The following is a 53,059-nucleotide window of genomic DNA, read 5'->3' as shown; positions in this document are numbered from 1 at the left end:
CACGCCCCGGTCGGCGCCACCGTGCTGGCCGGGTCGATCGTGGCCGCCGACCTCGGCGCCGAGACCCCGGAGGGCTTCGCCGACGTCGCCGAGCTGGGCTTCGGCACCGCCCTGCACACCCCTCCCCCGACCGTCGTCGCGCTGGCCGAGCGGGCCCTGGCGGCGCACGCCGTCGACGCCGTGACCGGCCCGGTGCTGACCGTCTCCACCGTCACCGGCAGTGCCGAGCGGGCCGCCGTACTGGCCGCCCGTCACCCGGGTGCCGCGGCCGAGGCGATGGAGGGCTTCGGCGTGGCCGAGGCCGCCGTCCGCTTCGGCGTGCCGGCCTTCGAGCTGCGCACCGTGTCCAACCCGGTGGGCCCGCGCGACCGGGCCGCCTGGCGGATCGGCGAGGCGCTGGCCGCCCTGGAGCGGGCCTTCGCCGCCCTGCCCGTCCGAGAACTGATCGAGGAGGCCGGCTGTGGCTGAACGGCTGAGCATCGCGTACTCGCCCTGCCCGAACGACACCTTCGTGTTCCACGCCTGGGCGCACGGTGACGTCCCCGGGGCGGACGCCCCCGAGGTGACCTTCGCCGACATCGACGTCACCAACGGCCTGGCCGAGCGCGGCGAGCTGGACGTGCTGAAGATCAGCTACGGCGCGCTGCCCTGGGTCCTGGAGGAGTACGCCCTGCTGCCCTGCGGCGGTGCGCTCGGGCGCGGCTGCGGCCCGCTGGTGCTCACCCTGCCGGGCGTGGGCTCGCCCGCGGACCTCGCCGGGAAGACCGTCGCGGTGCCGTCCGAGCGCTCCACCGCCTACCTGCTGTTCCGGCTCTGGGCGGCCCGCGCCGTCCCGGGCGGCTTCGGCGAGATCGTCGTGCTGCCGTTCCACGAGATCATGCCCGCCGTCCGGGACGGCCGGGTGGACGCCGGCCTGGTCATCCACGAGGCGCGCTTCACCTACCAGCGGTACGGCCTGCACAGCCTGGCCGACATGGGCGAGGCCTGGGAGCGGGAGACCGGCCTGCCGATCCCACTGGGCGCCATCGTCGCCAGGCGGTCGCTGGGCGCCGAGCGGCTGCGCGAGCTCGCCGAGGCGATCCGCGCGTCCGTCCGGCAGGCCTGGGCGGACCCGTCGGCCAGCCGGGAGTACGTGCTGGCGCACGCTCAGGAGATGGACCCGGCCGTCGCCGACCAGCACATCGGGCTGTACGTCAACGAGTTCACCGCCGACCTCGGCGAGGAGGGCTACGAAGCCGTCCGCGCGCTGCTCACCCGGGCCGCAGCCGAGGGGCTGGTGCCCCCGCTCGACCCGGGTGCGCTCGCGTTCCCGTCCTAACCGGAACCTGCCTTCGGACTCCCCGGGAGTCAGATGTCGAACTGGTCGGCCACCGCGCGCAGCAGGCCTGCCAGCTTCTGGCCGGTCGGCTTGGCCGGGTAGCGCCCGCGCTGGAGGCCGGGCAGCACCGCGTCCAGGGTGGTGATCAAGTCCTGGACGATCGGCGCCATGTCGTCGGCGCTGCGGCGCTGGGCGGCGGCCACCGACGGCAGTGCCTCCAGCAGCTGCACGGCCATCGCCTGGTCCCCGCGGTGGCCGGCGACCACGCCGAACTCGACCCGCTGACCGGGCTTCAGCACGGTGACACCGGCGGGCAGCGCCTTGGTGTGGACGAAGACGTCGCCACCGTCGTCGCGCGACAGGAAGCCGAAGCCCTTCGTCTCGTTGAACCACTTGACCTGGCCGGTGGGCATCTCGAACAGTCCTCGAATGGGTGTGAGGGATCCCGGCCCTGGCCGGGGATCACTGGGTGGGATTGAAGACGGCCGACCTCGGCTCGGCGCCCGGGGGCGCTCAGGGCCAGCGCGTTGTCAGGAGCAGACTAACGGTCCGTCACTGCCTCATCAGCGTTCCGCGATGGATCCGCGTTCCGAGGGCCGGAGGGACCGGCTGGAGCGCGGGGATCTCGCGGTCACGGACGACCCGGTACTGGCACGGCCGGGGCGCGGTTCGGCGCAGTCCATCGGCTCACACCCCCGGGTCTGAGGACACGGGACGCCCTTGTAGCGCCCCTCGGCAACCCGTGCATACCCCCGCTCAGCAGGGATCAAAACGCATCGCTGCCGGGAAACTGCGCAACGTGACCGAGCCGCTCCGGTGGGCCGCCGCCGCGGCCGCTCTGCCAGACTGGGGGGCGCGGACCGGGCCCGAACGGGTGGCCCGGCGCGGCCCCAGGGAGTGACGGACGTGAGCAGCCAGAGCGCCGACCCCGGCGACGTGTACGTCAAGGCCGGGACAGTGGTCTTCGGAATCGGCGCGCTCGCCACCCTGGTCACCTTCGTACCGCTGTTCCTGCACCTGACGCCGCTGCCGACGGCCATGTACTGGCTGAGCATGCTGATGCCCGCCGGGTTCCTGGCCGCGCTGACCGGGCTGTTCCTGAACGCCCGGGCCCAGCGCGCCCGGGTGGAGCCCTAGGACACGACCCGGCCCGCGAGGTGCCGGTCGAGCCACTCCGGGAAGCCGGTGAGGTCGGTGAGCACCACGTCCGCGCCGGCGGCGCGCAGTTCGTCGGCGCCGTACGGGCCGGTGGCCACGGCGACCGCGACGGCCTCCGCGTGCCGGGCGCCCACGATGTCGCCGAGGTGGTCACCGACGTAGATGCTCGCGCCGTGCGCGCGCAGCGCCTCGCCCTTGGTCTCCGCCCAGAGGTCGCCGACGAGGACGTCCGCGGGCAGCCCGGCGTGCTCCAGGTGGAGACGGGCGTTCGGCTCGTACTTGCCGGTGATCACGGCGACCCGGCCGCCGTGGGCGCGGACCGCCTCGACGGCGGCGTGGGCGCCGGGCAGTGCCACGGTCGGGGCGAAGGCGTGGTCGCGGTAGAGCTCGCGGTAGCGGGCGACGGCCCGCTCGGCCTCGTCCGCCGGGAACCAGTTGCTGATCTCGTCCAGCAGCGGCGGACCGAGCCGGGTGACCACCAGGTCGGCGTCGACGTAGGTGCCGGTCTCGGCGGAGAGCGCCTGGTAGGTGGCGCGGATGCCGGGGCGGGTGTCCAACAGCGTCATGTCGAGGTCGAAGCCGACGGTGAGCGGGGCGGGTGAGGTGGCGGGCATGCCGTCAGGCTACCGAACCCCCGCCCGGGTGGGACACGGCGATTTGCCCCGCCTCCGAGACGGAACTTAGGTTTACCTGAGTTTCCGCGGAGAGGGCTCATGACCGACACCACCGCACCACCGGGCAAGCGGCGGACACCCCGTCACCGAATGCTGTGGCTCACCGCCGCGCTGGCCGTGCTGGCCCTCGCGGTGCTGCTGAGCCTCGCGGTCGGCAGCCGTACCGTGCCGCTGTCCGGGACGGTCGACGCGCTGCTGCACGGCGGCGACTCCGCCGACGCCGTGGTGATCCGCGAGCTGCGGCTGCCGCGGACGGTCGTCGGGCTGGCCGTCGGCGCGGCGCTCGGGCTGGCCGGGGCCGTCATGCAGGGCCTGACCCGCAATCCGATCGCCGACCCGGGCATCCTCGGCGTCTCGCAGGGCGCGGCGGCGGGCGTGGTGGTCGCCATCTCCGGGTTCGGGGTCTCCACCCTCACCGGGTACGTCTGGTTCGGCTTCGCGGGCGCCGTGATCGCCACCGTGCTGGTGTACGGCCTGGCCGGGCGCGGCCGGGGCGGGGCCACGCCGATCAAGCTGGCGCTGGCCGGCTCGGCGATGTCCGCCTTCATCGCCTCGCTGAACACCCTGGTGCTGACCACCGACGCGGCCACCATGGACCAGTTCCGGTTCTGGCACGTCGGCTCGCTCTCCGGCCGGACGGCGGACGTCGCCTGGCAGCTGCTGCCGTTCCTGGCCGTCGGCACCGTGCTGGTGGTGGCGGTGGCACGCGGGCTGGACGCGCTGGCGCTGGGCGAGGACACCGCGAAGGGGCTGGGGGCGAAGACCGGCCTGGTCCGGGCGGTCGGCGCGCTCGGCGCCACCGTGCTGACCGGCTCGGCGGTCGCGGCGGCCGGCCCGATCGCCTTCATCGGCCTCGCCGTGCCGCACGCCGCCCGCGCGGTGGCCGGGGCGGACCACCGCTGGATCCTGGCGTTCTCGGCCGTCCTCGGCCCGGCTCTGCTGCTGCTCGCCGACACCCTGGGGCGGGTGCTGTTCCCGCCGTCGGAGGTGCCGGCGGGCGTGATGACGGCCCTGGTGGGGGTGCCGGTGCTGGTGGCCCTGGTGCGTCGGCGGAAGGTGGTGGCGGCGTGACGACGGTGTCCCTGCGGGGGTACTCCGTGGTGCGGGCCGGGCGGGCCTCGTTCCTGCTGCACCGGCGTTCGGCGCTCGCCGCCGTCGGGCTGGCGGTGGCGCTGGCGGCGACGGTGGTGGCCTCGCTGTGCCTGGGCGAGTCGACCGTCTCGCCGGGCGAGGTCGTCAAGGTGGTGCTGGGGCAGCCGAGTCCGGACGAGCTGGTGGTCGGGGAGTTCCGGCTGCCGCGCGTCGTGGTCGGGCTGCTGGTCGGGGCGGCGCTCGGACTGGCCGGGGCGCTGGTCCAGACGGTCGCCCGCAATCCGCTGGCCAGCCCCGACGTGGTGGGCGTGACCTGGGGCGCGACCGTGACGGTGGTCGGGCTGATGGCGTACGGGGTGGTCGGCTCGACCGGGCAGGCGCCGTACGCGGCGGTCGGCGGCGGGCTGGTGGCCGGGCTGCTGGTGTACGCGCTGGCCTGGCGGCGGGGGCTGCACGCCCAGCGGTTCGTGCTGATCGGGATCGGGATCAGCGTGGCGCTGTCCTCGCTGACCTCGGTGTTCCTCACCAAGGGCGACGGCTTCCAGGCGCAGGCCGCGAAGGTGTGGATGACCGGCAGTCTGAACGGCGCCGGCTTCGACCAGGCCGACTGGCTGGCCCGGGTGCTGCTGGCGGCCCTTCCGGTGGCGCTGTGGGCGGCGCGCGCCCAGCGGTCGATCTCCTTCGACGACGCGACCGCCGTCGGCCTCGGGCTGCGACTGGACCGGATCCGCCTCGGCATGGCCCTGCTGGGCATCGTGCTGGCCTCCTGTGCGGCGGGCGCCGCCGGGCCGGTGGACTTCGTGGCGCTGATGGCCCCGCAGATCGCGCTGCGGCTGGCGAGGTCGGCGCAGGTGCCGCTGCTGTGCTCGGCGCTGACCGGCGCGCTGGTGGTGGTGCTGGCCGATCTGCTCGCCCGGCGCCTGCTCGCCCCGACCGAGCTGCCGGTGGGCGTGGTGACCGGCATGGTCGGCGCGCCGTACCTGATGTGGCTGTTGATCCGATCCCGCCGTGGAGGCTCCCGATGACCGCACACCGCTTGGAGGCCCGGGGCCTCACCCTGGCCTACGAGGCGCGCACGGTCGTCGAGGGCCTGGACGTCGGCATCCCGGACGGCCGGGTGACGGTGATCGTCGGCCCGAACGCCTGCGGCAAGTCGACCCTGCTGCGGGCCCTCGGCCGGCTGCTGAAGCCGGTGCGCGGCGCGGTGCTGCTGGACGGCGAGGAGCTGGCCCGGATCCCGACCAAGCGGATCGCCCAGCGGCTCGGCCTGCTGCCGCAGTCGCCGACCGCGCCGGAGGGCATCTCGGTGGCGGACCTGGTCTCGCGCGGCCGCCAGCCGCACCAGAGCTGGTGGCAGCAGTGGTCGGCGGAGGACGAGGCGGCCGTCACCGAGGCGCTGGAGCGCACCTCGACGGCGGAGCTGGCCGAGCGCAGCGTGGACGAGCTGTCGGGCGGCCAGCGCCAGCGGGCCTGGATCGCCATGGCGCTCGCCCAGGGCACCGACATCCTGCTGCTGGACGAGCCGACCACCTACCTGGACATCGCGCACCAGGTGGAGGTGCTGGACCTGGTCCGGCGGCTGAACGTCGAGCGCGGCCGGACGGTCGTCGCGGTGCTGCACGACCTCAACCAGGCCGCCCGGTACGCGGACCACCTGGTGGCGATGCGGGACGGCCGGGTGGTCGCCGAGGGCCCGCCCGGCGAGGTGGTGACGGCGGAGCTGGTGCGGGAGGTGTTCGGACTGGACTCGGTGGTGGTGCCGGACCCGGTGACGGGCACTCCGCTGGTCGTGCCGGGCGCGCCGTGGCAGGCGCCGGCCGAAACCGCCGGAGCCGTGGGTGCCCAGGGGGCGTCCAGTAGGCACCAAGGAGGGACCGAGTAGGCGCTTAACGGCCTTTTGGGTTCGATTTCGGACATAATCGACGGGCCCCCGCCGCCCACCGCCGAGGACCCGCCGATGCCCCGGATCGCCCGCCGTACCTTCCTCGCCGGCCTCGGCGGGGCCGCGCTCACGGCGTGCACCGGCTCCCGCTCCGGCGGCGGGCAGCCGCCGACCCCGGACGGCTCCGAGGCCGGCGGCTCGCCCTCCCCCGCCCCGCTGCCGCCGGTGACGGTGAACGCCGCGACCGGGCCGGTGCAGGTGCCGGGCGAGCCGCTGCGGGTGATCGTGCTGGACACCGACGTGCTGGACTCCGCGCTGACCCTGGGCATCACCCCGGTCGGCGCCGCGCTCCCGGCGGCCGACTCCCGCTTCCCCGAGTACTGGCCGGCCTCCCGCACCTCGGGCATCCGGCTGGTCGGCCCGGCCGGCGCGCCCGACCTCGCTTCCGTCCGGGCGCTGCGGCCGGACCTGATCCTCTCCAACCAGGCCCGCGACGGCGACCGCTACGACCGGCTGCGGGAGATCGCCCCGACCGTGCTCACCCAGACCACCGGGGCGCCGTGGAAGGCGGACTTCCAGCTGCACGCCCAGGCGTTGAGCCGGGTCGCGGCCGGGGCCGCCTTCGTCACCGCGTACCAGAAGCACGCCGGGCAGGTGGCGGGGGCGCTGTCGGCGGCGAAGCTGTCGGGGAGCCGGGTGAGCCTGGTGCGCTTCACGGAGGGCGGCGGGATCCGGCTGTTCGGGCGGCAGAGCTTCCCCGGGATCGTGCTCGCCGACGCCGAGGTGGGCCGGCCTGACGCGCAGAACGTCGACCAGTCGGACTTCGAGATCCCGCTGGACCAGCTCGGCAAGGCGGACGGCGACCTGCTGCTGTACGCGACGTACGGCAGTCCGGCCGCCTCGGGCGCGGAGGCGGCGCTGGCGAGCCCGGCGTGGCAGGCGCTCGGCGCGGTCAAGGCGCACCGGGCGTTCCCGGTGGACGACCAGCTGTGGTTCCAGGGGATCGGGTACACCGGCGCCAACTTCATGCTGGACCAGGTGCAGCGCTTCCTCGGGGCGTGACTGCCGGAGGGACGTGACCGCCGGAGGGACCTGCCCGCCGCAGGGACGTGGCCGAACTGACCTGGGCAGGCGTCGATCCCATCCGCCACAATGGGCCGCCACTTTCACACACGTCCCGGGGGATCCACCATGTCGACCGCGGTAGCTCCGACCGCTCCAGCCCGCAAGGGAAAGGCCGCCGCGTTCGGCTGGCTGATCAGCATCGCCTTCAACGTGGTCGCGCCGATCATGATCTACAACCAGCTGCACGACCACGGCTACAGCGACTCCACCGCGATCCTGCTGTCCGGTCTCGGGCCGGTGCTCGACACCGTGATCTACCTGGCCTGGCACCGCCGGATCGACGAGTTCGCCGTCGTCTCGCTGGTGTTCGTCGCGCTGACGCTGGTCGTCTCGCTGGTCGGCCCGACCGACCCGAAGATGCTGCTGGCCAAGGACTCCTTCGTCTCGGGCCTGCTCGGCGTGCTCTACCTCGGCTCGCTGGCGGCGCCGAAGCCGATCATGTTCTACTTCGGCCGCAAGTTCGCCACCGACGGCACCCCGGAGATGGTCTCCTGGTGGAACTCGATGTGGCAGTACCCCGGTTTCCGGCTGGTGCAGCGCAACCTGACCGTCGTGTGGGGCATCGCGTTCATCCTGGAGGCCGCGCTGCGGATCGTCCTCGTCTACACGCTCTCGCACGGCACGGTGGTGACCATCAACAGCATCCTGCCGTTCGCGGTGCTCGGCGGGCTGATCTACTTCACCATCACCTACGCCAAGCGGGCCAGTGCCCGGGGCCGGGCAGCCGCCGCGGCGGCTGCTGCCGCGGCTGCCAAGGCGGCTGCTGCCTGATTCAGCTCGAACTCGCGTAGCGGGCCGGGGAGATGCCGACCGCTGCGGTGAAGTCCCTGGTGAGATGGGCCTGGTCGGCGTAGCCGAGCTCGACGGCGAGCGCCGCCAGGTCCAACTCCCCCTCCGCCGAAACGCGTTCAGCTGCCTCGTGGAGTCGGGCCCGGCGCAGTACCCACTTCGGGGAGGCGCCGACGTACTCGGCGAACAGCCGCTGGAGGCGGCGGACGGTCAGGCCCAGTTCGCGGGCCAGGTCGTCCACCCGGCACAGGTCCGGCGAGCCGGTGATCCGCTCCACCATCGCGGCGACCTCCTCGGCGACCGGGTCGGGCGCGGGCAGGCGCGGCAGCAGGAAGGCGTCGGCCCGCTCGGCGCCCGGCCCGTCCAGGACCAGGGTGTTGGCCTTGTCCGCCCCGGGGCCGAAGTAGTCGGCGGCGGGGACGGACCGGTCGGCCAGTTCGCCCACCGGGTGCCCTGCGAAGGGCCGGAAGGCGCCGGGCCGGAACTTCACGCCCAGCACCTGCCCGGCCCCCTCCAGGCGGCGGACGAAGAGCGAGCGGTCCACCCCGTAGACCCGGGCCCGCGGGGCCTCGAAGACCAGGTGGACGTTCGGGTGGGCAAGCACCTTCTGCTCGTACGGCGGGTGGCCGGTCAGGTCCCAGCGGACCGTCCAGTAGTACTCGACGAAGCGCGCCACGGCGGGCGCGGGCGCCAGCCGGTCCACCCTGATCAGCTCGGCGGCCCGGGCCGGGTGGAGCACGCCGCGGCCGAGGCCGGGAGGGTCGGGGGCGTCCATGACGGCCAGGCTAGGGCCTGGCCGTCGGTGGCGCCGTACACGGGACTGCCGGGAGGGGTCTCAGCAGAAGATCGCCACGGAGAACGGGCGGTCGTTGTCCACCCCCGGTGGGGTCGCCGCGCGGACGAACAGGGTGCTGGAGTTCACCAGGCCCAGCAGGGTCGACGAGTTCCCGGGGCCCGGGTCGTTGCCGCCCTGGGTGTTGAGGGTGCCGGTCAGGGCGCAGTTGGTGGCGTCGAAGTTGGTGAAGAGGTTGTACCGCCCGCCACCGAAGTGGTTGACACTGGTGATGCTGCCGTCACCGGCGAGCTGCCGCCCGCTGGCGTCGAACTTGCCCCAGTGCGTGGTGGCCGCCGCGAGCCGGGGCTCCGGCTTGGGTTCGGCCGAGGCCGAGGAGGCGACGAGGGCGCCACCGGCCACGAACGGGAGAAGGGCTGCGCCCACGATCAGCTTCTTGAACCTGGTCATCGTCTCTCCGATCGGATTCGACGGCCGGGGCCGACTTGCCGCCCGCTCCCGGCTCATGCCCGTCCTTCCTATCCGAACGGCCGACCCGGCGGGGGACTTGTCGGGGACAGTTCACCCGTGTGTGTGACGGCGCGCTGTCGCGTTTCTTCAAGACCGGGCGGCGCCCCCCGGCGCACGATCGGGGCGTGAACGCTCACCCCCTGCATCCCCTCCTGACCCGTGCCGCCACCACCGCTGCCGCTGTCGCCGCCGGCGTCCCGGCCGAGGTGTCGTCGGACGCGCCGACCCCCTGCGGGGAGTTCGACACCCGGGCGCTGATCAACCACTGGGTGCTGTACACCTCGCACGGCCTGGAGCACCGGGCCCGGCGCACCGAGCTGCCCGCGGAGCTGGCCGAGCGGGACTTCACGGCGGACGCGGACTGGCGGGCGGAGTACGCGGCCCAGCTGGAGCGGGCGGTCGCGGCCTGGGGCGAGCCCGCTGCCTGGGCGGGGGACGTCGACCTCGGCGGGTCGCCGTTCCCGGCGGTGGGGATCGCCCGGATGCTGGTCCTGGAACTGCTGCTGCACGGCTGGGACGTGGCTCGGGCGGCCGGCGGGAGCATCGAGGTCGATGACGAACTCGCGCTGTTGGTGGGCGAGATCGTGGCGGAGAACGCCGAACTGTTCCGCCAGTACGGCGGGTTCGCGGAGCCCGTCGCGGTCCCGGAGTCCGCCTCGGCGTGGGAGCGCGCCCTGGCGGCCTCCGGGCGTGACCCGCACTGGAAGGCCTGACCGCTCAGTCCATCAGGTCGGGCGAGAAGTAGTCCCGCAGGCGGGTGATCCTGCCGTCGCGGACGCGGACGATCTGCACCAGCGAGACCGCCCGGTCCTCCTCGCCGTCGTCCCCGTCGAAGACCGTGTCGATCTCGGCGATGAACACGTCGGGGTCGGCGGTGGTGTGCAGCACGTAGGCGGACTTCTCGACGTTCGGCGGGCGGTCGCCCTTCGCCCGGTGCTGCTCGTAGTACGCCGCCATGACGCTGCGGATCTCCTCGCGCCCCTCCAGCCGCCGGGGGAAGGCGGCGCCGGCGGGCACGAGCGGCGCCTCGAAGACACCGTCCTCGGTGAAGCACTCGGCGAGGGCGTCGGCGTTCCGGGTCATGGCCCCGGCGTAGACGTAGCTCTGGAAGATCTCCTGCGGCGTGCGGGACACTGCGGCCTCCTCGGGCTCGGACTTGGAGTTCCACCCCATCACATCAGCTGTGCGGAACAGCAGTTCAGTTCGCCCGCATCGCCGCCGTGAGCTTGTCCCGGAGCAGGCGGACGGCCGGGGAGTGCTGGTCGGGGCGGGCGACCAGGCCGAGGCGGGCGTTCGTGGCGGCGTCGGTGAGCGGGACGGCCCGCAGACCGGCGCCCTCGACGGCCGAGGGGCTGAGCACGGCGACCCCGGCGCCGCGCTCGGCCAGCCGGAGGACGGCCGTCGGGGAGCTGGCCTCGATGTCCACCCGCGGCTCCAGGCCGAGTTGGGCGCAGGAGCGGTCGTAGGCGGCGCGCAGGCCGGTGCCCGGGGAGAGGCAGAGGATCTTCTCGCCGCGCAGGTCGGCGAGTTTCAGGCCGGTGCGGTCGAGGGGGTGCCCGGCGGGGACGACGGCGGCGATCGGGTCGTCCACCACCACGCCGACCTCCAGCCCGGGGGCCACCTCGCCCGCGTAGCCGATCAGGGCCAGGTCGAGCGCGCCTGCCAGGACTTGGGACTGGAGCAGGTCGGAGTGCCCTTCGTGCAGGCTCAGTTCGATACCGGGGTGAGTACGGCCGAGGTCGGCGACGGTGTCCAGGAAGGGCGGGATCGAGCAGCCCATGATCATGCCGAGCCGGACCCGGCCGCGTACGGCGTCGGCGAACTCGGCTGCCGTGTGCCGGATCGCGTCGAGGGTGGCGAGGGCGTTCTTGGCGAGCGGCAGGATGGCCTCGCCGGCCGGGGTGAGCTGGATGCGGCGGCCGGCGCGGTCCAGTAGCTGTTGGCCCAACTCACGCTCAAGCTTGGCCACTTGGGTACTGACGCCGGACTGGCTGACGTGCAGGCGGGCGGCGGCGGCCGTGAAGGAGCCCTCGTCGACGACGGCGGCGAAGTAGCGCAGCTGGTGCATCTCCATATCTGATGATGATAGCTGGCATCTGATCTATCTGTTGGACGGATGGATGGGGCGGCGGAAGGATGGAGCCATGACGACGACGAAGAGTGCACGCGAGCTGGCCGAGTCCTACTTCACCGCCTGGGAGGCGGGCGACTTCGACACCATCCGGGGCCTGCTGGCCGAGGACGTCGACTTCGTCGGGCCTCTCGGCACGGCCTCGGGGATCGACCAGGCGCTGGGCGGACTCCGGGGGCTCGGGCAGGTGCTGGAGAAGATCGACGTGAAGGTGCGGGTGGCGGAGGGTGATGAGGTCATCACGTGGTTCGAGCTGCGCACTTCGGTTGCGCCGCCGGCGCCGACGGCGAACTGGATGCACGTGGAGAACGGGAGGATCGCGCGGATCCGGGTGACCTTCGACCCGCGCGAGCTGCTGGCGGGATTCGAGAAGAAGGCCTGAGCAGGGCGGGCAGAACAGCAGGGGGCCGTGATCGCCGGGGGGCGGTGGCGGCCCTCTTCGGCTGTTCGCGCTCAGGCGTCCTCGTCGGGCGGGGTCGCACGGAGGGCGGTGACGACCCCCAGGGCGACCGTGGCGATCGCCAGGGCGAGGAGCGTCGCGAAGGCGACGGCGATCAGGAATCGCACGGGCGCTCGCGGTCTCGGTCGCGGTCGGCGTCGAGGAGGAGGGTGAGGAGGTTCAACAAGGTCGAGGCCGGGGCCGTGTTGAAGCGGACCAGGACGCGGCCGTCGAGGGTCTTGTCGGTGGAGGCCGAGGGGAAGATCAGGCCGAACTTCCGGCCGCGCTCGTGGAGTTCGGCGAGCAGGGTGAGGATGTGGTCCTCGGTGTAGGCCCGGATCCGGGGATCGGTGGGCAGCATGGGGCGGCGGTGGGTCGTCATCAGGCGGCGTCCAGCTCGAACCAGACGGCCTTGCCGCGCTTCTGGGGCTCGACGCCCCAGCGGTTGGTGAGGCCCTCGACCAGCTGGAGACCCCGGCCCGACTCGGAGAGGAGGGAGGGGGCGCTGGACCGGGGGACCAGCGGGCTCTCGTCGAAGACGGAGACGCGGAGGGTGACGGGGGTGATCGCGAGGATCTGGAGGACGGGGGCGGGGGTGTTGGCGTGCCGCCAGGCGTTCACGAGCAGCTCGCCGAGGGCGAGTTCGGCGTCAAAGGTGGCGGAGGGCGGCCAGCCGAGGCGGAGCATCGCGTCCTGGAGGGACTGGCGGCCGAGGGCGAGCGAGGGCGTGTTGCGGTGACGCATGGGAGTTCTCCCGGGCGTGTGTGGGGTGGAGAACCGGCGGAACCGTCGCCGTGAGCCAGGCCAGGCAAATGGGCATGGCTGCTCTGCGGCGCTTGCTGGCAAGCATTACTGACGATCCGTCGGATCGAGGTGACATTGACCATAACGCACAGAGGTATCCAAATTTCCACTCTCGTAGAAAGTTCCCTCTACGGTGGTAACTGATGGCCCCATGCTCAGCTGGCGCGGCAGACTGGGCCAACCCGCACCCGGAAGGAAGTCATGCCACCTCGCCCGAGCCCAACGCTCCGTCAGCGCCGACTCGGCATCGAACTTCGGAGAATGCGCGAGCAGGCCGGGTTCGGCGGCACTGAACTCGGCCGGATGGTCGGCATGAGCCCAGCCCAGGTGACGCAGATGGAGTCGGGCAGGATCGGCATCAGCACTGACCGACTGCGCGTGATCGCCGCCGCCTGCAGCTGTGTCAACGAACCCCTCATCGAAGCACTCGCCACTCTCATTGGCGAGCGAGGCAAGGGGTGGTGGGAGAAGTATCGCGGCACCCTCTCAGACGACTTCCTCGATGTGGCAGAAGTTGAGGGGCACGCACAAAGACTCGCCACCTTTACGATCACCTTCGTCCCCGGGCTACTTCAGACGAGCGCCTATGCCTCGGCGGTCTTCAGCCGAGCTTTCCCCGCCCCGGCTCGTCATGAAGTCGATCTCAGAACCACCTTCCGCATGCAGCGGCAGCAGGTCGTCAGATCTGGAGACGTTCCCTACACAGGGTTCATCCACGAGGCAGCACTGCGGATGCAGTTCAGCGGTCCGAAGGTCCTCATCGAGCAGCTCGACGCACTCATCGAAGACTCCCACGCGCCGGGAATCTCAATCCGGGTCGTACCGTTCGATGTCGAGACGTTGCCCGGCCCCAGCGAGAACCTCACCTACGCCAACGGTGCAGTGCCTGAACTCGACACCGTTCAGATGGACACAGGCCACGGCAACCAGCTCTATGACGCTCCAGCCCAACTGACCGCGTTCCGGGAGATCCTCGGCCGCATGGAGTCCGTAGCTCTGTCGGAGGATGAGTCTCGATCGTTCATTCAGACTGTCAAGGCAGAGATGGAAAGCAAACATGGCTAAGTTCGAGTGGCAGAAGTCCAGCTACTCCGGAGCAAACGACACCTGCGTCGAAGTCCGTACCGTGGGCCAGCTGATCGAACTCCGCGAGTCCGACGAAGGCCACACCATCCTCCGCACCACCCCCGACGCCCTCGCCGCCCTACTCCACGGCGTCAAGGCCGGCGAGTTCGACCACCACGCCTGACCACCCCAAGCCCTCGGCCCGGGAAGTCGATCCCGTCGACTTCCCGGGCCGTTCGAAAGTGCTTCGACAGTGCTTCGAAAGAGGTTCGACAGTCTGCAGGTGAAAGCCCTGTGTCCCCCTGGGCAGAGCCTTGCTGTGGCCAGGTCTCACCATTACTACTGTCCTCAGCCGCAAGCGCTTCGACACTTCGCGCCTGCGTGAGCCCGGACCCCGCTGGCGAGCGCCACCTCGCTGACGCCAGATCCCCCCACCGCACCAGGGTCCGGAACCACCCCCACAGCCGTCCTTGGAGGGACACATGAGATGGCACAGCCACACCCGTAACTCCACCACCAGCAAGCCGGGCAGGCTCGGCCGGCTGGTCCTGACCGGCGCCGTGATCGCCGGGTTCCTGAGCCTCGCGTCCCCCGCCCACGCCCAGGTGTCCTCCACCTGCGACAAGGGTGGCCAGTACACCCAGGGCAGCTGGACGATCTACAACAACATCTGGGGCCAGAACGCCGGTTGGCAGTGCCAGACCGTCAACAGCATCAAGTCCTGGTACGTCGACGGCAGCCAGTCCGGGGGCGGGGTCAAGTCCTATCCGAACACCGGGGTCCGGCCCCAGACGCCGCTGTCCCAGCTGAACTCCGCGGGCTTCTGGTACAACACCTCGTCCGCTCCCGCCTCCGGCGGTGACTGGTGGGACTGGACGAGCGACTTCTGGTCGACCGGCAACCAGGACGAGGTCATGGTCTTCACCAGCTGGTACCCGTCCACGGGCGGCGGCTGGGGCAAGCAGATCGCGTCCAACGTGACCATCGGCGGCATCCTGTACGCGTCGGTCTGGCAGGCCGATCCCGGGTGGAACGTCCTGCAGCTCATCCCCGCCCAGCAGAGCACCACCGGCACCATCGACGCCTCGGCGGTCTGGCGATGGGCCGCGTCGCGGAACCTCCTGCGCAACACCACCTTCGACACGATGCAGTTCGGCATCGAGATCACCTCGACCAGCGGCGTGCAGAAGCGGTACTCGCTGAACTCCTACAGCGCCTGGTGGAGCAACACCTCCGGCGGCGGATCGAGCATCTAGCCGCACGACGCGCACCACGACGGCGCGTTCCGTCCACGGGCGAAGCCCCAGGCCACTGGCCTGGGGCTTCGCTTCGTTGTGCGGCTCCCGCTGCGGGCGGCTACTTGAGGGGCGTGCCGCCCGAGTCGCGGTACGCGATCGTCTTGTCGATCGGGTTGCCGCCGTCGGTCTCGGGCGTGGTCTGCTCTTGCCAGCCGGCGCCGAATTCCCGCTCCGCCCCCCTCCCCCCCATGCTGGGACCATGAAGATCGCCGCCGCCCAGCTCTCCTGCGTGCCCGCCGACCTGCCCGCCAACGTCCGGCAACTCGTCGCACTCACCGGCCAAGCCCGCGCCCGGGGTGCCGAATTGATCGTCTTCCCCGAATTCGCGTTGACCGGCTACGAACTCGAAGCCCTGGCCGCCGACCCCAGCCTCTGGGTCACCCCGGACGACCCCCGCCTGGCACCCCTCCGGGCCACCGGCATCGCCGTCGTCCTCAACTGCGCCGTCCCCACCGACGGGCCCCGGCCCGCCATCGGCACCTACGTCTACGGGCCCGACGGCGAGCTGATCACCACGTACCTCAAGCAGCACCTCTACGAGCACGAGCAGGACGTCTTCACCGCGGGCGACCAGGACGGCCGCTTCGAGCTCAACGGCCTCCGCTTCGCCCTCGCCACCTGCTTCGACAACCACTTCCCCGACCTCACCGGCCGGGGCGGCGCCGACGGCTGCGACGTCCACCTCGCCAGCTCCCTCTACGGCACCGGCAACGGCATCCACGAGCGCGCCACCGTCTACCCGGGCATCGCCAAGGCCACCGGCATGCACGTCGTCCTCGCCAACCACGTCGGCCCCTCCGGCCCGTGGACCGGCTGCGGCGCCGCCGCCCTCTGGGCCCCGGACGGCACCCTCCTCGCCGAGGCCGACGACCACACCACCACCGTCGCCATCGCCGACATCCTCTGACCACCGTCGGGAGTGCCGGTGCCGTCAGGCGGCGGGGCGCAGGGCGGTGTCGAGGAGCTCGGGGAAGAGGTCGATCGGCGGGCGGTTCCGGTCGCCGTTGACGTTCGTGGCGACCGCCCGGCTGCCGTCGCGGGTGCCGTAGAGGTAGGACCAGTTGCCGGTGATCACACCGCCATGGCCGAACACGGTGGTGCCGCAGCGCAGTTCGAAGGAGGACAGGCCCAGGCCGTAGCTGTGGCCGTCCAGCCAGGCGCCGTCCGGGACGGGGATCACGGTGAGCATCTCATCCAGCTGCGCGGGAGGCAGCAGGCGGCCGCCGAGCAGGGCGGTGAGGAAGGTGTTGAGGTCCCCGCAGTTCCACGGCGGCGGCGACTCGGTGAGGCCACATCTGCATAGGCTGGCCGTCCCATCCGACGCACCGCGACGAGGTTCGGCCCATGCCCAGCAGCACCAGGATCCGCCTGATCGAGCCCACCGACGCCGCCCCGATAGCGGCGCACCGGGTGCGGGACTTCGAGGCCTTCCGGCCGTGGGAGCCGGCCCAGCCCGCCGACTTCTTCACCCCCGAGGGCCAGGCGGAGCGGATCGACCGGCTGCTGGCCGGCCACCGGGCCGGCTCGGTCTGGCCCGGCGTGGTGCTCGCCGACGACCAGGTGATCGGGCAGATCACCATCGGAGGCATCCTGCCGCAACCACACCTGCGCCGCGGCTCCCTCGGCTACTGGATCGCCGGCGTCGCCCAGAACCAGGGGCACGCCGGGCGCGCCGTCGGACTCGCACTCCGGGTGATGACGGACGAACTCGGGCTGCACCGCGCCGAAGCGTCCACCCAACTGGAGAACCTGCCCTCCCAACGGGTGCTGCGCCGCAACGGGTTCAGCCCGTACGGCGTCGCGCACTCCTCGATCCTCCTCGACGGCAGCTGGCGGGACGGGCTGCTGTGGGAACGGATCCTCGGCGACTGACCACGGACGGGGGATGGTCCGGGCCTCGCCCGGATTCCCGACCATCGCCTGGCAGCAGGGGCAGGCGATTCGCCCCGGCCGACCGGGAATCGTGGCGGCGGTCATGCCCGGACGTGGCGACCGAAGCGACCGGAATCAGCTGCCTCCCCCGACCTCCGGCAGCTGAGCCCGGAAGTCCGCGTGACGGGTCGCGTAGTGCCAAGCGGCGTCACGGACCTGGCAGGCCCGAAGAACCTCGACCGGGTCGGTCACCAGCTCCATACCGACGGTCCGATCCCCCTCGAAGTGAAAGCGGGCGACCGTGCGGGAGTCGAACAGCCAGAAATCCGACAGCCCGCCCAGCCCGCCCGCTTCGCGCCGCGCGATGTGGAGCGCGAACCCCAGCTGATCAGCCTCGACGAGTTCGAGAACCTCTTCACGACCTTCCAGCACACGACCTACCGGCTGGAGACTCGCCGGCGCTACCGCTCTGACGAGCGGTCGGAAACGTACCGCCAGTTCGCCGCCGGCCATACTCCCGAATGGGACCTGGACGGTCCCTGGTGCCGCTCTCGTCGCGAGCAGTCGGCCCTGGGCAAGCGGTTCGAGCGCGTGCGGATCATGGACAACCCGCCCACGCTGGGACAGCGCTATCTGCTCAACAACTCCGAACGGAACGGCAAGGTCGGCGAGGACATCCGCTACCTCTGGCGCGCCGACGCCGAGCGGCTGGATCTCCCGGCGGAGGACGCCTGGCTGTTCGACTCGCGTGTCATCGCACTGCTGCACTTCGACGCAGACGACGAGGTGACCCACGTCGAGCTGATCACCGACCCGGTCCGGGTCGCCCGGGCCTGCCAGGAGCGGGACGCAGCCTGGCACTTCGCCGTCCCGCACCGCGAGTTCGCTGCTGGGGTACCGTCCGCTGTGTGAGCACCGACTTCCGCCACGCCAGAATCGCCCTCGGTCAGCGCCTCCGTGAGCTGCGCGCCGAGGGCGGTTTCACTGGCCGGGAACTGGCCGACCGCCTGGGCTGGACCCAGTCCAAGGTCCGCAAGCTGGAGACCGGCCGGCAGACGGCCACCCACGACGACCTCGCGGCCTGGGCCGAAGGTGTCGGCCAGCCCGGCACAGCCGCCGAGTTGTCGGCCAGGTTGCGGGCCTTCGAATCGGGAACCCGCTCCTGGCGGCGGCAGCTGGCCGCCGGGCACAGGCCGGTGCAGGACACCCTGACTACCGAGCACGACCGTTCAACTGTCATGCGAGCCTGGGAGAACGCGATGGTCGTCGGCATGCTCCAGACGGCCGACTACGCCCGGCACATCTTCAACGCGTACGTCGATCTCCACCGATCGCCGCGGGACGTCGAGGACGCCGTACGGGCGCGCATTCATCGACAGGAGATCCTCTACCAGCCGGGCAAGGAATTCCATGTCGTCATGGCCGAAGCCGCGCTTCGCGCGATGATCTGCCCGCCAACCGTCATGGCGGCACAACTCGACCGGCTCAGCGGCGTGATCGGTCTGGACACCGTCTCACTCGGCATAGTGCCGTTCGAAGCCTCGGTGTCGCTGCCGCCCGCGAACGGCTTCTGGATCTTCGACGAACGACTCGTCATCGTCGAGGACTGGCACGCCGAACTCTGGCTCGACCAGCCCGAGAACGTGGCACTGTACCTGCGCGTCTGGGACACCCTGGAAAGCGCGGCCGTCTACGGCGCGGACGCCCGCAAGGTCATCACGCGCTGCCGCAGGGCGCTCGGGACCGTCTGAGGAATCACCGAGAACCTCGCCTGCCGGGTGCCGGAATATTCGAGAATCAGCCACCCATCCGAGCCCGCCGTGCACCTACCGTTTCTCCTGACGATGCATCAGGCATTGCTAGAGCAAAGGGGACGCACATGCCCATGTCCAACGACGGCAAGCACGGCGGCGGGTCCGGCTCCGGCCAGGGTGGTGGCCAGCAGGACGACTCCAGCAGCGGCAACAAGCACGGTGGCGGCGGCAGCGACGAGGGCGGCAACACCTCGGACGGCAGCGGCCCGGCGTCGGGCCGCTGACGCGTGAGCGAGAAGCACGAAGCGGAGGCCGGTCGGGCCCGGCTGGCCTCCGCGCTCATCGCGAACGGGTCCCTCACCTCCGACTGGCTGGCGTCCTACCACGCCGTGCCGCGTCACTGGTTCGTGCCTGCGGTGATCTGGCCCGGACAGGGAGACGGCGTCCGCCAGGGCGAGGCCGTGAACCGGCACGTAGACCCGGGCGCCTGGTGGCGCGCCGTGTACTCCGACGTGCCGCTCACCACTCAGTGGGACGACGGGGAGCACAGCGGATTCACGCGCGGCTCGATCCCCACGTCGTCCAACTCCATGCCGACCATGGTGTTCTCGATGCTCTCCGCCCTCTCCCTCGACCACGGCCACCGGGCGCTGGAGGTCGGCACCGGCACCGGCTGGAACGCGGCCCTGCTCTCCCACCGGCTCGGCTCCGACCACGTCGTCACCGTCGACATCGACCAGGAGGTCTCGGCCGACGCCCGACTCCGGCTCACCCGCGCCGGGTTCACCCCCACCTGCGTCGTCGGCGACGGGTCCGACGGCCACCGCACCGGCGCGAAGTTCGACCGGGTGATCGCCACCTGCTCCGTCCGCCGGCTGCCGTACGCCTGGGTGGAGCAGTCCCGGCCGGGTGCCGTGATCGTCGCGCCGTGGGCGCCCGAGTACGGCGGGGAGGCGATCGCCCGGCTCACCGTCGGCGGTGACGGCACGGCGAGCGGCCGGTTCGTCGGGTCGTCCGCCTTCATGCGGCTGCGGCGCCAGCGCACGGCCCGGCCGAGCAGCCCGGAGTACCTGTCCGGCCCGTGGCCGGCCGACGGAGCGAAGTCCTCGACGTCCCTCTCCCCCGAACAACTCGGCCACTGGCTGGTGATGTTCGCGATCGGCGTGCAAGTGCCCGACGCCTTCCCCCTGGTCGAGCGGTACGCCGACGGCAGCTACACCCTGTGGCTGCACGACACGGCCGTCACCTCCTGGGCCACCGTCGACTGGGAGCCCGGCCGCACCGCCTACACCGTGGTGCAGTCCGGCCCCAGACACCTCTGGGGCGAGGTGGAGGCCGCCTGGCAGTGGTGGGACGCCCACGGCCGCCCGGGCTTCGACCGGTTCGGGCTCACCGTCACGCCGGATGGCCAGGCGGTGTGGCTGGACGACCCCGACAGCCCCGTGGGGTGAGTGGTGCGCGGCCCGTCCGACCACTCGAACGGGTGTCGGTGAATCGTTGCCTCTTGCTGTCTCCGGGTGAACGGGGCGGTGAGAGGTCTCCCGAGCGGTGATAAAGCCTCGCGACGCATCAGCCGTACGGGAGGTCTTCGTGAAACGCAGTCGTGTCATCGTCGTGTCGGTCGTGGCCGCGCTCGCCTTCGGGTCGGGAATCGCCTTCGCGGACCAGGCGGGCCCCACCCGGGTCGCCGACGAGCCGCTCCTGCTCCACACGGTCGGGAACTTCATCACCCTCCAGCCGGGACAGGAGGCCACGGTGCGAAGCCGGCAGTGTCCGGCCGGTGAGATGGCCATCAGCGGCGGTGTCCAGGGGGGCGGCGGCCACCCCGGTGACTTCACCATGACCATCAGCACGCCTTGGTGGGACCACGGCCCCAGGGGGTGGCTCGCCGGTGGGCGGAACAACAGCTCTCAGCCGTTCAACATGTACGTGTACGGCTTCTGCACCGCGGCCACCATGCCGGACACCCTCACGGCGGGCAAGGACGGCCTGCCGCCCCAGCTTCCGCCCGGCCCCGACGCCCCAGCCGGCCTGAGCGGCCAGGAGTAGACCGCGCCGCAGCGCAGGAAGTCGGCCCCGCCGACCTCCTGCGCATCCCGCCGTACCGGCCCCGGCGGCCCCTCACCCCCCGGAGCGGATCGGCTCGCCCGTCCGGTGCAGGTGGGTGAGGATCTCCCGGTACGAGCGGAGCAGGCCGACCTCGTAGTACGGGATGTCCTTCTCGGCGCAGAACTCCCGGGTGATCCGGGCGGCCCGGCCGAGCGCGGGGGTCGGCATGCTGGGGAACAGGTGGTGCTCCACCTGGTAGTTGAGGCCGCCCATCACCGCGTCGATGACCGGGCCGCCGCGGACGTTGCGCGAGGTGAGCACCTGGCGGCGCAGGAAGTCGAGCCGCATCCCCGGGGTCACCATCAGCATGCCCTTGTGGTTCGGGGCGAAGACGCAGCCCAGGTAGACGCCCAGCAGCGCCTGGTGCACGGCGAGGAAGGCGATCGCCTTGCCGACCGGTAGCGCGGCGAAGACCAGGCCGAAGTAGGCCGCGAAGTGCACGACCAGCAGCACGCCCTCCAGCACCGGCCGCTTCACCGCGGGGCCGCGCAGCGCGCGGAAGCTGTTGAAGCTGAGGTTGAGGCCCTCCAGCAGGAGCAGCGGGAAGAACAGGTACGCCTGCCGGCGGCCGATGAACCGGGCGAGGCCGCTCGCCTGCCGGGCCTGCCGCTGGGACCACACGACGAGGTCGGGCGAGACGTCCGGGTCGCGTTCCTCGTGGTTGGGGTTGGCGTGGTGGCGGGTGTGCTTGTTCATCCACCAGCCGTAGCTCATGCCCATCAGCAGGTTGGCGGCGATCCGCCCGCCGATCTCGCTGGGCGCCCGTCGGCTGAACACCTGGCGGTGCGCCAGGTCGTGCGACAGCAGCGCGACCTGCGCGAAGACCACGGACATCACGGCGGCCAGGGCGAGCTGCCACCAGGTGTCGCCGATCTCGAACAGGGCCCACCAGCCGTCGAGGAACGCGGCGAGCACCAGCGCGATGCGGACGGCGTAGTAGCCGGGGCGGCGGTCGAGCAGACCCTCGGCGGCGATCCGGCGGCTCAGCTGGGCGAAGTCGCTGCCGCCGCACTCCGGTTGCGGGGCGGGCGGCGTGGGGGCGGGCGCGGCCTCGGTCATCGTCACGGGCTGTGTGGGCATGCCCCGAGTCTGGTGCGCCGGGCCGGCCGGCAGAACGGGGCAAGCACCCCTCGCCGTAGGGGTGTTAACCCCCGCAACGGGAGGGGCGCCGGCAGGCCCGGATGACGGAGGCGCTGCCCGCCGCGGTTGATCCACCGGAAGCCGTGCCCGTACTGTCGGCTCACGGCGGCCTCAGGGGTGCCGGGACGTCGGCGACATCGGGGGCGCCGGGGGCGATCGAGAGCGGGGCGGGGCCGTGACCGAAGAAGCGATGCCGGGTCGGCTGGTCGGCGGGCGCTACCGGCTCGTACGACAGTTGGGCGCCGGCGGCTTCGGCCGGGTCTGGCGGGCCCACGACGAGACCCTGGGCATCGACGTGGCCGTCAAGCAGCTCTGGCTGCCGCCCTCGACCTCCGACGGCGAGCGGGCCGAACGACTGGCCCGGGCCGAACGCGAGGCGCGCAACGCCGCCCGGCTGCGCGACCGGCCGCACGTGGTGGCCGTCCACGACGTACTGGTCGAGGACGGCATGCCGTGGATGGTGATGCAGCTGGTGTCGGGCGGCTCGCTCGGCGACCGGCTGGCCGCGGACGGGCCGCTGCCGGTCGAGCGGGCGGCCGTGGTCGCCCGCGCCCTGCTGACGGCGCTCGCCGCCGCCCACGCGGCCGGGGTGGTGCACCGGGACGTCAAGCCAGCCAACGTCATGCTGGCCGACGACGGCGACGTCCTGCTCGCCGACTTCGGGATCGCCGTCCACGAGGCCGACTCGACGCTCACCGCGACCGGGGCGTTCGTCGGCTCGATCGAGTACATCGCCCCCGAGCGGGCACGCGGCGTGGACGGGCAGGCCGCCTCCGACCTGTTCTCGCTCGGCGTCACCCTGTACCAGGCGGTCGAGGGCGTCTCGCCGTTCCGCCGGGAGTCGGCGACGGCCTCGCTCACCGCCGTCCTGTTCGACCCGCCCGCGCCGCCCCGCAAGGCCGGCCGGCTGGCCCCGCTGATCCTCGCCCTGCTGGCCAAGGAGCCGGACCAACGGCCCGGCACCGCGCAGGCGTTGGCGATGCTCGACGAGTCCGTCCCGGACCGGCCCACCGCCCTCGACCACCCGCTCCCGGCCCCGCTCCCGGCCCCGGCCCCGGCCCCGGCCACGCCCGTCGACGACGGGGAACACGACCTTGAGGCCACGCCCGTCGACGACGGGGAACAGGACCTTGAGGCGACGACGCCCGTCGGCGGCTGGAAAGAGGACCTTGAGGCGACGTCACCATCGGCGGCCTCGGCGTCGCCGCCCTACCTGGCGATCACGCTCGTGGTCGTCGTGGTCGCCGTGATCGCCGGAGCGATCGCCCTGTTGGTGGCCTCGCGGCCCGAGGACGGCAAGACCGAGCAGCCCGCGACCGGGGCGGGAGTCGCCCTCTCCGCGCCGCCGTCAGGCAGCCCCTCGCAGAGCTCGCCGACCGGCCTGCCGGACCTCCCGACCCCCTGCAACGTCCCCTCCGACGTCGCCGCCAAGCTCCGGCTCACCCATCACGGTGCCGAGGACATCAGGCCCGAACGCCGCCGGTGCGACTGGTGGACCGACGCCAACGCCCAGCTCCCGTACAACTTCGCCAGCGCGCAGACGTACCGGGGCCCGTACAGCGTCCAACCGGGCGCGCAACCGGTGCCGATCGCGGACGCCGTGACCGGGCAGGAGTACGTCGACGCCAAGCCCAGCAACAACGGCGTCGTCTACTGCCGCGTCGAGTGGCCCACGGACAACGGCGGCTACGCCTCGGCCGTGATGCAGTCCCCCAAGGGCTCCGACTCCAGCCAGCTCTGCGGGTTCACCGAGCAGTGGGCGAACGGGCTGTACCGGAGCCTGGCCCGCTAGGACCCGTCTGGGCCGCCCGGCGGCCGGGGCGTGCGACCAGAGGATGATCTCCACCGGACCGCCCGGGGCCGCGACGGTCAGAAGCGGCCGTCGGGGCCCCGGCTGGTCGATGCGCTTCTCCGGCCGGGCGGCTACTTGAGCGGCGTGCCGCCCGAGTCGCGGTACGCGATCGTCTTGTTGATCAGGTTGCCGCCGTCGGTCTCGGGCGTGGTCTGCTCCTGCCAGCCGGCGCCGAACAGGAGGGCGCCGACGTGTGCGCTCGCCACCTGGTCCAGGTGCGAGAAGAACCAGTCGACCTTGTCGTCCTTGTAGTGGCCGGGGGTGTTGTTCTGCGCCATGTTGCCCACGGGGACCTGCCACAGGACCACCGGCTTGCCCACCGACTCGGCCATCGTCTTGTAGAAGCCGAGCGCGGCGAAGCCCTTCTGGTCGTTCCAGTAGGTGTCCTTGCTGCCGTGGGCGGGCAGCGCGTACCAGCCCGCGTCGCGGTCCGTCACGTCGGTGACCAGGAAGTCGGCGTTCTTCGCCCCGAGGTCCGCGTAGTCCTTGGCGCACTGCGGGGTGTTCTGCTGCCAGTCGAAGCAGGACAGGTGCAGTCCCACTCCGGTCTTCGGCGCGTACTTGTGCGCCATCGCGATCATGCACTGGGCCAGGCCGGTGGCGCTGTTCTCCTGCGATCCGCAGTCCGTCGGGTTCGCGGCCGTGACCTGCGCGGCGACCTGGTGCGGATTGCCGAGCGAGCGGACGTAGCCCCAGAAGTCGGGCTCGATGTCGATCATGTCCTGCGAGTTGCCGATCTTCTGGAGGAAGAAGCGGTAGTCGTTCAGGTACCGGGTGAGCAGGTCGGCCCGGTTGATGGCCTGGACCTCGCCCGGACCGTCGCCCTGGCCCGCCGCGTCGCCGAGGTCGCGCAGCGAGTACCAGGTCCAGAGCTGCTTCTGCGGGCGCGGCTTGCCCTGGTAGGTGGCCTTGGCCGCGACGGCGTCCCGGTAGGTCACGTACGTGCCGGGCGCCGTGGTGCTGCCGGTCCAGCAGCCCCACCAGCCCGACCACGCGTCCTGGCAGCGGGCCGCCGTGTAGTAGTCCGACGAGGGCGCGGGCTGGCTGTGCACGTAGTTGTACCGCACGTCGAACGGCGCGGCGTTCGCCGACGAGTCCTCCATCGAGCCGCCGATGAGCACCGTGCTGCTGCCCATGATGCTCTTCGCCGAGTTGCCGCCACCGGGAGCCGGAGCGGCGGGGGACGCCGGCGGCGCCGACGTCGGGCGGGTGCCGCCCGGGGCCTGGCTGGTCGGAGCGCCGCCGCCCTGCGGGGCGGGCTTGGCGGGCGTGGCGCTGCTGCCGGAGCCGCCCGCCGGGGCACCCCCGCCCTGCGGGGTGGGCGCGGCACTACCGCCGGAGGCGCCGGCGGCACTCACCGGCACGAGCTTCCACTGCTGCTGGGGCCCGTTCCAGTCGTGGAACTGGGCGAGGTGGTTGCCGTCGCCCTTGTAGCCGCCCGGGACCTCGACGGCCTTGCCGTTGAACCGGTTGATCAGACGCACGTAGCCGTCCGAGGAGTTCTCCAGGTGGAACTGCTGGTTGGCACCGTTGAGGTCGTGCCACTGCACCAGCTCGGCGCCTTCGCTCTTCGACCAGTTGTAGTCGTCCAGCACCTTGCCGGAGTTCCGGTTCTGCAGCCGGTAGTTCCCGTCACCCGAGTCGACGAACTTCCACTGCTGATTGGCCCCGTCGCTACGGGACCACTGCACCATCGGAGCACCGTCGGCGGTTGAGAAGCCGTAGGCGTCCAACGCCTCGCCGGTGCTGCGGTTGACCAGGACGTACCAGGCGTTGGTGTCCACCGTCCCCGCGGAGGCCGTGTTGACCACGGCCACGGAGCCGCCCACGATCGCCAGGCCGACGGCCGCCCAGAGGCTCCGGCGCTGGTACAGGCGACGACGGCGATGCGTCTGCCGCCGGGCGCCGGGCGCCGCCTCCGGCGACGTGGAAGAACGAGGGAACATGTGGATGCTCTCTTTCAGGCGCTGTCTCCGACCGGACCGCCTGTCCGGACACCCCCCAGTTGCCACCGCCCCCCGGGAAGGTTGCCGCGGATCTGAAGAGTTTTTTCAGGCGTGGGGCGGAGCCGTGAACAGCTCGTCCAGGTGGTGGCGGAGGACGGCCAGCGCCTGTTCTCCGGTGCGCTGGCCGCCGAGGACGCTGGAGCCGAGCCCGTTGACCATAGCCAGCAGCCCGGCGGCGGCCATCTCGACGTCCCGCTCCGGCGCGATCCCGCCCGCCTGCTGGGCCGCACGGAGCTGCTTGACCAGGAAGCCCTCCAGGACGACGGGCGGCTGGGCGGCCTGCTGCTCCAGCACCTCGGGGTCGCTGAGCACCAGGGTGTAGTACGCCGCGTACGTGCGGGTGATCCGGCGGCTCTCCGGGTCCGTCGGCAGGATGCAGGACAGGATCGCCGTGACCACCTCCCGGGGGGCGCGGGCCTCGCCGATCCACCGCTGCATCCGGGCCTGGAGCTGGGTGCCGAGCCGGGCGAGGGCGTCCAGCAGCAGGCCCTGCTTGGTCGTGAAGTAGTACTGGACGAGGCGCAGTGAGACGCCCGCCTCGGTGGCGACCGCCCGCATGCTGGCCGACTGCAGGCCCTCGGTGTCCGCGATCCGCAGCAGGGCCTCGGCGATCTGTCGCCGGCGCTCCTCGTGGTCGACCTTCTCGGCCACAGTTCGGCCTCCTCTCTTGGTACACCCGTATCATGCCTGTGATACACATGTACCATGCGAATCAGCGAGTTCACGAACGGCAAGGCCGAAGCCCGCTTCCGCACCGCGTACGAGCGCGCCCTGACCCAGCTCTGGCCCGGCCCGCGCACCGCGCTCGACGTCCCCACCCGCTTCGGCACCACCCGCGTCCAGCGCACCGGACCCACCCAGCCCGCCGGCCCCGCCGACAGGCCTCCGGTCGTACTGCTCCCCGGCTCCGGCGGCAACGCCCTGATGTGGCACGCGTACGTCGAGCACCTCGCCGAGCACCACCCCGTCATCGCCGTGGACACCGTCGGCGAACCCGGCGCCAGCGCGCAGACCGCCCCGATCCGGGACGGCCACGACGCCGCCGACTGGCTGGAGGAACTCCTCACCGCCCTCGACGCCCCCACCGCCCACCTGGTCGGCTGCTCGTACGGCGGCTGGATCGCCCTCCACCACCAACTCCGCCACCCCGGCCGGACCGCCACCCTCACCCTCGTCGACCCGGCGGGCCTCGCCGACGTCCGCCGCCTCCGCTTCTACACCTGGCTCATCCTCGGCGGGCTGGCCGCCCTGGCCCCGCGCCCGCTCCGCCCCCGGCTGGCCCGGGCGGTCGGCAACAGCGCCGTCCTCGAGACCGAGCTGATGGCCCTGATGCGCGCCTCCACCGGCTTCCGCCGCCGCCTGCCCCTGGCCACCACCCTCGGCGACGCCGAACTGGCCCGCCTCGACGCCCCCGCGCACTTCCTGCTCGGCGAGCGCAGCGCCCTGCACGACGCCACGGCCGTCGCCGAGCGGCTGCACCGGCTCACCCCGGCGGCCCGGGTCACGATCGTCCCCGGCGGTGGGCACTCGCTGACCGCCGACGACCCGGCGGCCGTCCTCGACGGGATCCTCACCATGACTTCGTCCCAGGTCAGTTGACCATCCCGTCCTGGGCCGTGCCCTCGCCATGGCATCGTCCCAGGTCAGTTGACCAGCTCGCCCTCGACAGTGTCCTCACCGCCGCGTCACCCCAGGTCAGTTGACCAGCTCGCCCTCGACCGGCCCGTCCGCGAGGACCATCGGCCAGTCGTCCTCCGCGCCCAGCAGGTCGTCCAGCGGGACGCCGGGCGCGCCGGTGAACACGGCGGTGGCCTCGGAGAGCCGGCCGGGCGGCACCGGCAGGGCCGCCTCGGCGGACAGCACGACGGCGGCGTCCGGATCGACGGCCGAGCGGTCCGGGAAGTCGGCCGGATCGGCCCCCACCTGCTCCAGCGCGTAGGGGTAGACCGCGATCGACACCGCCAGCCGGTCGCCGTCCAGGCCGCGCTCGGCCCAGCCGTCGGTCGGCAGCAGGAAGAAGGCGCCGTCGCCCTCGTAGCAGTACGAGCCGAGCCGGTCCAGCGCCCGTTCGCCGGGGGCACCGTCGGGGTCGACGACCAGGACGGCGACCTGCGCGCCCGGGTCGCTCGGGTCCAGGCCGGCACGGACGTACAGACGGGCCACGGGAACCTCCGGGTCGCGGAACGGGAGCGGAAACGGGAAAGGGCCCGCCGGCCGCCTCCCGCAAGGGAGTTGGACGACGGGCCCGGAGCCCACGCTACCGTCAGGCCGCCTGGCGACGCGCCTCCTGGCGCTGGGTCAGCTGGCGGCGCACCGCCCAGACCGCCCCGCCCAGGACGAAGCCGTAGAAGGAGACCAGCCCGTGGCCGTTGTCCTGGGCGAACCACATCGCGAGGCCGAGCACCGGGACGCCGGCCGCCAGGGCGATCTCCTTGGGGAGGCGGGTGCGGGTGAGGAAGGCGAGGGCGAGGGTCGCGCCGAGGAAGTAGGTGGCACCGGAGCTGCCGGCGAAGTTGCGGGGGTCAGTGCTGGGGCCGTCGCCGAAGCCGAGCAGGTCGTCGATGCGGCCGGGCAGCAGGATGCCGGCCAGGAAGAAGCCGAGGGTCAGCGGGCCACCCCAGTACCACTGGGCGAGCGCGGCGACGGCGGCGAGGGTGACGAGGTTCCACAGGCCGCCGAACAGGCCGCCGTTCTGCATGAACACCGAGGTGAGCTCGCGCCACCAGCCGGACTTGGACGGGTCCGCGTCCAGCGCGTCCATGGCGCCGGACCACACCAGCTGGAGCAGCACGCCGCCGACGGCGACGGCGGTCAGGGCGATCGCCGCCCACGGGAGCGGTCGCGAGCGCAGGGTGTCGCGGCCGACGACGCCCAGCCCGGAGTTGACCATCATGACCATCAACGCGGCCGTGGTCACGTTGAAAAGGATCGCCCCCATGGTCCTGCCCCTCCCCGCCTACGGCGCTTTCCAACGCCGTTCGAAAACCTGATGGGACAAAGCTAGCACAGTTTTCGAACAGTGTTGGAAAACGATGTACGGTGGATCGCATGAAGCTCACCAAGGAGCGCATCGTGGACGCGGGCATGGCCGTCTTCGCCGAGGTCGGCTACCAGAACCTGTCCATGCGCCAGGTCGCCGACCGCCTCAACGCCCACGCCGGCAGCCTCTACTACCACGTACGCGGCAAGGACGAGCTGCTCGCCCTGATGGCCGACCGGATCAGCCGCCGGGCGTACGACGCGGGCACCGAAGCCCTCGCCGCCCTCCCCCCCGACGCCGACTGGCCGGACCGCGTCGAAGCCCAGGCCGCCGCCCTGCGCCAGGAGATCAAGCAGCACGCCGGCGGCGCCCAACTCCTCGCCGAGAGCCCCGGCATGCTGAGCACCGACGGCCTCCGCCTGATGGAACGCCTGCTGCGCACCCTCCTCGACGCCGGCCTGCCCGCCCACCACTGCGGCATCGCCGCCGACATCCTGCTCAGCCACATCACCGGCTTCGTGCTCCAGGAACAGAACCAGCCGACCGCCCCGCCGACCATCACCGCCGAGCTCTACGCCGAACTGTGCGAGCGGTTCCCGCTGGTCATGGGCGACTTGATCCCGCGGATCGGGCAGGACGAGAAGTTCACCCGGAGCGTCCGGCTGCTCTGCACCGGCTTCACCGCGCTCCGCTGACCTGCGGCGGGCACCGGCCGGCTCGGTCCCGCATCGCCGGGAAACGGCTCCGGCCCCGCCGCGTGGGCGGTGGGGACGGAGCCCGACCCTCGACAACCCGCAGGACGCCGAACAGGCCCTCGGCAACTTCAACGCGGTCTACCGCCGCCTCTACGACGACATCCTCGCCTACGTCCGGTTCTTCATGGACCCCACCCGGCTCCGCGAGGAGTACATGGAGCGCGCCCAGGGCATCGGCCGCACCTACATCGAGAACTCCCGGGTCGGCTTCATCACCCTCATCTCCGGTGTGAAGGCGCTCCCCGAACTGGTCAGCTTCGACCCGATGGGGCAGGACGGCATGCTGGAGGTCATCCACGAGGTCGCCACCGCGGCCGCGGCCGCGGCCGCCAAGGCGTCCCCCTGATCCCGCCTGATCCCGCCGGACTCCGCCCCAACAGCACCGGCCCCGCACCCGAACCCCCGGGGTGCGGGGCCGGCCCCGCACTCAGCCCCGCTGCGGCGGGCGGCGACGCATGCTCAGCAGGAACAGCACCACCGCCGTCAGCACCGCCGCCGTGCGCAGCACCCCCGGGGCCATCGACCAGCTGAACTGGCCCAGTGGGGAGCCGGTCTGCACCCCGGCGCCCCCGCCGGCGCCGGCCTGCTTGGCGTGCCGCATCGCGAACAGCGTGCTCGCGCTCATCGTCACCAGCGGGACCCCCAGGATCACGAACTTGCGTGTCAGGTCGGAGAGTTGACGGGACAGGTAGCCGAACCCCCAGCCCGCCAGCATGGCCGGGAAGAACCCGGAGATCGCGCCGCCGACCAGCAGCCCGCAGGACAGCAGGATCAGCGGGGACGGCTTGCGCGCACCCTTGCCCGGGGCGGCGGCGGGCGCGGGCGCGGCCTTCGCCTTCCGCTGCTTCCTCGACTTCACCGCAACCTGCTCGACCGGCGGCTGCTGCGCCGCCTCTTCGGCCGCGCGCTGCTCGGGGATCGGCTTGGGCGCGGGCTGCGGAGTGTCCGAGAAGTCGAGCATCGTCATCGTCCACGGGCTCGAACTCTGCACCGTCGGCGGGGGGATCACCTCCGACCCGCCCCCGGACGAGGCCACGCCCGGCAGGTCCAGCGACACGTTCGGGATGCCGCCCGTACCGCCGTGGCCCGTCCCGCCGTGGGCGGAACCGGCCGAGGGGCCGTACACACCGTCCTCGGCCGGCCCGGCGGTCGGCGGAGCAACCGGGGGAGGCGGTGTCGACGGTGTGGACGGCCCCGGGGAACCCCCGCCCCCCGACCGCTCGCTCCACGGCCCGCTCTTGCGCCACCACTCGCCGTCCGTCATCACCGACACCCCGCCTCGCCCGTACCCGACCGCCCTCGTCCAGGACGCTACCCAGCGCGCGCCGCCCTGCGCGAGTCCCCGGGCCCCCGGCGCACGAGGCGTCCCAGCGTCCGCGCTCCCGACTAACCTAGGTCGAATGACCACACAGCAGGGCCCTCAACGCCAGAGCAGGAAGCCCGCCGGCCCCCGCACCCTCGCCGAGGAGCTGCGCGCCCGCCCCGACGACGCGCTCGCCGCCCTGCTCCGCTCCCGCCCCGACCTGCTGAACCCCGTCCCCGGCGACCTCACCCAGCTGTCCGCCCGGCTGTCCTCGCGCGCCTCCGCACTGCGCGCCCTGGAGCGGCTCGACCGGTTCACCCTCCAGGTCGCCGAGGCGCTGGCGACCTGCCCGGACGGCACCCCCCTGGCCACCCTCCGCACCCTGCTGACCGGCCCGGCCAAGGTCAAGCCGCACCCCGGTGCCACCCCGCTCACCCCGGCCGACCGCTCCGCCGTCGCCGCCGCCCTGCCCCGCGCCATCGCCGTGCTGCGCGACCGGGCGCTGCTCTGGGGCCCCGACAACGGCCTGCGGCTGGTGCTCGCCGTCCGCGAGGCGCTCGCCCCGACCGCCGCCAACCCCGGCCGCACCGGCCTCGGCCCGACCCTCGCCGACGCCACCACCGGCATGTCCCCGGCCCGGCTGCAGCAGCTGCTCGCCTCGGCCGGCCAGCCCGCCACCCCGGACCCGGTCACCGCGGTCGCCGCCCTCACCGCCCTGCTCACCGACCGCACCCGCTGCGCCGCCCTGCTCGACACCGCCCCCGAGCCCGCGCTGCGGCTGCTCGACCGGCTGGTCTGGGGCCCGCCCACCGGCACCGTCCCGGACGCCACCCGCCCGGTCACCGCCGAGGACGCGCAGAGCCCGGTCGAATGGCTGCTCGCCCGCGGCCTGCTGCTGCCCACCAGCCCCGGCAGCGTCGTACTGCCCCGCGAGCTGGCCCTGCACCTGCGCGGCGGCCGCACCCACCGCACCGTCGAGCCGCTCCAGCCCGAACCCTCGCCCGCCGCGCCCGCGCGCGATCCACAGGCTGTGGACAGCGCCGCGGCCGGCCAGGCGCACACCGCCGTCAAGACCGTCGAGGAACTCCTGGAGACCTGGGGCCTCACCCCGCCGCCCACCCTGCGGGCCGGCGGCCTCGGCGTACGGGACCTCAAACGCGCCGCCCAGACCCTGGAGACCACCGAGCAGCAGGCCGCCTTCTGGCTCGAACTCGCCTACGCCTCAGGCCTGCTGGCCCCCGACGGCGAAGCCGACGAATGCTGGGCGCCCACCCCCGGCTACGACAGCTGGCTGCACCTGGACACCGCCGAGCGCTGGTCCGTCCTGGCCGGCGCCTGGCTCGCCGCCACCCGCGTCCCCGCCCTCACCGGCACCCCGGACGGCAAGGGCAAGCCGCGCGCCGCCCTCGGCCCCGAACTCGACCGCACCCTCGCCCCGTCCGTCCGCCGCGCCGCCCTCGCCCTGCTCGCCGAACTCCCGCCCGGCACCCCGGCCACCGCCGCGGAGCTGCTGCCCACCCTGCGCTGGCAGCGCCCGCTGCGCGGCGGCCCCACCGGCCCGGACGGCCACGAGCTCCGCGACGACCTCACCACCTGGACCCTCGCCGAGGCCGAACTGCTCGGCATCACCGGCCGCGGCGCCCTCGCCGCCCCCGCCCGCGCCCTGCTCACCGCCGAGTCCGACCCGGCCGAGGTGCTCGCCCCGCTGCTGCCCCAGCCGCTGGACCACGTCATCCTCCAGCCGGACCTCACCGCGATCGCCCCCGGCCCGCTGCTCACCCCGCTCGCCCAGGCGCTCGCCCTGTGCGCCGACATCGAGTCCAAGGGCGGCGCCACCGTCTACCGCTTCACCCCGACGTCCGTGCGCCGCGCCCTGGACGCCGGCCGCACCGCCGCCGATCTCCAGACCTTCCTGGCCCAGCACAGCCGCACACCCGTCCCCCAGCCGCTCGCCTACCTGATCGACGACGTCGCCCGCCGGCACGGCATCCTGCGGGTCGGCGCCGCCTCCTCCTACCTGCGCTGCGACGACCCCGCCCTGCTCAACGAGGTGCTCGCGGACCGCCGCTCCGCCGACCTGCGACTGCGCCTGCTCGCCCCCACCGTCCTCGCCTCCCAGGCCGCCCCGGACGTCCTGCTCGCCGCCCTGCGCACCATGGGCTACGCCCCGGCCGCCGAATCCGCCGAGGGCGACGTCCTGATCAGCCGCCCGGACAGCCACCGCACCCCGCCCCGCACCGCCCCCGTGCCCGTCCCCGACGGCCCGCCCACCCCCGACGACACCCTCCTCGCGGCCGCCATCAAGGCCATCCGGGCCGGCGACCGCGCCGCCACCGCCACCCGCCGCGAAACCACCCCCGACCCGCGCCAACTCCCCCGCACCGCCGCCGCCGAGACCCTCGCCGCCCTCCAGACCGCCGTCCTGCTCGGCGAACGGATGTGGATCGGCTACCTCAACGCCGAGGGCATCGCCAGCCAGCGCATCATCGACCCGGTCAAGGTCGAAGGCGGCTACGTCACCGCCTTCGACCACCACGCCGACGAACTGCGCACCTTCGCCCTCCACCGCATCACCGGCGTCGCGGAGTTGGACGAATAGCGACGGCGGACAGCGGGTGCCTCAGTGCCCCTGCGACTCCTTCATCTTCTGCTTGACTGCCTGGTCCGCCAGGCTGCCGATCTCCCCCTGCCCGACCGGCAGCGAGCCGCCGCCGACCTGGTCGGCGATCAGGAATCCGGGGGCGGCCAGCAGGCCGCCGGGGCCCTCGCCGATGCCCGCGAGAGCATGGGCGGAGCCCGCCGAGGCGGCGGTGGCGGCGAAGGCCGTGCCCATCAGGGCCAGGGCGGTGAGAACGCGCTTCGAGTTCTTCATGGCCGGTTCAACGAGCGAGTACGGATCGTGGTCACTCGAAGGAACTGACGCGCCCGGCCATCCGCTACGAGTGGAAGCAGCCCGACACATTCCGGGTGGAATGAGCGACACTGGAGGGTCTGCGTCAGTCCGGCCCGGCGATCCCGGCCGGTCACATCCAGCATGTCAGCCAGTGGAGGGCTCCCCCGCGTGAACGACGGACCGCTCATCGTCCAGAGCGACAAGACTCTCCTCCTGGAGATCGACCACCCCAGGGCCGCCGAATGCCGGCGCGCCATCGCCCCGTTCGCCGAGCTGGAGCGGGCGCCCGAGCACGTGCACACGTACCGGGTGACCCCGCTCGGGCTGTGGAACGCCCGGGCGGCCGGACACGACGCCGAGCAGGTGGTCGACGCCCTGGTGAACTACTCGCGGTACCCGGTGCCGCACGCCCTGCTGGTGGACGTGGCCGACACCATGGGCCGCTACGGGCGGCTCCAGTTGCTCAAGCACCCCACCCACGGGCTGGTGCTGACCACCACCGACCGCCCGGTGCTGGAGGAGGTGCTGCGCTCCAAGAAGATCGTGCCGCTGGTCGGCGCCCGGGTCGACCCGGACACCGTGGTGGTGCACCCCTCCGAGCGCGGCCAGATCAAGCAGGTGCTGCTCAAACTCGGCTGGCCCGCCGAGGACTTCGCCGGGTACGTGGACGGCGAGGCGCACCCGATCGACCTGGACGAGGACGGCTGGCAGCTGCGCCCGTACCAGGCGCAGGCCGTCGAGGGCTTCTGGCACGGCGGCTCCGGCGTGGTCGTGCTGCCCTGCGGCGCCGGCAAGACGCTGGTCGGCGCGGCCGCGATGGCGCACGCCAAGTCGACCACGCTGATCCTGGTCACCAACACCGTCTCGGCCCGCCAGTGGAAGCACGAGCTGGTCAAGCGCACCTCGCTGACCGAGGACGAGATCGGCGAGTACAGCGGCACCAGGAAGGAGATCCGCCCGGTCACCATCGCCACCTACCAGGTGATGACGACCAAGCGGAAGGGCGTGTACGCGCACCTGGAGCTGTTCGACGCCCGCAACTGGGGCCTGGTGGTGTACGACGAGGTGCACCTGCTGCCCGCGCCGGTGTTCAAGTTCACCGCCGACCTCCAGGCCCGCCGCCGGCTCGGCCTGACCGCCACCCTGGTGCGCGAGGACGGCCGCGAGGGCGACGTGTTCAGCCTGATCGGCCCCAAGCGCTTCGACGCGCCCTGGAAGGAGATCGAGGCGCAGGGCTACATCGCGCCCGCCGACTGCTGCGAGGTGCGGGTCACCCTGACCGACTCCGAGCGGCTCACCTACGCGACCGCCGAGCCGGAGGAGCGCTACCGCTACTGCGCGACCACCGCGACCAAGCGGCGGGTGGTGGAGGCGCTGGTCAAGAAGCACGAGAAGGACCAGACGCTGATCATCGGCCAGTACATCGACCAGCTGGACGAGCTCGGCGAGGCCCTGGACGCGCCCGTGATCAAGGGCGAGACCAGCAACACCCAGCGGGAGAAGCTCTTCGAGGCCTTCCGCAACAAGGAGATCGGCGTCCTGGTGGTCTCCAAGGTCGCGAACTTCTCGATCGACCTGCCCGAGGCCACCGTGGCCATCCAGGTCTCCGGGACCTTCGGCTCCCGCCAGGAGGAGGCCCAGCGCCTCGGCCGCGTCCTGCGCCCCAAGGCGGACGGGCACTCGGCGCACTTCTACTCGGTGGTCGCCCGGGACACCGTGGACCAGGACTTCGCCGCCCACCGGCAGCGCTTCCTGGCCGAGCAGGGCTACGCGTACCGCATCATCGACGCGGACGACGTGCTGTAACCACGGTCACGCTCAGTACCGGACACCGTCGCGCCCGAGGAAGATCACGCGCGCGGCGGTGTCCAGCGCGATCCCGACGTTGCGGACGGCGGTGCCCAGCAGGTTGCGGTGGCGGCCCTGGACGGCGGTCGCGCCGGCCGGGCCCGTGCGGGGGGTGGGGGTTTCGGTGCTCATGTCTTCAACGGTAGGCACCCGACCGGCCGCGGGCATCACTCCGAAGGCCGCATCCAGCGAGGCAGCCGTCCTCCTCCGGGTGTACGGACCCCCCGGCACCCCCTGAGACCTGCGGGGCTGGAACCCCGAGACGGACGGGTCTAGGATCGTCCGTCTGCCCCCTCCCGAACCGTGGTACCTGCTGACGTCCGCAGGCAGCCGGGGGAGGCGCCGACCGCACGGCAACCGGTCGGCTGTACCCCACCGTGAGCTCCATCGATCCGCTGCGCCCGCCACCGGGACAGCCGGGAAGGTTCGCTGTGCCCGCCACCCCCACCACCGACCCCCTCCAGCGCGAACGCGACCACCTGTCCGCGTCCCGGTCCGCGCTGCGGGCGATGCGCGAGGACGTCCAGTCCCTCGACATCCGCGACGTGACCGGCTCCTGGGTCACCGCCGCCGTCCTCCAGAACCAGATCGAGGCCCGGATCGCCGCCCTGGCCGACCTCTCCGACACCCCGCTGTTCTTCGGCCGCCTCGACTACCTGCACGCGGTCAGCGAGGAGCTGAGCGAGGGCGGCGGAGGGGAGAGCTTCTACATCGGCCGCCGCCACGTCCACGACGCCGACGGCGACCCGATGGTGATCGACTGGCGCGCGCCGGTCTCCCAGCCGTTCTACCGGGCCAGCCGCACCGATCCGCTGGACGTCGAGCGCCGCCGCCGCTTCGGCTACACCGGCGGCGAACTCACCGCCTACGAGGACGAGCACCTCACCGACCCGTCCGCAGAGGCATTCACCGGCTCCGCCGGTGGGTCAACGGGCTCCGCCCTGCTCGCCGCCGAGATCGAGAAGCCCCGCGTCGGCCCGATGCGCGACATCGTCGCCACCATCCAGCCCGAGCAGGACGAGATCGTCCGCTCCGACGTCACGGGCACCATCTGCGTCCAGGGGGCGCCCGGCACCGGGAAGACGGCCGTCGGCCTGCACCGCGTCGCGTACCTGCTGTACGCCCACCGCGAGCGGCTGGCCCGCACCGGCACCCTGGTGATCGGGCCGAACAACGCCTTCCTGTCCTACATCGAGCAGGTCCTCCCGGCCCTCGGCGAGCTGGAGGTCGGCCAGGCCACCGTGCAGCAGCTGGTCGCCCACGTCGAGGTGAAGGGCGAGGACGACCCGGAGGCGGCCCGGCTCAAGGGCGACGCCCGGATGGCCGAGGTGCTGCGCCGGGCCGTACGGTCGGGCATCACGCTGCCCACCGAGCCCTGCGTGGTGGTCCGCGGCTCCCGCCGCTGGCGCGTCCCGGCCTACGAACTGATCGAGATCATCGAGGAGTTGAAGAGCCGCGAGGTCCGCTACGGCGCCGCCCGGGACGCCCTGCCGCAGCGCATCGCGCACGCCGTGCTGGTGAAGATGGAGCAGGGCGGTGAGGCCCCGGACGACCGGGTGCAGGACGCGGTGGCCCGCAACGCCGCCGTCAAGGCCGTGGTCAAGGAGTGCTGGCCGGCCGTCGACCCGGCCAAGCTGGTGCTGCGACTGCTCTCCGACCCGGAGTTCCTGGCCCAGTGCGCCGAGGGCGTGCTGACCGCCGAGGAGCAGCGGGCCGTGCTGTGGCCCAAGCCCGGCCGCTCGGTGAAGACCGCCCGCTGGACGCCCGCCGACGCCGTCCTGGTGGACGAGGCGACGGACCTGGTGCAGCGCACCCCCTCGCTCGGGCACGTGGTGCTGGACGAGGCCCAGGACCTCTCCCCGATGCAGTACCGCGCCGTCGGCCGCCGCTGCACCACCGGCTCGGCCACCGTCCTCGGCGACCTCGCCCAGGGCACCACCCCCTGGGCGACGGCCAGTTGGCCGGACGCCCTGCACCACCTGGGCAAGCCGGAGGCCCACATCGAGGAGCTGACCAAGGGCTTCCGGGTGCCCGAGGAGGTCATCGCCTACGCCTCCCGGCTGCTGCCCACGATCGCCCCGGGCCTGGCCCCGGCGACCTCGGTCCGCGACGCCCCCGGCTCTCTGGAGATCCGCCCGGTCGAGGAGTGGGAGGAGGCCGTCCTGACGGCCTGCCGGGAGGCGCTGGAGCACGAGGGCTCGACCGGCCTGATCGCCGCCGACGCCCGGATCCCGCTGCTCGCCGAACTGCTCACCGCGGCCGGACTGCCGCACCTCTCCCCCGGCACCGAGACCAGCGCCGACGCCCGGCTGACCCTCGTCCCGGCCTCGCTGGCCAAGGGTCTGGAGTACGACTACGTGGTGCTGGACGAGCCGGCCGCGGTGGTCGCCGGCGAGCCGGACGAGCGGACCGGCCTGCGCCGGCTCTACGTGGCGCTCACCCGCGCCGTCTCCGGGCTGACGGTGCTGCACCGCGAGCCGCTGCCCGAGCAGCTCGGATGACCGCGAGAAGGGGCCGGTGGCGTCACCGTCCCCTTCTCGATCGCTCAGGCGTCGACCAGCCGACCGCTCAGACATCGGTCAACCGGCCGCTCAGGCGTCGATCAGCGCCCGCCACTCGGCGACCCTGGCCGCGTCGACCGGCGTCCGCCAGCCGCCAGTCCGCACCGCGCCGCCGACGTGGAAGGCGTCGAAGCCCTCCGCCCGCAGCTCCTTGAGGTGCTCGGCCCGCAGGCCGCCGCCGATCAGGATCCGCTGGGTGTAGCCGGGTTCGCCGCTGCGGGCCAGCTCGGCGGCCAGCACCACGCGGCCGGCGTCCACCCCGGCGGCCGCGCCGGAGGTGAGGAAGGTGTCCAGCCCGGGCAGCGTGCCGACGGCGGCGCGCAGGGCGGCCCGGTCGGTGCTGTGGTCGATCGCCCGGTGGAAGGTCCAGCGGCAGCCGGCGATCGCCTCGGCGACGGCCGTGGTGGCGGCCAGGTCGACGGCGCCCCCGGCGTCGAGGAAGCCGAGGACGAACTCCTCGGCGCCCTCGGCCCGCAGCGCGGCGGCCCGGGCGCACAGTTCGTCCAGGTCGCCGGGGGCGAAGCCGTCCCGGATCCGGAGCATGACGCGCAGCGGGATGGCGACGGCGGCCCGGATCCGGGCGAAGTCCTCGACGGAGGGGGTGAGTCCGTCGGCGGCCATGTCGGTGACCAGTTCGAGCCGGTCGGCGCCGCCCGACTCGGCAGCCTGGGCGTCCTGGGGCGTCAGCGCGATGACTTCGAAAATTGGTCTAGACATATCAGACAGCCTGCCACATCCCCGCGCCCCCGGCGAGAGCACACCCCCGCCCCGGTCACACCGGGACGGGGGTGCCCGTCACACCGCGACGGGGGTGCCCGTCACGCCCGTCACACCCGTCCCGGCACCATCCCGAGGGCCGTCCGCCGGCCGAACCGGTGCTCCGCCACCGCCACCAGCGCCAGCAGGACCACCACCGGCACCGCCATCGGCAGCAGGTGCGAGATTCCGCCGGTCTCCCGCCAGATGTTGAACAGGCTGCCGGGCCCGGTCAGCACCAGCATCGCCAGCCCCACCGCCGCCGGCCCCATCCGCCCGCGCAGACCGGCGAAGGTCAGCAGCGTCGGAGCGATCAGCATCACCACGAACCACTGGAGGTCCAGCGGGAAGGTCGTGTCGTCCCAGTTCTGGGCCGCCTCCAGCAGCCCGCCGGCGACCACCGAGCCCAGCACCAGCCCGGCGGTCCGCAGGTTCGGCCGGGGCAGCAGGTCGGTCGGCGCGGCGACCAGCAGCAGCGCGGCCACCACGAACGGCAGCGTGGCCATCCCGATGTAGCCGACCCACCAGGCGTCGACGAAGTTCGACGACCAGGCGGCCAGGCCGAGGTCGTACAGCCCGACGGCGCCCAGCAGCAGCGCGGTGACCCGAACGGCCGTCCAGCGCCCCAGCAGAGCCGCCACCCCGAGCAGCAGCGCGGCCGCCGGCGGGGCGAAGGCCCGGACGTGGTTGCCGAACGAGTCGTCCCAGGCGAGCCACCTGGTGGTCCGGTCCAGGGCGGCCAGCCAGGGCACCATGGTGGCTCCGACCACCGCACCGGCGATCATCGGTGCCACCAGGGCGAGCAGCCGCCCGGCCGCCGACGCGCCGGTCAGCCCGAGCCGCACCCGCAGCCCGTACAGCGCCAGGCCGAGCACCTCCCGGGCGACCGCCGTACGGCTGCCCGCGGCCGTCGTGTCGGCGAACACCTCGGCCAGCTCCTCGCCGCGCTCACGGCGGTACCGCGCCGGGTAGAGCTGCAGCGCGGCCCGCAGCACCGTCGAGGGTGCGGCACCGATCACCGGCATGGTCATGAGAGTCCTCCCCCCGCGGCGGGCCGCCCCTGCGACCCGGTCCTTCCCGGCAGCATCGACCGGATCCTCGTCAACCGGCGCTCGGCCTCGGTGGCGACCGCCCGCAGCCGCCCGGCCTCGGCGGCCAGCGCGTCCCGTCCGGCATCGGTCAGCGCGTAGCTGCGCCGGGCCCGGCCGTCCACGACCTCCTCGGCGGCGACCTCGATCAGGCCCTGGGTCAGCAGCCGGTCGAGGGCCCCGTAGAGGGTGCCGGTGCGCATCTTGACCCGGCCGTCCGAGATCGCGGCGACCTCCTGGATCAGCGCGTAGCCGTGTCTCGGCGCGTCGGCCAGAGCGGTGAGCAGCAGCAGCGTGGGCTCCTGCATGGAGCGTTCTGTCATACGACTACATATATCGTCAACCTACCTATAGGTCCAGTGCCGGGCGGGGCCCGTCCGCCACAATGTGCCCCATGCCGACCGAGGACCTGCTCACCGCCTGGACCGCCCTGCTGCACCGCTGCGGCGCCACCGACGACCCGGAACCGTACGGCCGGGAGCTGCTGCGCCGCTGGTCCGAGCCCTGGCGCCGCTACCACTCGACCGAGCACCTGCGCGCGATCCTGCGCCACGTCGACGACCTCGCCGGGCACGCCGCCGACCCGGACGCCGTCCGGCTCGCCGCCTGGTTCCACGACGCCGTCCACCGGCCCGACCGCACCGAGAACGAGGAGCGCAGCGCCGCCCTCGCCGTCCGCGCGCTGACCGCCGCCGGCCTGCCGGCCGAACGCGTCGCCGAGGTCCAACGGCTCGTCCTGCTCACCGCCGCCCACGCCCCGGCCCCCGGCGACCGCAACGGCGAGGTGCTCTGCGACGCCGACCTCGCCGTCCTCGGCGGCAGCCCCGAGGCCTACGCGGCCTACACGGCCGCCGTGCGCGAGGAGTACGGCTTCGTCCCCGAGCCGGACTTCCGGGCCGGCCGGGCCGCCGTGCTGCGCCGCATCCTGGCCCTCCCCGCCCTCTACCGCACCCCCGCCGCCCACCACCGCCTCACCGAGGCGGCCCGCACCAACCTGGCGGCCGAACTCCAGCAGCTGGGCGAGAGCTAGTCCAACTCCCCCACCGGCGCCACCACCGCGCCCTGCTTGCCGCACACCCAGTGCGGCTCCGGCCCCAGCTCGGGCTCCACGCCCAGCGCGTGCGGGTCCCCGTCGGCCGCGCAGGCGGTGCACAGCGGCCACCGCCCGTACGCCTCCAGCAGCGCGTCCTGGACGTCCTGGGCGACCAGCCCGAGCACGTACTCGGTGCCGTCCGGCCACTGCTCCAGCCACCAGCGGCGGTGGGTGACGGCCTGCTCCACCAGCGAGACGACGGCGGCGTCCGCCACGTCCCGCGCGGTGAGGTCGGCCAGGATCAGCGCCCGGGCGTTGTGCAGGGCGGTCTCGATGTCGTCGGAAGCCATCCGTCCATTCTCCGTGGAAACGCCGGAACGCCGAAACGCGGGAACACCGGAAGGGCGGAACACCGGAAGGGCGGAACGCCGAAACGCCGCGTGGGCGGCCCCCCGAAGGGAGCCGCCCACGCGGACGAGGATCAGCCGATCCGATCGGAATCCGATCAGGATCAGAAGTCCATGTCACCGCCCGGCATGCCGCCGCCGGCGGCCGCGGCGGCCTTCTCCGGCTTGTCGGCGATGACGGCCTCGGTGGTGAGGAACAGCGCCGCGATGGAGGCGGCGTTCTGCAGCGCGGAGCGGGTGACCTTGGCCGGGTCGATGATGCCCTCGGCGATCAGGTCGACGTACTCGTTGGTGGCGGCGTTCAGGCCGTGACCGGCGGGGAGGTTGCGCACCTTCTCCACCACGACGCCACCCTCCAGGCCGGCGTTGGTCGCGATCTGCTTGATCGGGGCCTCCAGCGCGACCTTGACGATGTTGGCACCGGTGGCCTCGTCGCCTTCCAGCTCCAGCTTGTCGAACGCGACACCGGCCTGCAGCAGGGCGACGCCACCACCGGCGACGATGCCCTCCTCGACGGCGGCCTTGGCGTTGCGGACGGCGTCCTCGATGCGGTGCTTGCGCTCCTTGAGCTCCACCTCGGTGGCCGCGCCGGCCTTGATGACGGCCACGCCGCCGGCCAGCTTGGCGAGGCGCTCCTGGAGCTTCTCGCGGTCGTAGTCCGAGTCGCTGTTCTCGATCTCGGCGCGGATCTGGTTCACGCGGCCCGCGACCTGCTCGCTGTCACCGGCACCGTCGACGATCGTGGTCTCGTCCTTGGTGATGACGACCTTGCGGGCGCCACCCAGGAGGTCCAGACCGGCGTTCTCCAGCTTGAGGCCGACCTCCTCGGAGATCACGGTGCCGCCGGTGAGGACGGCGATGTCGCCGAGCATGGCCTTGCGACGGTCGCCGAAGCCCGGGGCCTTGACGGCGACGGACTTGAAGACGCCCTTGATCTTGTTGACGATCAGGGTCGACAGGGCCTCGCCCTCGACGTCCTCGGCGATGATGACGAGCGGCTTGCCGCTCTGCATGACCTTCTCCAGCAGCGGGAGCAGGTCCTTGATGCCGCCGATCTTGGAGTTGGCGATGAGGATGTACGGGTCCTCGAAGGTCGCCTCCATCCGCTCCAGGTCGGTGGCGAAGTAGGCGGAGATGTAGCCCTTGTCGAAGCGCATGCCCTCGGTGAGCTCGAGCTCCAGACCGAAGGTGTTGCTCTCCTCGACGGTGATGACGCCTTCCTTGCCGACCTTGTCCATCGCCTCGGCGATGAGCTCGCCGATCTGGGTGTCGGCGGCGGAGATGGAGGCGGTGGAGGCGATCTGCTCCTTGGTCTCCACGTCGGTGGCCTGGGCCAGCAGCTGGTCCGAGACGGCCGCGACGGCCTTCTCGATGCCGCGCTTCAGGGCCATCGGGTTGGCGCCGGCGGCGACGTTGCGCAGACCCTCGCGAACCAGGGCCTGGGCGAGCACGGTGGCGGTGGTGGTGCCGTCACCCGCGACGTCGTCGGTCTTCTTGGCGACCTCCTTGACGAGCTCCGCGCCGATCTTCTCGTAGGGGTCCTCGAGCTCGATCTCCTTGGCGATGGAGACACCGTCGTTGGTGATCGTGGGGGCGCCCCACTTCTTCTCCAGCACGACGTTGCGACCCTTGGGGCCGAGCGTGACCTTCACCGCGTCGGCGAGCTGGTTCATGCCACGCTCAAGGCCGCGGCGAGCTTCCTCATCAAAGGCGATGATCTTGGCCATCAGAAGTGGTCCTCCGGGACACGGTCGACTGCTCGGACCAAGGGGTGCCCGCGACGGACGGCCCTGGTGTGCGGAGGTCCATTCCCCTACCGCCCCCGGGGGCCTCACCGACCCGGTCCGCTGTCACTCTCACACTGTGAGTGCTAACGCCAATGATTAGCACTCCGGGTGGTCGAGTGCAAGCCCAATCCACAACCCGCGAGCCGCCGTCCGGGCCGGCGCGGGTACGCGAACGGGCCCGTACGACGCGTGTCGTACGGGCCCGTCGAGAAGCAGGAGGTCCACCAGTCGTGGGCCGTGCCGAGCTCCTGGAGTCGGAAGGGGTCAGACCGCCGCGCGGACCATGTCCGCCTGCGGGCCCTTCTGTCCCTGGGAGATCTCGAACTCGACCCGCTGGCCCTCCTCGAGGGTGCGGTAGCCGTCCATCTGGATCGCGCTGTAGTGGACGAAGACGTCCGCACCACCGTCGACCGCGATGAAGCCGTAGCCCTTCTCCGCGTTGAACCACTTGACGGTGCCCTGAGCCATTCCGAACTCCCCTAGTGCTGTGCTGGCCCTTCACGGGCCCGCAGGTCGCGGGCCCGGGTCTGGTTTTGAAGGCCGGCCCGGGGAACCCCCCCTGAGCGCAGCCGTGCACGCCGCAACCCTCCGCACGGGGGCGCCGGACGGCTTCCGTGAGCGGGTGATTACGTCGACCGCCGCTGAATGTATCCGGATCGACGCCCTCTGCAACAGGGTCAACCGCCGGGAATTCCGCAGCCCTGCCAAGAGACAAGAGCGAACAAACCGGGAGGAAATCGGCATTGCACGCCGGACATAGCGGACGAATTACTCAAATGCCTGCAGGAATTCTGACATCTGCCTGACATGTTTCCCGACCCGGCGCCCAGGCCGGTCTCAGCGGCCGGACGACCTCCGGCGACGCACCCCGTCCGCCGGGAGCGGAGCCCTGTTCCCAGCAGAGCCACACTCTACTCCGACTCGACCCGGAATATTCCCGCCGAAATACGCGCGACCGCCCGCACATACGGGGAATCGAATTCCGTACGTGCGGGCGGCGCGGAAAAGAGCGGGGCGGCTCAGCAGCCGCCGGCCACCGCCGGAATGATCGAGACGCCGGCACCGTCCTTGATCTCGGTCGCCAGGCCCTCGGCGAAGCGCACGTCGTCGTCGTTCACGTACACGTTGACGAAACGGCGCAGCTTGCCGGTGTCGTCCAGGATCCGGGCCGAGATGCCGGCGTGGTTGCGCTCCAGGTCGGCGATGACCTCGGCCAGGGTGGCCCCCTCCGCGGTGACCTCGGCCGCGCCGCCGGTGTAGGTGCGCAGGATGGTGGGGATGCGGACGTTGGCGCTCATGACTCTCCTTGCGGGGTGGGGGGCGGTTCAGGCGGACGCGAGGCCGGCGGCGCGGAAGGCGTCCAGGCTCGGGCGGATCACGGCGGTCATCCCGGCCTCGGAGACGGCGTCCAGCGTCTTCAGGCCGTCGCCGGTGTTGATCGCGACGGTCTCCTTGGCCGGATCCAGCTGACCGGTCTCGACCAGCTTCTTCAGCACGCCGACGGTCACCCCGCCCGCGGTCTCGGCGAAGATCCCCTCGGTGCGGGCCAGCAGCCGGATCGCCGCCACCACCTCCGCGTCCGTGACGTCCTCGACCGCACCGCCGGTGCGGCGGGCGATGTCCAGCACGTACGGGCCGTCAGCCGGGTTGCCGATCGCCAGCGACTTGGCGATGGTGTCCGGCTTCACCGGCTTGATCACGTCCCGCCCGGCCTTGAAGGCCGCCGACACCGGCGAGCAGCCCTCCGCCTGGGCGCCGAAGATCCGGTACGGCCGGTCCTCGACCAGGCCCAGCTTGATCAGCTCCTGCAGCCCCTTGTCGATCTTCGTCAGCTGGGAGCCCGAGGCGATCGGGATGACGATCTGCTCCGGCAGCCGCCAGCCGAGCTGCTCGCAGATCTCGTACGCCAGCGTCTTGGAGCCCTCGCCGTAGTACGGCCGCAGATTGACGTTCACGAAGCCCCAGCCCTCGCCGGCCTGGTCCCCGATCAGCTCCGAGCAGAAGCGGTTCACGTCGTCGTAGTTGCCCTCGATGCCGACCAGCTCGCCGCCGTACACCCCGGCCATCACGACCTTGCCCTGCTCCAGGTCGTGCGGGATGAACACGCAGGACCGGAACCCGGCCCGGGCCGCCGCCGCGCCCACCGCACCGGCCAGGTTGCCGGTGGAGGAGCAGGACAGCGTGGTGTAGCCGAACGCCCGGGCCGCCTCGATCGCACACGCGACCACCCGGTCCTTGAACGAGTGGGTCGGGTTGCCGGAGTCGTCCTTGATGTGCAGCTGCGCGGTGAACCCGAGCTCCCGGCCCAGGTTGTCCGCCTTCACCAGCGGGGTCCAGCCGGGGTTCAGGTTGGGCTTCGAAGCGACGTCGGCCGGCACCGGCAGCAGCGGCGCGTAGCGCCAGATGGACGCGGGGCCGGACTCGATCCGCTTGCGCAGCTCCTCGGCGCGCTCGCTCCCGAACTCGTACGCGATCTCCAGCGGCCCGAAGCACTCCAGGCAGGCGAAGTCGGGACCGAGCGGGAAGCGGGTTCCGCACTCCCGACACGACAGCGCGGCGGCGGGGCCGAGGTCGACGGATACGGGTGCGGCAGTGTCGATAGCCATGATGGCGGAGGCCTCTCTCCTCATCTTCCCCGTGGCGCGGGCGCGCCACAGGCCGGAATTGGCACCTGTCCCGCCGGGGCCTGTCGACGACAGCCGAGCGAGAAGGTTGCCGGGACGTCAACGGGCCGTTCCCTCAGTCCCTCTGGATGAGCTTGTGAAGTTATGGTTCAGCGGCGACCCCGGCGTGCGAAGGTCCGACCGCTGTACGAAGACTGTATCCGAAGGCGTCAACCTCGAACGGGACCGTCCGCCACGCGAGATGGCCCGTTCCACCTATCCCGCCGAGGAGAGTCACCGTGCCCGCCGAACCGACCCCCGCGCTCCTCCCGCAGGCGGCGTCCTGGCTCCGCCGCCGCTCGTGGAGCGCGGCCGAGCGGCCGGTGCACACCCTGCTGGAGGCCAAACAGCGCACCGGCCGCACCGTCAGCGTCGTCCTCCCGGCGCTCGACGAGGAGGCCACCGTCGGCGACATCGTCCGCACCGTCCGCCGCGAGCTGATGGAGCGGGTGCCCCTGGTCGACGAACTCGTCGTGGTGGACTCCGGCTCCACCGACGCCACCGCCGCCGTCGCCGCCGAGGCCGGCGCCCGGGTGGAACACCGCGACCGGATCCTCCCCCGGCTGCCCGCCGTCCCCGGCAAGGGCGAGGTGCTCTGGCGCTCCCTGCTGGTCACCCGCGGCGACATCGTCTGCTTCGTCGACGCCGACCTGCGCGAGTTCGACCCGGCCTTCGTCTCCGGCATCGTCGGCCCGCTGCTGACCGACGAGTCCATCCAGCTGGTCAAGGCCATGTACGACCGCCCGCTGGAGACGGACAGCGGCGCGGTCGTCCCGGCCGGCGGCGGGCGGGTCACCGAACTCGTCGCCCGCCCCCTCCTCAACCTCCACTGGCCCGAGCTCGCCGGATTCGTCCAGCCGCTCGGCGGCGAGTACGCGGCCCGCCGCTCACTCCTCGAACGGCTGCCCTTCCCCACCGGCTACGGCGTCGAACTCGGCCTGCTGGTCGACGCCCTGGACCTGGTCGGCCTGGACGCCCTGGCCCAGGTCGACGTCGGCGTCCGGCACCACCGCCACCAGGACAGCCAGGCCCTCGGCCGGATGGCCGCCACCATCTACCGCACCGCCCTCGAACGCCTCGACCGCACCCACCGCCTCAAGGCCTCCGCCGACCTCGTCCACCCCCACCTCACCCAGTTCAGCCGCGCCCCGGAGACCCTCCCCCGGCCTTCGGCCGGGGGGACCCCCATCTTCACCCCCCACACCCACCCCGTGACGGCCCTGGAGCGCCCCCCGATGCACACCCTCCCCGAGTACGCGATCCGGCACTGAAACGTTTGCGGCCCCCACCCCCCGGCAAGATGCCAACCATGGGCGATCTCACGACCGAACGTTCGAGTGCGACCGGAACCGCCCCAGTCCTGGTGGCCTCCAACCGGGGACCGGTGTCCTTCAGCACCGCCGACGACGGCACGCTGACCCTGCGCCGCGGCGGCGGCGGCCTGGTCTCCGGCCTCTCCGCGATCGACGACCCCACCGCCGTCTGGGTCTGCGCCGCACTCGGTGACGCCGACCGCAGAGCCGCCCGGGAGGCCCCCGACGGCCGCCTCGACCTCGCCGGGCACGAGGTCGGCGGCCAGGCCGTACGGATGCTCGACATCGACCGGGAGACCTTCGCCCACGCCTACAACGGCGTCGCCAACTCCACCCTCTGGTTCGTCCACCACATGCTCTACGCGACCCCCACCGCGCCCTCCTTCGACGCCGCCTTCCGCACCGAATGGGCCTCCTACCAGGCCTACAACACCGCCTTCGCGAACGCGCTGGCCGCCGAAGCCGCCCCGGACGCCGCGGTCCTGGTGCAGGACTACCACCTCTCTCTCACCCCGGCCCTGCTCCGGCAGGCCCGCCCCGACCTGCGGATCGGCCACTTCTCCCACACCCCCTGGGCCCCGCCCGAGTACTACCGGATGCTCCCCGACGACGTCGCCCGGGCCGTCCTGACCGGCATCCTCGGCGCCGACCGGGCCGGCTTCCTCACCGAACGCTGGGCCCGCGCCTTCGCCGCCTGCTGCGAGGACCTCCTCGGCGCCGAGTTCGACCCCGCCGCCCTCACCGTCACCCACCAGGGCCGCACCACCCACCTCGGCGTCCACGCCCTGGGCGCCGACGCGGACTTCCTCCGCGAGCGCGCCCACCGCCCCGACGTGGACGACCGCCTCACCGGGCTGCGCGCCGCCGTCGGCGACCGCCGCACCATCGTCCGGGTCGACCGCACCGAGCTGAGCAAGAACATCGTCCGCGGCCTCCAGGCCTACCGGCACCTGCTCCGCACCCGCCCCGAGTGGCACGACCGGGTGGTCCACATCGCCTTCGCCTACCCGTCCCGCACCGACCTCGCCGAGTACCGCGACTACACCGCCGAGGTCGAACGCCTCGCCGCCGCCATCAACGCCGAGTTCGCCACCCCCACCTGGCAGCCGCTGATCCTGCACGTCAACGACGACTTCCCGCGTTCCCTGGCCGCCTACCGGCTCGCCGACGTGGCACTCGTCAACCCGATCCGGGACGGCATGAACCTGGTCGCCAAGGAAGTCCCGGTGGTCTCCGACCAGGGCTGCGCCCTCGTCCTGTCCCGGGAGGCCGGCGCCCACGCCGAACTCGGGGACGACGCCCTCACCGTCAACCCCTACGACGTGATCGCCACCGCCGAGGCCCTGCACACCGGTCTCACCATGAGCCCGGAGGAGCGCGCCGACCGCACCAAGCGCCTGGCCGCCGCGGCCACCGCGCTCCCCCCGCAGCAGTGGTTCCTGGACCAGCTCGACGCCCTCGGCCGGCTCGACGTCCGCTGAGGTCTCCTCACCGGGCGTCGAGGGCCTCCCTCAACGCCCGGTGAGAGCCTCCCCCAGGGCCGTCAACAGCTCCACCACGCCCTCGGGCCCGTCGACCACCAGATCCGCCCGGTCGGCGAGCTCGCGCACCGGCGCGTCCCCCACCGCCCCGGCGCACACCAACAGCCCGGCCAGCCCCTGCCCCCGCAGCTTCTCCACCGCCGCGAAGGCCGCCACGTCCCCCAGGTCGTCCCCCGCGTACAGCACGGAACGGGCGCCGCGCTCCCGCAGGAACCCGGTCAGCGCCGCCCCCTTGTCCACCCCCGGCGGCCGCAGCTCCAGCACCAGCCGCCCGGGCTCCACCACCAGCCCGTACGCGGCCGCCAACTCCCCCACCGGCACCCGCAACAGCTCCAGCGCCCGCTCCGGCTCCGCCGTCCGCCGGGTGTGCACCGCAACCGAGCGCCCCTTGTCCTCCACCCACGTCCCCTCGGGCGCCCCCGCCCGCTCCAACACCTCGGGCAACGCCGCCCGCGCCCCGGCCACCCCGGGATGCACCTCCGGCGCCGTCACCACGCCACGCTCCCAGCGCTCGGCCCCGTAGTGCCCCAGTACCACCAGGCCCGGCACCCCGGCGAACCCCCCGTACTCCGCCGCCAGCGCCGCCGGCCGCCCCGTCACCACCACCACGGCGACCCCCGCCGAGGCCAACCGCCGCAACGCCCCCACCACCCCCGGATGCGCCCGCGCCCGCGAGGGATCCGCCACGATCGGCGCCAACGTCCCGTCGAAGTCCAGCGCCACCACCGCGCCCTCCGGCGCCGCCAGAATCGCCCGCAGCCCGTCCCGCCCGGCTCCGGTGGCCGGCACACCCATCTCGTCAAGACCCATACCGAACCCCCTACCCACCCCCGGCGGCGGCACCCCCCTCAACGCGCCCCGCGCCGCCCTTCCCGAACCCGCCGCAACCGATTCACCAGCACCGGAGCGAAGGCCAACGCCTCCTCCCGGTCCAGCAACCCGTTCAACAGCTGGTAGTACCGGGTGGACGAGAGCCCCAGCTCCTCCCGGATCGCCCGCTCCTTGGCGCCCGCCGTCCGCCACTGCCGCCCCTCCAGCGCCAGTACCGCGCGGTCCCGCTCACTCAGCTCACCCACGACAACACCTCCTCGCTACGAAGTGTCATCCTCGCCCGCACCCCCGACACACTCTGCCCCCCGCCCCGGCGCCCCCGCCCGGCTAGCGTCACCCCCATGACCACGCCGAGCTTCACCGTCCACGTCCCCACCGCCGACCTCGACCCCGAGCCGCTCGACCCGTCCCAGATCGTCTCCGGCACCCCCGAGGTCACCGGGAAGGTCCTCGCCGAGTCCCCCGACGGCCGTCAGCTGCGCGGCCTCTGGCAGATCACCCCGGGCGTGGTCACCGACGTCGAGGCCGACGAGATGTTCGTGGTGCTGAGCGGCCGGGCCACCATCGAGATCGAGGGCGGCCCGACCCTGGCCGTCGGCCCCGGTGACTGCGCCGTCCTGCGCGAGGGCGACCGCACCACCTGGACGGTCCACGAGACCCTCCGCAAGGCCTACGCGATCACCCTCCCCTGAGCAGGCCCCTCCCCGGTCCTACTGCTTGCGGACCCGGGCCGCCTCCTTCATCGCCGCGTCCTGCAGCCCGCCGAGCACCTGCTTCGGGTCCCCGGTCACCGCCTGCCCGATCCCCGCCTTGATCCGGTTGCTGACCTCGCCCCAGGCCGGGTCCCCGAACGGGTAGAAGCTGGCGTTGGTCAGCCCGACCGCGAACTGCTTGAGGTCCGCGTGCTTGGGGTCCGCGGACATCTGGTTGAAGGCGTCCTGGGTCACCGGCAGCAGGTTGTACTGCTCGTCGAACTTCAGCTGGTAGTCCTTCGTGTAGACGAAGGACAGGAACTTCTTGATCTCGTTCTTGTGCCCGTTGGCCTTGAACGCCATCATCCAGTCCGCGACGCCGAGGCTCCCGGTCTTCCCCACGCCGTCCTTCTTCGGGATCGGCGCCGTCCCGAAGTCGATCTTCCCCGCGGACGCCATCCGCAGCAGCGTCGGGTGCCCGTTGAGCATCGCGACCTTCCCGGAGGCGAAGTCCTGGAACACCGGCGTGCGGTTCATCTTGCCCGGGTCCGGGTACGTCAGCCCGGTGCTGACCAGGTTGGTCTTCAGCCAGTTGAAGGTCGCCTGGTTCTGGTCGCTGTCGATGGTGTAGTTGCCGACGTCGTCGGAGAGCGAGCCGCCCCCGCTCAGCGTCCACAGCATCGACTCGGCCGGCGCCTCCTCCGGCCCCAGCGGGAGCCCGTACGGGGTCACCCCCGGCACCTTGGCCTTGATCTTCTCGGCCGCCGCCCGCAGCTCGTTCCAGGTGGTCGGCGGCTGCGAGATCCCCGCCTGCCGGAAGACCGCCTTGTTGTAGAAGAGCACCCGCGAGGAGGAGACGAAGGGGATGCCGTACTGGGTGCCCAGCACCTGTCCGGCGTGCGAGAAGTTGTCCATGAACTTGGCCTGGGTGTCCATGGAGAGCACGTCCGCGGCCGGGTACAGCCGGTCCGCCGCGACCTGTTCGGCGAAGCCGCCGGTCTGCAGCAGGTCGGGCGACTTCCCGGCCGCGATCATGTCGTCGACCTTCTGGCCGATGTCGGTCCAGCTGTCGACCTCGACCTGGACCTTGATGCCGGGGTTGGCGGCCTCGAAGGCCTTGGAGACCTCGTCCCAGTAGTGCTTGGAGCTGGTCTCGCTGTTCTCCCCGTAGTCGGCGGCGACCAGTTTGAGCGTGACCGGCCCGTCGCCCTGCCCGCTGCACGCACTGACCGTGGTGAGCACCAGTGCTCCGGCCAGCGCCGTTCCGAGCACACGGAGGGAAACGTGGGCGCGCCTGTCCAACGCGGGTACCGCCTTCAAAAAGAACTACAGCCGGACGAGGGAATCCAGCAGGGGGGAGCGCCACACTGCCAAACCGCTCCACCACTGGTCCACACCACTCGCCCCCGCCCGTCGAGTAGTTACCGAAGTGCCCCGGTTCGTTGCACGATGCGCAACAACGGGCGAACGAAGGCCCTCGACCGGACCGCTCGGCGCAAAGCCCCGCACACCCCCCGCAGCCGAGACAAAGCTCACCCAGTATGGACCAGACCAATCCGACAACTGGACTAGACCTCTTCGGTCCGACCAAGGGAAACTGTCCCCCGTGAAGCACGTCATCGCACTCGATGTAGGCGGCACCGGCATGAAGGCCGCGCTGCTCGCCCAGGACGGCTCCGTGCTGTTCGAAGCACGCCGACCGACCGGGCGGGAACACGGCACCGACGCCGTGGTCGCCGCCATCCTCGACTTCGCCGCCGACCTCGCCGACGAGGGCCGGGCCCGCTTCGGCCTCGCCCCGCTGGCCGCCGGCGTGGCGGTGCCCGGCACGATCGACGAGAAGAACGGGATCGCGGTCTTCTCCGCCAACCTCGGCTGGCGCGACCTCCCGCTGCGCGAGCTGCTCGGCGAACGCCTGGCCGACACCGCCGGAGGCGCCCGCGGCGCCGCCATGCCGGTGGCGCTCGGCCACGACGTGCGCTCCGGTGGCCTCGCCGAGGGCCGGCTGGGCGCGGGCCGCGGCATCGACCGCTTCCTGTTCATCGCCCTGGGCACCGGCATCGCCGGCGCCATCGGCATCGACGGCCGGATAGAAGCCGGCGCGCACGGCTACGGCGGCGAGATCGGCCACGTGGTGGTCCGCCCCGGCGGGCCGAAGTGCGGCTGCGGCGCCCGCGGCTGCCTGGAGACGCTGGCCTCCGCCTCCGCCGTCTCCCGTGCCTGGGCCGAGGCCAGCGGCGACCCCGACGCCGACGCGGCGTCCTGCGCCGCCGCGGTGGACGCCGGGGACGACCGCGCCCGCGCGGTCTGGCAGACCGCGGTCGACGCCCTGGCCGACGGCATCGTGCTCGCCCAGAGCCTGCTCGACCCGTCCACGGTCATCGTCGGCGGCGGGCTGGCGGAGGCCGGCGACACCCTCTTCACCCCGCTGCGCACGGCGGTCACCGAGCGCCTGACCTTCCAGATGCCCCCGGAAGTCGTACCCGCCATGCTCAAAGACACCGCCGCCTCCCTGGGCGCCGGCCTGCTCGCCTGGGATCTGCTCTCGATGGAGGTGACCGCGTGACCACCGCGGACCGTGACCGTACTGCCCTGGCCGGCGCCCGGCTCGTCCTGCCCGGCGGCGTCGTCGAGGGCGGGCGCCTCGCCGTCGAGGGCTCCCGGATCGCCGCCATCACCAGTCGTAGCAGCGCTGGGGAGAGCGAGCCCGGCGACCTCGACCTGACCGGCCACACCGTCGTCCCCGGCTTCGTCGACCTGCACGTCCACGGCGGCGGCGGCGCCTCCTACGCCTCCG

General features: G+C 72.5%; 62 protein-coding genes, 1 pseudogene and 1 riboswitch (1 of these 64 cut by a window edge). Of the genes and pseudogenes, 33 read left to right on the top strand and 30 right to left on the bottom strand.

Translation table 11 applies throughout. The features are described 5' to 3' along the window. Positions 1-468, top strand: the 3' portion of a protein-coding gene (locus tag ACFWIS_RS22565) for a futalosine hydrolase (protein ID WP_380460217.1). 294 nt of this gene lie to the left of the window's left edge; the window shows 468 of its 762 coding nt (coding positions 295-762); its start codon lies off the left edge, out of view; the stop codon is at positions 466-468. After that, on the top strand, positions 461-1,318 hold the full coding sequence (locus tag ACFWIS_RS22560; RefSeq protein WP_380460216.1) for a 1,4-dihydroxy-6-naphthoate synthase: 858 nt from the start codon (positions 461-463) through the stop codon (positions 1,316-1,318). The genes ACFWIS_RS22565 and ACFWIS_RS22560 overlap by 8 nt, the downstream gene beginning before the upstream one ends. A gap of 29 nt (positions 1,319-1,347) precedes the next feature. Here the strand turns inward: ACFWIS_RS22560 and ACFWIS_RS22555 are convergent, their stop codons facing one another. Beyond that, the gene (locus tag ACFWIS_RS22555) at positions 1,348-1,731 is read right to left on the bottom strand and encodes a cold-shock protein (RefSeq protein WP_380460214.1); all 384 of its coding nucleotides are present in this window, start codon (positions 1,729-1,731) and stop codon (positions 1,348-1,350) included. Positions 1,732-2,224: 493 nt separating this feature from the next. On the opposite strand from ACFWIS_RS22555, the gene ACFWIS_RS22550 reads away from it, so the two are divergent. Beyond that, positions 2,225-2,455: a hypothetical protein gene (locus ACFWIS_RS22550; RefSeq protein WP_380460212.1), complete on the top strand. Its 231-nt coding sequence runs from the start codon at positions 2,225-2,227 to the stop codon at positions 2,453-2,455. Here the strand turns inward: ACFWIS_RS22550 and ACFWIS_RS22545 are convergent. Continuing rightward, positions 2,452-3,090, bottom strand: a complete 639-nt coding sequence (locus ACFWIS_RS22545) for an HAD family hydrolase (protein WP_380460210.1) — start codon at positions 3,088-3,090, stop codon at positions 2,452-2,454. The two genes, ACFWIS_RS22550 and ACFWIS_RS22545, sit on opposite strands and share 4 nt — an antisense overlap. 99 nt (positions 3,091-3,189) lie before the next feature. Here ACFWIS_RS22545 and ACFWIS_RS22540 point away from each other — a divergent pair, with 99 nt between their 5' ends. From ACFWIS_RS22540 to ACFWIS_RS22520, 5 genes are all read left to right on the top strand, one after another. Next, complete coding sequence (locus tag ACFWIS_RS22540) at positions 3,190-4,221, top strand: FecCD family ABC transporter permease (protein ID WP_380460208.1); 1,032 nt, start codon at positions 3,190-3,192, stop codon at positions 4,219-4,221. Further along, positions 4,218-5,267 carry a FecCD family ABC transporter permease gene (locus tag ACFWIS_RS22535; RefSeq protein WP_380460206.1) on the top strand — a complete coding sequence of 350 codons (1,050 nt, stop codon included), beginning with the start codon at positions 4,218-4,220 and terminating at the stop codon, positions 5,265-5,267. The genes ACFWIS_RS22540 and ACFWIS_RS22535 overlap by 4 nt, the downstream gene beginning before the upstream one ends. Then, positions 5,264-6,124 carry an ABC transporter ATP-binding protein gene (locus ACFWIS_RS22530; protein WP_380460204.1) on the top strand — a complete coding sequence of 287 codons (861 nt, stop codon included), beginning with the start codon at positions 5,264-5,266 and terminating at the stop codon, positions 6,122-6,124. The genes ACFWIS_RS22535 and ACFWIS_RS22530 overlap by 4 nt, the downstream gene beginning before the upstream one ends. A 75-nt stretch (positions 6,125-6,199) precedes the next feature. Then, positions 6,200-7,186, top strand: a complete 987-nt coding sequence (locus tag ACFWIS_RS22525; protein WP_380460202.1) for an ABC transporter substrate-binding protein — start codon at positions 6,200-6,202, stop codon at positions 7,184-7,186. Between the two features lie 129 nt (positions 7,187-7,315). Next, a complete protein-coding gene (locus ACFWIS_RS22520) occupies positions 7,316-8,020 on the top strand; it encodes a VC0807 family protein (RefSeq protein ID WP_380460200.1) in 705 nt (234 codons plus the stop codon). Position 8,021: 1 nt separating this feature from the next. Here the strand turns inward: ACFWIS_RS22520 and ACFWIS_RS22515 are convergent, their stop codons facing one another. Both ACFWIS_RS22515 and ACFWIS_RS22510 read right to left on the bottom strand, forming a co-directional pair. Then, positions 8,022-8,813: a DUF6597 domain-containing transcriptional factor gene (locus tag ACFWIS_RS22515; RefSeq protein ID WP_380460198.1), complete on the bottom strand. Its 792-nt coding sequence runs from the start codon at positions 8,811-8,813 to the stop codon at positions 8,022-8,024. Between the two features lie 60 nt (positions 8,814-8,873). Next, positions 8,874-9,281: a hypothetical protein gene (locus ACFWIS_RS22510; protein ID WP_380460196.1), complete on the bottom strand. Its 408-nt coding sequence runs from the start codon at positions 9,279-9,281 to the stop codon at positions 8,874-8,876. A 185-nt stretch (positions 9,282-9,466) separates the two neighbouring features. On the opposite strand from ACFWIS_RS22510, the gene ACFWIS_RS22505 reads away from it, so the two are divergent. Further along, positions 9,467-10,054 carry a TIGR03086 family metal-binding protein gene (locus tag ACFWIS_RS22505; RefSeq protein WP_380460194.1) on the top strand — a complete coding sequence of 196 codons (588 nt, stop codon included), beginning with the start codon at positions 9,467-9,469 and terminating at the stop codon, positions 10,052-10,054. Positions 10,055-10,058: 4 nt separating this feature from the next. Here ACFWIS_RS22505 and ACFWIS_RS22500 read toward each other — a convergent pair whose 3' ends face one another. After that, entirely contained in the window at positions 10,059-10,475 is a 417-nt protein-coding gene (locus tag ACFWIS_RS22500; protein WP_380460192.1) for a nuclear transport factor 2 family protein, read from the bottom strand. 64 nt (positions 10,476-10,539) lie between these two features. After that, complete coding sequence (locus ACFWIS_RS22495) at positions 10,540-11,415, bottom strand: LysR family transcriptional regulator (RefSeq protein WP_380460190.1); 876 nt, start codon at positions 11,413-11,415, stop codon at positions 10,540-10,542. Positions 11,416-11,485: 70 nt separating this feature from the next. Here ACFWIS_RS22495 and ACFWIS_RS22490 point away from each other — a divergent pair, with 70 nt between their 5' ends. Next, positions 11,486-11,854, top strand: coding sequence for a nuclear transport factor 2 family protein (locus tag ACFWIS_RS22490; RefSeq protein WP_380460188.1), 369 nt, complete (start codon positions 11,486-11,488; stop codon positions 11,852-11,854). A 172-nt stretch (positions 11,855-12,026) separates the two neighbouring features. Here ACFWIS_RS22490 and ACFWIS_RS22485 read toward each other — a convergent pair whose 3' ends face one another. Continuing rightward, the gene (locus tag ACFWIS_RS22485; RefSeq protein WP_380460186.1) at positions 12,027-12,293 is read right to left on the bottom strand and encodes a hypothetical protein; all 267 of its coding nucleotides are present in this window, start codon (positions 12,291-12,293) and stop codon (positions 12,027-12,029) included. Next, on the bottom strand, positions 12,293-12,655 hold the full coding sequence (locus ACFWIS_RS22480) for an ATP-binding protein (RefSeq protein WP_380460184.1): 363 nt from the start codon (positions 12,653-12,655) through the stop codon (positions 12,293-12,295). Before ACFWIS_RS22480 ends, ACFWIS_RS22485 begins: the two co-directional genes overlap by 1 nt. A gap of 261 nt (positions 12,656-12,916) precedes the next feature. On the opposite strand from ACFWIS_RS22480, the gene ACFWIS_RS22475 reads away from it, so the two are divergent. The 3 genes from ACFWIS_RS22475 (at position 12,917) to ACFWIS_RS22465 (ending at position 15,036) form a co-directional block, all read left to right on the top strand. Continuing rightward, positions 12,917-13,780, top strand: a complete 864-nt coding sequence (locus ACFWIS_RS22475; protein ID WP_380460182.1) for a helix-turn-helix domain-containing protein — start codon at positions 12,917-12,919, stop codon at positions 13,778-13,780. Next, the gene (locus tag ACFWIS_RS22470) at positions 13,773-13,964 is read left to right on the top strand and encodes a DUF397 domain-containing protein (RefSeq protein ID WP_380460180.1); all 192 of its coding nucleotides are present in this window, start codon (positions 13,773-13,775) and stop codon (positions 13,962-13,964) included. Before ACFWIS_RS22475 ends, ACFWIS_RS22470 begins: the two co-directional genes overlap by 8 nt. 298 nt (positions 13,965-14,262) lie before the next feature. Continuing rightward, complete coding sequence (locus ACFWIS_RS22465; RefSeq protein ID WP_380460178.1) at positions 14,263-15,036, top strand: hypothetical protein; 774 nt, start codon at positions 14,263-14,265, stop codon at positions 15,034-15,036. A gap of 100 nt (positions 15,037-15,136) precedes the next feature. Here the strand turns inward: ACFWIS_RS22465 and ACFWIS_RS22460 are convergent, their stop codons facing one another. Continuing rightward, positions 15,137-15,268, bottom strand: a complete 132-nt coding sequence (locus tag ACFWIS_RS22460; protein WP_380460176.1) for a hypothetical protein — start codon at positions 15,266-15,268, stop codon at positions 15,137-15,139. A 9-nt stretch (positions 15,269-15,277) separates the two neighbouring features. Between ACFWIS_RS22460 and ACFWIS_RS22455 the strand changes: the two genes are divergently transcribed. Further along, a complete protein-coding gene (locus tag ACFWIS_RS22455; RefSeq protein ID WP_380460174.1) occupies positions 15,278-15,985 on the top strand; it encodes a carbon-nitrogen hydrolase family protein in 708 nt (235 codons plus the stop codon). Positions 15,986-16,009: 24 nt separating this feature from the next. Here the strand turns inward: ACFWIS_RS22455 and ACFWIS_RS22450 are convergent, their stop codons facing one another. Beyond that, positions 16,010-16,267, bottom strand: coding sequence for a hypothetical protein (locus ACFWIS_RS22450; protein ID WP_380460172.1), 258 nt, complete (start codon positions 16,265-16,267; stop codon positions 16,010-16,012). 155 nt (positions 16,268-16,422) lie between these two features. Here ACFWIS_RS22450 and ACFWIS_RS22445 point away from each other — a divergent pair, with 155 nt between their 5' ends. Beyond that, on the top strand, positions 16,423-16,950 hold the full coding sequence (locus tag ACFWIS_RS22445; RefSeq protein ID WP_380460170.1) for a GNAT family N-acetyltransferase: 528 nt from the start codon (positions 16,423-16,425) through the stop codon (positions 16,948-16,950). 135 nt (positions 16,951-17,085) lie between these two features. Here ACFWIS_RS22445 and ACFWIS_RS22440 read toward each other — a convergent pair whose 3' ends face one another. Next, entirely contained in the window at positions 17,086-17,382 is a 297-nt protein-coding gene (locus ACFWIS_RS22440; RefSeq protein WP_380460168.1) for a DUF6879 family protein, read from the bottom strand. Here ACFWIS_RS22440 and ACFWIS_RS22435 point away from each other — a divergent pair. The 5 genes from ACFWIS_RS22435 (at position 17,317) to ACFWIS_RS22415 (ending at position 20,753) form a co-directional block, all read left to right on the top strand. After that, entirely contained in the window at positions 17,317-17,862 is a 546-nt protein-coding gene (locus ACFWIS_RS22435) for a DUF6879 family protein (protein ID WP_380460167.1), read from the top strand. The two genes, ACFWIS_RS22440 and ACFWIS_RS22435, sit on opposite strands and share 66 nt — an antisense overlap. Then, entirely contained in the window at positions 17,859-18,701 is an 843-nt protein-coding gene (locus ACFWIS_RS22430; RefSeq protein WP_380460165.1) for a helix-turn-helix domain-containing protein, read from the top strand. The genes ACFWIS_RS22435 and ACFWIS_RS22430 overlap by 4 nt, the downstream gene beginning before the upstream one ends. Positions 18,702-18,829: 128 nt before the next feature. Continuing rightward, a complete protein-coding gene (locus tag ACFWIS_RS22425; protein ID WP_380460163.1) occupies positions 18,830-18,988 on the top strand; it encodes a hypothetical protein in 159 nt (52 codons plus the stop codon). A 3-nt stretch (positions 18,989-18,991) separates the two neighbouring features. After that, complete coding sequence (locus ACFWIS_RS22420) at positions 18,992-20,155, top strand: methyltransferase domain-containing protein (protein ID WP_380460161.1); 1,164 nt, start codon at positions 18,992-18,994, stop codon at positions 20,153-20,155. A gap of 139 nt (positions 20,156-20,294) precedes the next feature. Continuing rightward, positions 20,295-20,753: a hypothetical protein gene (locus ACFWIS_RS22415; protein ID WP_380460159.1), complete on the top strand. Its 459-nt coding sequence runs from the start codon at positions 20,295-20,297 to the stop codon at positions 20,751-20,753. A 72-nt stretch (positions 20,754-20,825) separates the two neighbouring features. Here the strand turns inward: ACFWIS_RS22415 and ACFWIS_RS22410 are convergent, their stop codons facing one another. Continuing rightward, positions 20,826-21,893: a fatty acid desaturase family protein gene (locus ACFWIS_RS22410; protein ID WP_380460157.1), complete on the bottom strand. Its 1,068-nt coding sequence runs from the start codon at positions 21,891-21,893 to the stop codon at positions 20,826-20,828. Positions 21,894-22,128: 235 nt separating this feature from the next. Here ACFWIS_RS22410 and ACFWIS_RS22405 point away from each other — a divergent pair, with 235 nt between their 5' ends. Beyond that, entirely contained in the window at positions 22,129-23,745 is a 1,617-nt protein-coding gene (locus ACFWIS_RS22405) for a serine/threonine-protein kinase (protein WP_380460155.1), read from the top strand. 131 nt (positions 23,746-23,876) lie between these two features. On the opposite strand, the gene ACFWIS_RS22400 is transcribed toward ACFWIS_RS22405, so the two are convergent. Continuing rightward, positions 23,877-25,751 carry an RICIN domain-containing protein gene (locus tag ACFWIS_RS22400; protein WP_380460153.1) on the bottom strand — a complete coding sequence of 625 codons (1,875 nt, stop codon included), beginning with the start codon at positions 25,749-25,751 and terminating at the stop codon, positions 23,877-23,879. Between the two features lie 105 nt (positions 25,752-25,856). Beyond that, positions 25,857-26,462, bottom strand: a complete 606-nt coding sequence (locus ACFWIS_RS22395; RefSeq protein WP_380460151.1) for a TetR/AcrR family transcriptional regulator — start codon at positions 26,460-26,462, stop codon at positions 25,857-25,859. Between the two features lie 54 nt (positions 26,463-26,516). Between ACFWIS_RS22395 and ACFWIS_RS22390 the strand changes: the two genes are divergently transcribed. Next, positions 26,517-27,410, top strand: coding sequence for an alpha/beta fold hydrolase (locus tag ACFWIS_RS22390; protein WP_380460149.1), 894 nt, complete (start codon positions 26,517-26,519; stop codon positions 27,408-27,410). Between the two features lie 96 nt (positions 27,411-27,506). On the opposite strand, the gene ACFWIS_RS22385 is transcribed toward ACFWIS_RS22390, so the two are convergent. Together ACFWIS_RS22385 and ACFWIS_RS22380 are read right to left on the bottom strand one after the other, a co-directional pair. Beyond that, positions 27,507-27,974 (bottom strand): hypothetical protein, encoded by a 468-nt coding sequence (locus tag ACFWIS_RS22385; RefSeq protein WP_380460147.1) that lies wholly within the window; start codon positions 27,972-27,974, stop codon positions 27,507-27,509. Positions 27,975-28,074: 100 nt separating this feature from the next. Further along, positions 28,075-28,749, bottom strand: coding sequence for a hypothetical protein (locus tag ACFWIS_RS22380; RefSeq protein ID WP_380460145.1), 675 nt, complete (start codon positions 28,747-28,749; stop codon positions 28,075-28,077). A gap of 110 nt (positions 28,750-28,859) precedes the next feature. On the opposite strand from ACFWIS_RS22380, the gene ACFWIS_RS22375 reads away from it, so the two are divergent. Together ACFWIS_RS22375 and ACFWIS_RS22370 are read left to right on the top strand one after the other, a co-directional pair. Next, the gene (locus tag ACFWIS_RS22375) at positions 28,860-29,486 is read left to right on the top strand and encodes a TetR/AcrR family transcriptional regulator (protein WP_380460143.1); all 627 of its coding nucleotides are present in this window, start codon (positions 28,860-28,862) and stop codon (positions 29,484-29,486) included. A 184-nt stretch (positions 29,487-29,670) separates the two neighbouring features. Continuing rightward, the gene (locus ACFWIS_RS22370; RefSeq protein ID WP_380460141.1) at positions 29,671-29,892 is read left to right on the top strand and encodes a hypothetical protein; all 222 of its coding nucleotides are present in this window, start codon (positions 29,671-29,673) and stop codon (positions 29,890-29,892) included. Between the two features lie 81 nt (positions 29,893-29,973). On the opposite strand, the gene ACFWIS_RS22365 is transcribed toward ACFWIS_RS22370, so the two are convergent. After that, positions 29,974-30,672 (bottom strand): hypothetical protein, encoded by a 699-nt coding sequence (locus tag ACFWIS_RS22365; RefSeq protein ID WP_380463645.1) that lies wholly within the window; start codon positions 30,670-30,672, stop codon positions 29,974-29,976. A gap of 274 nt (positions 30,673-30,946) precedes the next feature. Here ACFWIS_RS22365 and ACFWIS_RS22360 point away from each other — a divergent pair, with 274 nt between their 5' ends. Next, a complete protein-coding gene (locus tag ACFWIS_RS22360; RefSeq protein ID WP_380463643.1) occupies positions 30,947-33,448 on the top strand; it encodes a helicase-associated domain-containing protein in 2,502 nt (833 codons plus the stop codon). A 21-nt stretch (positions 33,449-33,469) separates the two neighbouring features. Here the strand turns inward: ACFWIS_RS22360 and ACFWIS_RS22355 are convergent, their stop codons facing one another. Then, entirely contained in the window at positions 33,470-33,721 is a 252-nt protein-coding gene (locus ACFWIS_RS22355; protein ID WP_380463641.1) for a hypothetical protein, read from the bottom strand. A gap of 189 nt (positions 33,722-33,910) precedes the next feature. Here ACFWIS_RS22355 and ACFWIS_RS22350 point away from each other — a divergent pair, with 189 nt between their 5' ends. After that, complete coding sequence (locus tag ACFWIS_RS22350) at positions 33,911-35,548, top strand: DNA repair helicase XPB (protein ID WP_380463639.1); 1,638 nt, start codon at positions 33,911-33,913, stop codon at positions 35,546-35,548. 12 nt (positions 35,549-35,560) lie between these two features. Here ACFWIS_RS22350 and ACFWIS_RS22345 read toward each other — a convergent pair whose 3' ends face one another. Beyond that, positions 35,561-35,722 carry a hypothetical protein gene (locus tag ACFWIS_RS22345; protein WP_380463637.1) on the bottom strand — a complete coding sequence of 54 codons (162 nt, stop codon included), beginning with the start codon at positions 35,720-35,722 and terminating at the stop codon, positions 35,561-35,563. A gap of 299 nt (positions 35,723-36,021) precedes the next feature. Between ACFWIS_RS22345 and ACFWIS_RS22340 the strand changes: the two genes are divergently transcribed. Then, a complete protein-coding gene (locus ACFWIS_RS22340) occupies positions 36,022-38,091 on the top strand; it encodes a HelD family protein (protein ID WP_380463635.1) in 2,070 nt (689 codons plus the stop codon). 90 nt (positions 38,092-38,181) lie between these two features. Here the strand turns inward: ACFWIS_RS22340 and ACFWIS_RS22335 are convergent, their stop codons facing one another. The 3 genes from ACFWIS_RS22335 to ACFWIS_RS22325 all read right to left on the bottom strand — a co-directional run bounded on the left by ACFWIS_RS22335 (position 38,182) and on the right by ACFWIS_RS22325 (position 40,318). Further along, positions 38,182-38,868, bottom strand: coding sequence for a copper homeostasis protein CutC (locus ACFWIS_RS22335; RefSeq protein ID WP_380463633.1), 687 nt, complete (start codon positions 38,866-38,868; stop codon positions 38,182-38,184). 110 nt (positions 38,869-38,978) lie between these two features. After that, positions 38,979-39,938 carry a hypothetical protein gene (locus ACFWIS_RS22330; protein WP_380523970.1) on the bottom strand — a complete coding sequence of 320 codons (960 nt, stop codon included), beginning with the start codon at positions 39,936-39,938 and terminating at the stop codon, positions 38,979-38,981. Then, the gene (locus tag ACFWIS_RS22325) at positions 39,935-40,318 is read right to left on the bottom strand and encodes a PadR family transcriptional regulator (RefSeq protein WP_380463128.1); all 384 of its coding nucleotides are present in this window, start codon (positions 40,316-40,318) and stop codon (positions 39,935-39,937) included. Before ACFWIS_RS22325 ends, ACFWIS_RS22330 begins: the two co-directional genes overlap by 4 nt. A gap of 71 nt (positions 40,319-40,389) precedes the next feature. Here ACFWIS_RS22325 and ACFWIS_RS22320 point away from each other — a divergent pair, with 71 nt between their 5' ends. Next, the gene (locus tag ACFWIS_RS22320; protein WP_380463125.1) at positions 40,390-41,025 is read left to right on the top strand and encodes a hypothetical protein; all 636 of its coding nucleotides are present in this window, start codon (positions 40,390-40,392) and stop codon (positions 41,023-41,025) included. On the opposite strand, the gene ACFWIS_RS22315 is transcribed toward ACFWIS_RS22320, so the two are convergent. The 5 genes from ACFWIS_RS22315 to thrC all read right to left on the bottom strand — a co-directional run bounded on the left by ACFWIS_RS22315 (position 41,022) and on the right by thrC (position 45,828). After that, positions 41,022-41,378, bottom strand: coding sequence for a hypothetical protein (locus ACFWIS_RS22315; protein WP_380463123.1), 357 nt, complete (start codon positions 41,376-41,378; stop codon positions 41,022-41,024). The two genes, ACFWIS_RS22320 and ACFWIS_RS22315, sit on opposite strands and share 4 nt — an antisense overlap. A 161-nt stretch (positions 41,379-41,539) precedes the next feature. Beyond that, complete coding sequence (groL, locus tag ACFWIS_RS22310) at positions 41,540-43,162, bottom strand: chaperonin GroEL (RefSeq protein ID WP_380463120.1); 1,623 nt, start codon at positions 43,160-43,162, stop codon at positions 41,540-41,542. Between the two features lie 324 nt (positions 43,163-43,486). Beyond that, on the bottom strand, positions 43,487-43,690 hold the full coding sequence (locus tag ACFWIS_RS22305) for a cold-shock protein (protein WP_030289665.1): 204 nt from the start codon (positions 43,688-43,690) through the stop codon (positions 43,487-43,489). Positions 43,691-44,241: 551 nt separating this feature from the next. After that, positions 44,242-44,520 carry a MoaD/ThiS family protein gene (locus tag ACFWIS_RS22300; protein ID WP_188308228.1) on the bottom strand — a complete coding sequence of 93 codons (279 nt, stop codon included), beginning with the start codon at positions 44,518-44,520 and terminating at the stop codon, positions 44,242-44,244. A gap of 27 nt (positions 44,521-44,547) precedes the next feature. Next, entirely contained in the window at positions 44,548-45,828 is a 1,281-nt protein-coding gene (gene thrC / locus ACFWIS_RS22295; RefSeq protein WP_380463117.1) for a threonine synthase, read from the bottom strand. Between the two features lie 17 nt (positions 45,829-45,845). Next, a riboswitch (SAM riboswitch) is annotated at positions 45,846-45,981 on the bottom strand. 143 nt (positions 45,982-46,124) lie between these two features. On the opposite strand from thrC, the gene ACFWIS_RS22290 reads away from it, so the two are divergent. Further along, complete coding sequence (locus ACFWIS_RS22290) at positions 46,125-47,156, top strand: glucosyl-3-phosphoglycerate synthase (RefSeq protein ID WP_380463114.1); 1,032 nt, start codon at positions 46,125-46,127, stop codon at positions 47,154-47,156. Positions 47,157-47,194: 38 nt separating this feature from the next. Continuing rightward, complete coding sequence (locus ACFWIS_RS22285) at positions 47,195-48,679, top strand: trehalose-6-phosphate synthase (RefSeq protein WP_380463112.1); 1,485 nt, start codon at positions 47,195-47,197, stop codon at positions 48,677-48,679. A 30-nt stretch (positions 48,680-48,709) separates the two neighbouring features. On the opposite strand, the gene otsB is transcribed toward ACFWIS_RS22285, so the two are convergent. Next, on the bottom strand, positions 48,710-49,549 hold the full coding sequence (otsB, locus tag ACFWIS_RS22280; protein ID WP_380463110.1) for a trehalose-phosphatase: 840 nt from the start codon (positions 49,547-49,549) through the stop codon (positions 48,710-48,712). Between the two features lie 38 nt (positions 49,550-49,587). Next, positions 49,588-49,815 carry a DUF3263 domain-containing protein gene (locus ACFWIS_RS22275; protein ID WP_380463108.1) on the bottom strand — a complete coding sequence of 76 codons (228 nt, stop codon included), beginning with the start codon at positions 49,813-49,815 and terminating at the stop codon, positions 49,588-49,590. Positions 49,816-49,911: 96 nt separating this feature from the next. Here ACFWIS_RS22275 and ACFWIS_RS22270 point away from each other — a divergent pair, with 96 nt between their 5' ends. After that, positions 49,912-50,262: a cupin domain-containing protein gene (locus ACFWIS_RS22270; RefSeq protein ID WP_380463106.1), complete on the top strand. Its 351-nt coding sequence runs from the start codon at positions 49,912-49,914 to the stop codon at positions 50,260-50,262. 18 nt (positions 50,263-50,280) lie between these two features. Here the strand turns inward: ACFWIS_RS22270 and ACFWIS_RS22265 are convergent, their stop codons facing one another. Further along, positions 50,281-51,534: an extracellular solute-binding protein gene (locus ACFWIS_RS22265; protein ID WP_380463103.1), complete on the bottom strand. Its 1,254-nt coding sequence runs from the start codon at positions 51,532-51,534 to the stop codon at positions 50,281-50,283. Between the two features lie 334 nt (positions 51,535-51,868). On the opposite strand from ACFWIS_RS22265, the gene ACFWIS_RS22260 reads away from it, so the two are divergent. Together ACFWIS_RS22260 and ACFWIS_RS22255 are read left to right on the top strand one after the other, a co-directional pair. Beyond that, positions 51,869-52,828 carry an ROK family protein gene (locus tag ACFWIS_RS22260; RefSeq protein WP_380463100.1) on the top strand — a complete coding sequence of 320 codons (960 nt, stop codon included), beginning with the start codon at positions 51,869-51,871 and terminating at the stop codon, positions 52,826-52,828. Further along, positions 52,825-53,059: pseudogene (locus ACFWIS_RS22255) on the top strand (N-acetylglucosamine-6-phosphate deacetylase); the annotation flags it as partial. The gene ACFWIS_RS22260 and the pseudogene ACFWIS_RS22255, both read left to right, overlap by 4 nt.

The organism is Kitasatospora sp. NPDC127060, from assembly GCF_042724935.1.
GTDB lineage: Bacteria > Actinomycetota > Actinomycetes > Streptomycetales > Streptomycetaceae > Kitasatospora.
The sequence above is the reverse complement of the archived record's forward strand: the minus strand, read 5'-3'. Positions and strand labels throughout refer to the sequence as shown.

Coding starts and splice junctions, on each gene's coding strand:
- ACFWIS_RS22555 (WP_380460214.1), bottom strand. CDS start 1,731: ATGCCCACCGGCCAGGTCAAGTGGTTCAACGAGACGAAGGGCTTCGGC.
- ACFWIS_RS22545 (WP_380460210.1), bottom strand. CDS start 3,090: ATGCCCGCCACCTCACCCGCCCCGCTCACCGTCGGCTTCGACCTCGAC.
- ACFWIS_RS22540 (WP_380460208.1), top strand. CDS start 3,190: ATGACCGACACCACCGCACCACCGGGCAAGCGGCGGACACCCCGTCAC.
- ACFWIS_RS22530 (WP_380460204.1), top strand. CDS start 5,264: ATGACCGCACACCGCTTGGAGGCCCGGGGCCTCACCCTGGCCTACGAG.
- ACFWIS_RS22525 (WP_380460202.1), top strand. CDS start 6,200: ATGCCCCGGATCGCCCGCCGTACCTTCCTCGCCGGCCTCGGCGGGGCC.
- ACFWIS_RS22520 (WP_380460200.1), top strand. CDS start 7,316: ATGTCGACCGCGGTAGCTCCGACCGCTCCAGCCCGCAAGGGAAAGGCC.
- ACFWIS_RS22515 (WP_380460198.1), bottom strand. CDS start 8,813: ATGGACGCCCCCGACCCTCCCGGCCTCGGCCGCGGCGTGCTCCACCCG.
- ACFWIS_RS22510 (WP_380460196.1), bottom strand. CDS start 9,281: ATGACCAGGTTCAAGAAGCTGATCGTGGGCGCAGCCCTTCTCCCGTTC.
- ACFWIS_RS22495 (WP_380460190.1), bottom strand. CDS start 11,415: ATGGAGATGCACCAGCTGCGCTACTTCGCCGCCGTCGTCGACGAGGGC.
- ACFWIS_RS22490 (WP_380460188.1), top strand. CDS start 11,486: ATGACGACGACGAAGAGTGCACGCGAGCTGGCCGAGTCCTACTTCACC.
- ACFWIS_RS22485 (WP_380460186.1), bottom strand. CDS start 12,293: ATGACGACCCACCGCCGCCCCATGCTGCCCACCGATCCCCGGATCCGG.
- ACFWIS_RS22480 (WP_380460184.1), bottom strand. CDS start 12,655: ATGCGTCACCGCAACACGCCCTCGCTCGCCCTCGGCCGCCAGTCCCTC.
- ACFWIS_RS22475 (WP_380460182.1), top strand. CDS start 12,917: ATGCCACCTCGCCCGAGCCCAACGCTCCGTCAGCGCCGACTCGGCATC.
- ACFWIS_RS22470 (WP_380460180.1), top strand. CDS start 13,773: ATGGCTAAGTTCGAGTGGCAGAAGTCCAGCTACTCCGGAGCAAACGAC.
- ACFWIS_RS22465 (WP_380460178.1), top strand. CDS start 14,263: ATGAGATGGCACAGCCACACCCGTAACTCCACCACCAGCAAGCCGGGC.
- ACFWIS_RS22460 (WP_380460176.1), bottom strand. CDS start 15,268: ATGGGGGGGAGGGGGGCGGAGCGGGAATTCGGCGCCGGCTGGCAAGAG.
- ACFWIS_RS22455 (WP_380460174.1), top strand. CDS start 15,278: ATGAAGATCGCCGCCGCCCAGCTCTCCTGCGTGCCCGCCGACCTGCCC.
- ACFWIS_RS22450 (WP_380460172.1), bottom strand. CDS start 16,267: ATGCTCACCGTGATCCCCGTCCCGGACGGCGCCTGGCTGGACGGCCAC.
- ACFWIS_RS22445 (WP_380460170.1), top strand. CDS start 16,423: ATGCCCAGCAGCACCAGGATCCGCCTGATCGAGCCCACCGACGCCGCC.
- ACFWIS_RS22425 (WP_380460163.1), top strand. CDS start 18,830: ATGCCCATGTCCAACGACGGCAAGCACGGCGGCGGGTCCGGCTCCGGC.
- ACFWIS_RS22410 (WP_380460157.1), bottom strand. CDS start 21,893: ATGCCCACACAGCCCGTGACGATGACCGAGGCCGCGCCCGCCCCCACG.
- ACFWIS_RS22400 (WP_380460153.1), bottom strand. CDS start 25,751: ATGTTCCCTCGTTCTTCCACGTCGCCGGAGGCGGCGCCCGGCGCCCGG.
- ACFWIS_RS22390 (WP_380460149.1), top strand. CDS start 26,517: ATGCGAATCAGCGAGTTCACGAACGGCAAGGCCGAAGCCCGCTTCCGC.
- ACFWIS_RS22380 (WP_380460145.1), bottom strand. CDS start 28,749: ATGGGGGCGATCCTTTTCAACGTGACCACGGCCGCGTTGATGGTCATG.
- ACFWIS_RS22375 (WP_380460143.1), top strand. CDS start 28,860: ATGAAGCTCACCAAGGAGCGCATCGTGGACGCGGGCATGGCCGTCTTC.
- ACFWIS_RS22370 (WP_380460141.1), top strand. CDS start 29,671: ATGGACCCCACCCGGCTCCGCGAGGAGTACATGGAGCGCGCCCAGGGC.
- ACFWIS_RS22360 (WP_380463643.1), top strand. CDS start 30,947: ATGACCACACAGCAGGGCCCTCAACGCCAGAGCAGGAAGCCCGCCGGC.
- ACFWIS_RS22355 (WP_380463641.1), bottom strand. CDS start 33,721: ATGAAGAACTCGAAGCGCGTTCTCACCGCCCTGGCCCTGATGGGCACG.
- ACFWIS_RS22345 (WP_380463637.1), bottom strand. CDS start 35,722: ATGAGCACCGAAACCCCCACCCCCCGCACGGGCCCGGCCGGCGCGACC.
- ACFWIS_RS22335 (WP_380463633.1), bottom strand. CDS start 38,868: ATGTCTAGACCAATTTTCGAAGTCATCGCGCTGACGCCCCAGGACGCC.
- ACFWIS_RS22330 (WP_380523970.1), bottom strand. CDS start 39,938: ATGACCATGCCGGTGATCGGTGCCGCACCCTCGACGGTGCTGCGGGCC.
- ACFWIS_RS22325 (WP_380463128.1), bottom strand. CDS start 40,318: ATGACAGAACGCTCCATGCAGGAGCCCACGCTGCTGCTGCTCACCGCT.
- ACFWIS_RS22320 (WP_380463125.1), top strand. CDS start 40,390: ATGCCGACCGAGGACCTGCTCACCGCCTGGACCGCCCTGCTGCACCGC.
- ACFWIS_RS22315 (WP_380463123.1), bottom strand. CDS start 41,378: ATGGCTTCCGACGACATCGAGACCGCCCTGCACAACGCCCGGGCGCTG.
- groL (WP_380463120.1), bottom strand. CDS start 43,162: ATGGCCAAGATCATCGCCTTTGATGAGGAAGCTCGCCGCGGCCTTGAG.
- ACFWIS_RS22305 (WP_030289665.1), bottom strand. CDS start 43,690: ATGGCTCAGGGCACCGTCAAGTGGTTCAACGCGGAGAAGGGCTACGGC.
- ACFWIS_RS22300 (WP_188308228.1), bottom strand. CDS start 44,520: ATGAGCGCCAACGTCCGCATCCCCACCATCCTGCGCACCTACACCGGC.
- thrC (WP_380463117.1), bottom strand. CDS start 45,828: ATGGCTATCGACACTGCCGCACCCGTATCCGTCGACCTCGGCCCCGCC.
- ACFWIS_RS22285 (WP_380463112.1), top strand. CDS start 47,195: ATGGGCGATCTCACGACCGAACGTTCGAGTGCGACCGGAACCGCCCCA.
- otsB (WP_380463110.1), bottom strand. CDS start 49,549: ATGGGTCTTGACGAGATGGGTGTGCCGGCCACCGGAGCCGGGCGGGAC.
- ACFWIS_RS22270 (WP_380463106.1), top strand. CDS start 49,912: ATGACCACGCCGAGCTTCACCGTCCACGTCCCCACCGCCGACCTCGAC.